Source organism: Allobosea sp. 2RAB26, from assembly GCF_052115465.1.
Classification (GTDB): domain Bacteria; phylum Pseudomonadota; class Alphaproteobacteria; order Rhizobiales; family Beijerinckiaceae; genus Allobosea.
Genome location: NZ_JBFRGS010000017.1, coordinates 112,431 through 164,590, shown reverse-complemented (window position 1 = coordinate 164,590; position 52,160 = coordinate 112,431). Strand labels below are relative to the sequence as shown.

The window sequence follows — 52,160 nt, the reverse complement described above, 5'->3', positions numbered from 1 at the left end:
GAGAGACATCGATTCCAGCATAATGCTCCACGGCTGTTCCTCTCATGATGCTTGAGGCCGATCGCTCGGACCTCGTTTTCAACACCATCATTCTGAGGGACAGCCACCCAAAATGGCTATTCGAAGCGCCGGCCCATTACGGCATCTAGGGTAGTTGCCTGTGGATCAGACAAATCCGCACGAATGTCGGATTCATCCCGATCGATCCCGACCACCTCGTACCCGTCTTGCCGGCAGCGATAGGCGATCGCGCGCCCTATTCCGGCTGCTGAACCCGTGATGAGAACGCGTTGCTGGCTCGTCATGATTTGACCGGGGGACTATTGGAGTGATGGAAAGGCCCACAACCCGGAGCCGAAACGCGAGCCTTACTCAATAAGAGGCCGCAGGGCTATTACACTTACTATCAACTTAGGCAATCAAGCGCTTCACTGCCGGCCGCTTTGTGGCGGTTCCAGCTATGTTGAAGCCCCGGCGTGCATTTCACGGCCGGGCCGGAGGCGTCGCGAGCGGGCCTCGTCGAACATCTCGTCGCGTTGGGTGACGCGGTCACGAAGGGGCAGCGTGTCGCGCTGCTGCATCCGACTGCAGGAGCACGCAGTGGGTCCGACGTGATCCTCAGTCCGATGCCCGGCTATGGTAACCGCTGTTGTCAGGCCACGGCCCTGAGCGGCTGAGGCGCGTAGGCCCAGGGCACCAGGTCATCGATCTGACTCTGGGGATGGCCGGCGACGATGCGGGCGATGACGTCGCCGAGATAGGCTTGTGGGTCGACGGCGTTGAGTTTGCAGGTCTCCACGAGCGAGGCGATGACGGCCCAGTGCTCACCGCCGCCGTCGGATCCGGCAAAGAGCGCATTCTTGCGATTGAGCGCGATTGGTCGGATGGCGCGCTCGACCACGTTGGAGTCGATTTCGACACCGCCGTCGTCGAGGAAGCGGGAGAGGCCCTGCCAACGCGAGAGGGCATAGCGGATGGCTTCGGCGAGTTTGCTCTTCTGGCTGACGAGGCCGAGCTTCTCTCTGAGCCACGGCTCCAGCGCCGCGACGATGAGACGGCTCCTGGCCTGCCGGGCGGCCCGACGTTCCTCGGCCGAGCGGCCGCGGATTTCGCCCTCGACCTGGTAGAGCGTCGCGATGCGCGCGAGGGCTTCCGTGGCGATCGGCGCCGGGCCTGATTGGGCGAGCTCGTAGAACTTGCGCCGGACGTGGCTCCAGCAGAACGCCAGACTCACGGCGTTGCGTTCGGCCAGGACCTTGTAGCCTGCGTAGCCGTCGACCTGCAGCGTGCCCACGAAGCCTTGAAGATGCCGGATCGCCTGCTCGGCCTTGCGATCCGGCGCGTAGAGATAGGCAACCCCAGGCGGATCCGATCCGCCCCAGGGCCTGTCGTCGCGGGCATAGGCGAAGAGCTGGCCGGTCTTGGTGCGGCCACGGCCCGGATCGAGCACCGGCGCCGTGGTCTCATCGGCGAAGAGCTTGTCCGATGCCTTCAGGCGCTCGAACAGCCGCGCATGCACGGGCCGCAGAAGGAAGGCGACCTTGCCGACCCAGTCGGCCAGGGTGGATCGGTCCAGGTTCACGCCCTGCCGAGCATAGATCTGGGCCTGACGGTAGAGCGGAAGGTGATCGGCGTATTTCGAGACAAGGATATGGGCGACCATGGCCTCCGTCGGGATGCCACCCTCGACGAGCCGAGCCGGCGCAGGCGCCTGCACCACAACCTCTTCGCAGGCCCGACAGGCGTATTTCGGCCGACGCGTCACGATCACGCGGAACTGGGCAGGCACGACGTCGAGGCGTTCGGACACATCTTCGCCGATGGCATGCAGCGCGCCCCGGCAGCAGGGGCAGGTCTTGTCCTGGATGTCGACGACCTGCTCGAGGCGCGGCAGGTGTGCCGGCAACGATCCACGGTTGGTGCGCCGCTTCCTGGCCCGCTCGGCGCGCTTCTCTAGATCGGCAGCTTCCTCGCTGGCAAAGCCCTCGGCCTCGATCTGCTCAGCTTCCTCGAGCCCCAGCAACAACTGATCGATCGGCAGGCTCTCGGCCCGGCGACCGAAGCGATGGCGCTGCAGCTCCTTGATGATCTGGCGCAGCCGCTCGTTCTCGGCACGCTCCGCCGCGAGCATCGCCCGAAGCGCGATCGGATCGTTGGTCTGAGGTTCGGCCGCGTCGTTCACAAAAGCGAATCAAGCATAGATTCCAGGAGCTTGCCAGCACGAAGCGGATCAGCTCGCCGCGATCGGAACCTGCGTTTCGCGTCGCTCGTGCACGCGGCGCCAGTCCAGACCTTCCAGCAACGCCTGAAGCTGCGCCGCGCTCAGCCGCACGACGCCGTCAGCGATGGCGGGCCACTGGAACTTGCCGTCTTCCAGCCTCTTGGAGAAGAGGCAGACACCGGTCCCATCGAAGTAAACCAGCTTGATCCGGTCGGCGCGTCGCGCCCGGAACACATAAACAGCGCCGGAGAACGGGTCGGCGCCCATGCTCTCTCGAACCAACGCCGCCAATCCCTCCGCGCCCTTGCGGAAGTCGACCGGCTTCGTCGCCACCATCACGCGGACCGCGCCGGTCGGACCGATCACGAGCCGGCCTTCAACGCGCCGAGCACCGCCGCGATCGTGGCTGGCGAGGCCCCGTTCTCGATCGTTACCTTCACGCCGGCGACGTCGATCTCGATCGCCGCCGCGCGGCGATGTCGAATGCCCCGCTTTCGGCGCAGCGATGCAGCCGGCGGCTCCGCGGCGAGAACCGGTTCGGGAGCGACGACAGCCGGCACGAAGGCCGGCACCGCCTCCGCGGCCTTGCGCGCCTCGCGGCGCCAGGTGAACAACTGCTGCGGCGTCAGGCCATGCCGGCGCGCGACCTCGGAGACGACCGCTCCGGGAACCAGCGTCTCTTCAAGAATCTGCGCCCGGTCATCGGCACTCCACCGCCGTCGGCCTATCGCCCCGGTGATCACCTCGAAGCGGCGCACCTCGCCCTCAGCCTCAAGTCTATGGTCAAGCCTAGACACAAAACGATCCTCCAAATCAGGATCGTCAGACTGCGCCCTCAACGCGCTACGATGAAGGTGTGGTCGGAACAGCGGTTACCGGCTATGCGCTGCGCCAGACGGAGCACGCCTTCGCGACACCCAATCAGTTGATCGGCAAGGTCCGCACGCCGATACAGAGATAAATTCGTGAATTATGGATTGGATGAGGCTCCGCCACGCCTCATGGTCTTAATGACATAATGCGTTCCCGGGGCTTTCAGCTCTCGCCAATTGCGTTAGCTGCCGGCCGAGCGAACGTTCCGCGTCCTCGCCGCTTCGGGCTCGAAGGCGTCAGTGAGACCGGTCCTGAGCGGCGGTAACTCATTGCACGTGTTGGCCTTGCCTTGATCGTTCTGCGGCTGCTGGGGTTGAAACAAGTGCGATGGCGATCGTTGAAAGCGTGAGCTGGGGTTCATTATGTCGATGATGTACACTTAGACTACAGCCGAGCGCGTCGCCGATGCTTCATCGCGAGCGAGCGGGTGCCAACTAAGAGGAGGCCCGTCACAATGAGGGCCGGCGTCGACACGCAAATTGCGAACCGTTCTCGCCTTCCGTTCTGGGCCGGCGTGTTCGTGACAATTGCCTGTCTTGCTATTCTCATCCTTAGCGGCTGGCGAGAATGGTCAGCGCGCGAAGCGGTGCTGGAGAATGCCGAGATAGACATGGCCAATCTCGCCCGCTCGCTTACGCAGCACGCCGAAGATTCGGTGGAGCTCGCCGACGCGACGCTCCTTGGGCTTGCCAATCGCCTGGAATCAACTGGCATTGAGTCCGAGGCCCTAGCGGGCCTTCAGAGCTTCCTAAACGATCGTCGAACCACACTAGGCCGTATCCGCGGCCTCTTTGTTTATGACGAGATCGGCGAGTGGGTCGCGACGACGGAAAGCGTAAACCTCGCCGGGCTGAACAATAGTGACCGCGCCTATTTTCAACATCATCGCGATATCGACGACCGCCAAACTTTCTTAGGCCCCCCTTTGCAAAGCCGATCGGGCGGTCAATGGATCATCACGATATCGCGCCGCTTCAATCACAGGGATGGCAGGTTTGCCGGCGTGGTTGCTGCGACAATCGACGTCGCCTATTTCGCAGAATTTTATAGGAGATTTGATATTGGGCCACGCGGCACCGTCACGTTGCTCAACAAGGACGGAATTCTGCTTGCCCGAAGCGTCGGTGACGGCAGTTTTGTAGGCAGGGATCTGTCGACGACCCGTCTTATTCGCGAACAGATCCCTCGCGCTTCATCGGGAACATACTACTTCCGCTCACCCTTGGACGGATTGCAGCGGTTGAGCTTCTACAAAGTGAGTGATCGCTTCCCGTTCGTCTTGCTCGCGACACAAGCGGAGCACGACGTGCTTGCGCGCTGGCGCCAGGGTGTGATCACACGGGTAGCCTTCGTCGTTGGGCTCGCCCTGTTCATTGCTCTTGTCGGTATCCATCTCGTCCGGCAGCTCGTCGCACGTCAGCGTCTTGCCGCTGCAATCGCGGCAAAGGAGGCTGACTTTCGGCTCCTGGCTGAAGAGTCCAGCGACCTGGTGACACGTATCGATTTCGACGAACGCATTCTTTATGCGTCTCCAGCCTCAGCGCGCGTTTTGGGTTGGGCCCCCGCGCAACTTGTCGGAACCTCGGCTTTGGCGGGCGTCAATCACGAGGACCGACCACGAGTCGAGCAAACGATTGAAGCGCTGAAGCGAGGTGAGATGGACGAAGCGCGAATGCTCTATCGCATTCGCCATCGCGAGAAGTCCGAGATCTGGGTCGAGACGACAATGCGCGCAACCAGGAATTCGGACACTGGTCTTATCAATGGTTTCGTTGCTCTCTCCCGCGATATGACGCAACACAAAGACCTTGAGGCGAAGCTCGCCGTTCTGGCCGCTTCCGACGGGCTCACAGGCCTTGGCAACCGTCGCTGCTTCGACGAACGTCTAGAGCAGGAATGGGCGAGAGCGCGCAGGGAAGGCACTCCTATTTCCCTGCTGATGATCGATATCGACCACTTCAAGATGTTCAACGACCAGTTCGGACATCAAGCGGGAGATAGCTGCCTGCGGACGATCGCTAGCGTACTGGCTAACCAGGCTCTGAGGTCGGCCGATCTTGCCGCCCGTTATGGCGGAGAAGAGTTCGCTCTTCTTCTACCGAATACGGATTCCGACGGGTGCGAGCAGGTCGGGACCAGGGTTCTAGAGGCGCTCCACGAAATCCAGATTGAAGACGGTAGTGTCGCCGCATGGCGCACAACGGCAAGTATTGGCGGCGCTACGATCTGGCCCAATGCCGCGACCGCGACCAACCATGCTTCATTGGTGGAAGCAGCCGATCGAGCACTATACGCGGCTAAGAATGGCGGTCGCGATCGCCTGATGATGGCAGGAAAAGTGATCCGCTGGCCCGGGGCCAAAACTGCATAACGCATTTTGAAGCACCGGTTGTCGGACGCCAGCGATTAAGCGCGCTCCGCCGAGCCCATGCCTATGGCCAGCCGCGCCGCTCCGTCTTGGCCGACACCGTTCGGTGAGACTACTGCGACCTATACTAAGGAGGGGGCGCGATCCGAGACGTTTGCCGCTATTCCAAGATGTGAACAGCGAGCAGCATTATGTTCTCCGCTTTTAGCGGATCCGAAATGGTGGGATTGCTCCTCGGAGCGGCTCCATCACAGGTTTTCTTCGTCGGCTTTCTTTGGCGATTCTAACTGCGCATTCCATCGCGCAGACCCGCGGAGGCACAACGCAGGGGAGCCTGGCATGCGTCAAGAACGACCAGACCGCAGGCGAAACCGGGCCCCAGCCTACCCAAGTCGCCGCTCCGTAATGTTGAGTTCGGAGGCGGACTATATTCGCGCCTGTGCCCGAGCTTGCGACCTCCATGCTGCTGCTCGTCATCCGATGGCTGAGGTCGAACTCGAGAATTTGGCTCTCGCCATTCTGACATGGGAAGCCAGAGGTGGCGGGCCAAACGGAACCTGAGAGCGGCCCGCCCGGCCGACCGACCGACGCACATCGCCCGACCACGCCTAGCCGACAAACGCCAGCGCCACTTCGTGAAGCGAGGGCGGTCACGGATCCTGTCCGAACTCAGCCGCGTTGGCTGCGCGGCCGCATCCTCTATCTCGCCGTACCCCCCCCACAGCCAATATTCGGCATGGGTAGGCAAGACCACCCGAGGCCACCTAAGAAACTGAATTGAACAGGCTTTTTGATGCCTCCGAAAAATTCGGTGACGGGCGGAAGGCATCGTTCGGCAACTCCCAGCACTGCCCTCACTGGATCTTGTGCCCGCCGGGACATTGCCCATTATCAGACGTTGCGAAAGTCGCAGGTGGGTGGTTTCCGAACCGTCGCGTGCGCCGCCGCTGGTCCGGTTAACGCGCGAAGAGCAGAAGTCGGTTCGGAGGCGTCGGAGCGGCCGCCCGAGGCGGCACCGGCCCTGGAGGGCGCGACCGCCAAATGACGGCAGGTACGACGCAGCACCGGCTTGGCAAAGGAAGGTGGCGGTCCACGCCTGACGCGAACGCACGACAGCAGCCCACGCTCAGCGTTGATAGTCCCCGAACAGATTGCCGGTCGGCAAAGCGCCGATCGATCAAACCCCTTTCCTCCTTAAAAGATCCGCAAAGTCCGCTCTTGAATGCTTCGGATCACTGGCAAGCTGAAAGGCCCACCACCCCTTCGGGTGGCGGATGCTCCCGGCATTTTGCTCCATGAGAAGAGCGCAACACTGACGTTGCAGGGCGTGCTCATCGGTTTCGGGCACTCGGTTGGCCGTTGGGTTCAGGTTCTGCGCCGCGAGGACCACCTCCAGACGATTGCGAACGTTCAGCTTGGCCATCAGGGTGGTCATGTAGCCCTTGATGGTTTTGGCGCGGAGCGAAAGCTCGAGGGCGATCTCGCTGTTCGTTCTCCCACGCAGCAGCAGTTTGACGATTTGCTCCTCGCGGACGCTGAGCCTGTTCCTGAGCGACCCCGGCTGATTGGAGGTGCCACTCACCGCGGATTGCTCGCGACAGCTCCCGACGAGGCGGTCGACTGCGGCGGGAAACGCGGCTGGAGTCGCTCTGCCCCATTCACCGGGAATGGGAAGCCAAGCACCGTGGAGCGGCCGCGAACCCGGTTCTGCGCCTGGCAGTTCTGCACGCAGTCCGTGGCTGGCGGAGCGACCTCGACGGCATCCTCACCCATCACTTGGCCCATGCGGCCACCGCTCGCCACGTCCCAGCGCGAGACGCCCCCGCAATGGCGCACCGTCGCGAACGGGGGATCGGCGAAGCGGGTGGCGATCCGGTTCTCGCAGTCCGGCTCCGCCCTGCGCGTAGCGACCTGCGGGCTGTCCCTCCCGACGAACTTGCGGGAGAAGTCATTGCCGAAGTTGACGCGTGCCGAGACGGTGACGGTGGTGTCCTTGTAGGGAACCTCTTCGCCTTCCCGGTTTCGGAAGTTGCGGTTGTCGAAATAGAACACCTTCAGTTGAGGGTTGGGTCCTTCCGCCAGGATATGGGTGAACAGCGTCGGTGTTCCGTCCTGGCGCTCCACCTCCATCTGGAAGATGCCGCCATTGGCGCAGTCCTTGGCCTGGATCTTCATGCTGAGGTTGCTGCCTGTTCGCCCGATCTCGATCTCAGTCTCCTTGATCGCAACGGCGAGCGAACTGGTCAGCGACAGCCCGCGATGGTCGGGGAGCTTGCTGGCGAAGACCGGCGTCGGCACTCCTCCCGTGATGTCGAGCGGGTTTGGCGCGCCGGTCAGCGTGAAGTTGCGGATGCCCAGGGTCGCCGAGTCGACGTCGAACTGGGCATATTTGCCCTGCACACGAAAACTCGTTCCAAGGGCGCTGGCGGGGATCGTGGCGTTCTGGCTGCGTCCCAGCACAGTGAAGCCACTGCCCTCGCATCCTGCTGAAGATGCAGCATCGGCCCCGCCTGCCGTCATGCTCAATTGTAGCACAGCAAGCATCGCCAGTCCGAGACAGCCACCGGCGCGGCTGATCTCGCCAGAACAATCAGCGGCTCTGTTCATCGCTCCGGAAACAGAAAGGCGCAGCGAATGACGTCGAGTAAGCACGATGACCCTCCCTGAGAGTTTGACCAATAGCTGGATATCCGACGCCATTGCGCGCGAAGCTGACAAGACCTGTCAGGCTAATGTCAGATTGGCGCTTGTAAGATCGACGCTTGTCCTGCGTGGCCAGCATGGATCATCGCTCCCTATCTTCGGCGGAAACTGAGATCCGACGATGAGGTGAAGCGCGTATTGTGCCGAACGCCTTCGATCAGAGGCGATTAGGGTGTTGAGTAGCAACGAGGAAGCAGGTGACGCGATGGTTCAGGATGATGGAGCGGCCATAAGGCCGTGGCTGCACCAAGTACTGGTCACTCTGAGCGTGACGATTTCCTCGGCAGGTTGGAGGCAATGGACGCTTGGCTCGAGCGTTGGAAAATCACGTATCACGCGGTGTCGGTGCCTCGAGACAATGGCGCCATACGTATCTGCTTTCGGGACGACAGTGTCGCCAACGCCTTTTCTGCGTACCTTGGAGGGCAACTCGTGTCGCCTGACGCCGTCGCGCTCACGGCCGATCCGATCACCGAAACAAAGTCACCTGGCGCACTCGTGACATCCTGAACGGGAGACAGGTCGCTTCGCCCGAGCCTTTCCGATCAATGGCACAGCGTGCGGAGCAGCCAAGCGCATTAATCTGGCCCAATTGGCGCGGCTGCGGGAGGCTCGGGCTTAAGGGCTTCGACACTCGCCAAGGCCGAACTCCAAGTTCTGCTCCAGAGGGAGGTCCTTAAAGTATAACATTTGTTGCGATCGCACATTTTTGCCGCAAATCGAGGCTACTGAGCGGTTGCCCGGCAGGGTTTTGCAAGATCAATTTGCAAACTCTGTGCCTGCGCTTAAGCCTATCATCGATGCCCATGTCTTCCTCTTGGTCGCAAGTCCAAGATCACTCTCTCTATGGCCGATTGGCGCCCGCCGTGAAGGGGGGTGAGGCGAATTATATTGCCAATCGTCATAAGAAAAAAGAAAGGGCGGAATGATTTCATTCCTTCATCTTAAGGGTCGCAGCATCAGCGCTTGTGCGCTGCTCCTCCTGGCCGCCTGCTTGGCTGTCACATTCAGCTTTACCCAGACACCGGCCGAAACCCGGTCTCGCTCCGGAGCCGCCTCGTCGCCTCCGGCAGCCACATCCCAGTCGGCACGCGATTGGGCGCCCTATGATGTTCCTGGAGATGCCACGCCCTGGCGCGACGGCGGTCTTCGTCTCGCGGTCGATCGAACTTCTTCAGAGGTGGCCAATGCCGGTTCGAGCATTTCCGTCGACGCGGTGACGGCGTCCGTGGACAGTGTGACGGCGCCGGCCGTCAAGTTCATGAGCTCGGCGCTGCGGCCGATCACTTTCAGCCTGCTGATCGCCAAACCTGGGGAGTTGCTGAAATCGGCCATCAAGGTGATGCATCTGCTCGGTATCATTCTGGGGCTGGGCGCCGCGACGGTCCTCGATCTCGTGATCGTCAAGTTCCTCATCTCCGGAAAGATCAAGGCCGACCAGATTGCGATGGTCAAATTCATGACCGGTATCGTATCGGCTGGCCTTGCAGTGCTCTGGATTTCCGGAATTCTGTACCTGACGCACTACGCGGTGTTTGACCCGGTCAAGCTATGGAACGAGAAGGTCTGGGCCAAGATCGCGATCGTCGGTGTCCTCACGATCAACGGCTACTTCATCCACCATACGGTGCTGCCGCTGATGGAAAAGCAGGTTGGGCGGTCGCTCTTCGCCGGTCTGACTCGCAAGCAGATTGCGATGATGATGATGTTCGGGACGGTCTCGGCGACATCCTGGTATGTGCCGCTGGTCCTGGGCGCCATGCCGCATTTCAACTTCATCGTGCCCGCTCCGCGCCTGCTCGTGGCCTATGCGCTGATCTTGCTCATCGCCATCGCGGCGACCCACGGCCTGGTTGATACGATCCGGCGTCGTGGCGGCCTGGAGCCCCGGCTGCACTCTGCAATCTGACGCGCCCCTGACGACCTGCGCACCCGGTCGGTGCGCAGGCCAAAATCGAAAGGCAGTTGCCTGCTTGCGAACGGCCGAGGCAACCGCCCCTGAAGAGGCAGTTCGGATGCTTGGCGAACTGATGCGGAACGGCCCCCCGACGCAGCCGTGAAAGCCGTGACGGCTAGCGCCTAAAGCATCGGCACTAAAAGTGGATTGCGGTTTTCTGGAAAAGAGATGCAAACATAAAAGGTTAGATCATCGGACCGGATCTGATTCCTGTCCGATGATCTAGCTAAGCTGGCGGTGAGGCATCCTCCGTCAGGCCTGGAGAGCCGGTCACCACCTTCTGCTCGTACCAGGTCGTCAGCGCGGCGACCGGCAGCGTTCAATCAGTCCAGTCGTGTGATCAGCACCGCAGTGTGATCGATCTCGAAGGTGCGTTCGTCGACATGGTTCACGAGGGCGCCCGTATCGAGTGTGTAGGAGAGTCTGCGGAGGCCGGGAGAAAGGCGCCAGACAATGACGGTGTGAAGGGTCCCGTCATCGTCCTCGCACGGCAGTCGCGACAGTTCGGTTGGCATCATCGCAGTCGACCGGACCCGCGGCGCCGGCGACCTGCGATCCGATGACCGGCTCGGTCTCCATCTCGGATGATAGGGTCTCGGCAACGAACCCATTGTGACACCGCAATGATGTTGAATGGCTTCAGCCGAACCCGATGCCTGCGTGTTCCGCAGCTTCGGAACGGTTCGCTTCGTCTCAGTTCTGACCGCTTGGCGGAGTAGCCGTTGTGCGCGCGTCGTGTTTTCGGTCTGGCTCTGGCTCCGGGGCGCTGAAGGGCCCCGTCGGTTGGCGGGCGGATGACCTCCGACAGACGCACCCATTCAACGACCCGCTGCTTTGGGAGGGCAGTCAAAAGCTCTCGCGATCGAACTTCGGGCGGGCTGCGATGCATTTGCACTGCCGCCCGAAAAACCCCAAACGGCGATCCGAGATTTGTGTGACGACGACGATCATCTCGACGCCGTCTTCGCATTCAAGATTGAATGTTGCCGCAAAAATTCCGGGATCCGTTTCAGTTGGTTCGCTAAACAGATGCCCCGCGCGCCCAGAATGACTGGTTTCCACGTACTCATAGGTCACCGCTCGGCGCGAGCCGCTTTGGGCGACAAGAACACCCTTCCCGGTGAACATCTGTTCCTCGCGTCGCGCGCTGCCTGATTGAGCACCCGCCGCCGGTTATCGCCGCCACGATACCTGGTCATTGGTTCCCTAGTTTAGCGCGCGTTTGGGGAAAAACTCAATCAATCAGCGCGGGTCAGGTATGGTGGCCGAACCACTCATCAAGCGCGCCAGTGCTGACGTGGGTGGACCGAAACCCGCCCCTCGTTAGTGCTGGACGCAGGATCAACTCGACTTGCAAAACGACCAAAAAAATCCGCTACTAGATCAGGCCCTTATTCTACGAGCCCGGCACGCGATAGCCGCGATCGGGCCAGAAGGCGCGGGGCCGGTCTTCCACGAGGCCACGAAACAGCGCTGTGGCAGCATGGGTATGCGTGTTGTTGAAGTATAGCGCGAACAATCAAATGGCATCGCGCGAACGATCAAATGGCAACAGTTTGATTTCTGCGCGCCCCTGTCATCGCGAATTTAAGCGACAACCGTTCGAGCCCCATTGATCGCCTCGGTCTCTCAAACCGGCGAGGTCGACAGTGCTGTGACCTCGCCGGCGGAGTTCACGTCAGAGTTCGCCGGGGCCGTCATCGGCGTGCATCCGGCCCACGACCTCAGCGTCCGCGCTGCCTGTGGCCGAACACAGCATCGTTACGGCCGGGGCCGCGATGCTCGGCAACATTCTCGATAGGCTCGACCTCGACTTCGACCTCACGGACGTGCGCCCTCGCCTGCGCACGGTTCTAGCGCTTGTGGTCGGGCTCGGCATCCTGGACGCCACAGGCGGACGGATCACGGCTGTCCTCGCCGCGGAAGGCGGAGTGGCGGAAGCGGCGGAGGCTCGGGCAGCGATTCGGGAAGCGGGAGCAGTTCCGGCATTGGCCGCTCTGGCAGCGAGGCGTTGTCACGGGAAACTCGACGAGCCGGATTCGGCCTGACCGGCGAATGGGACGATGTGCGGCACCTGCAGCAGCCGCTTCCCTGCGACATGCTTGTGATCGTCGAACCGCTAGCGAAGCCTGACGACAAGCTGCTGTAGGCTGCATGGGAAGCGGCGGGTCGAGTGATGAAGACGACGGATCAGGAAATATCGCGTGCTGAGGTCGCCGGGCTGCCGAAAGGCGCCTCCGGGCGCAAGATCATCCATGTCGACATGGATGCGTTCTATGCCAGCGTCGAACAGCGCGATAACCCGGAGCTGAGAGGCAAGCCGGTTGCGGTCGGCGGCTCGGCCGCCCGCGGTGTGGTCGCCGCTGCGAGCTACGAAGCTCGGGCCTTCGGCGTCAGGTCCGCCCTGCCCTCCATCACGGCGAAACGACGCTGCCCGGAGCTGATCTTCGTGCCGCCGCGCTTCGACGTCTATCGTGCCGTCTCCGCGCAGATCCGGGAGATCTTCGCGGAGCACACCGACCTGATCGAGCCCTTGTCCTTGGACGAAGCCTATCTCGACGTCACCGACAACAAGCAGGCCATCCCGACCGCGACCGAGATCGCCACGCGGATCCGCGCGCGCATTAAGGAGGTGACGGGCCTCAATGCTTCGGCCGGCATCTCCTACTGCAAATTTCTGGCCAAAATGGCGAGCGATCTGAACAAGCCCAACGGCCAGGCCATCATCACGCCACGCATGGGACCGCCATTCGTCGAGGCGCTCGCGGTCAAGAAATTCCACGGTGTCGGACCGGCCACCGCAGCCAAGATGGAGCGGCTCGACATTTTGACCGGCGCCGACCTCAGGGCGAAGCCACTCGCCTTCCTGCAGGAGCATTTCGGGAAGTCCGGCGCCTGGTATTACAGGATCTCGCGCGGGATCGATGAGCGCCCGGTCCAGCCCGACCGGCAGCGGAAATCGGTCGGCGCCGAGGATACCTTCGCGGTCGATATCTTCGACCTCGAGGCGGCGCACTCCGAGGTCACACCGTTGGTCGCAAAGGTCTGGCGCCATTGCGAAGCGAAGGGGCTGCACGGGCGAACCGTGACCTTGAAGGTGAAGTACGCCGATTTTCAGCAGATCACGCGCAGCCGCACAGTCGGCCTGCCGCCGGGATCAGCATCGGAGGTGGAGAGCATCGCGTGCGGCCTCCTCGATCCACTATTCCCGACCCAAAAAGGCATCCGGTTGATAGGCGTCACGTTGTCGTCCTTTGAAGGCGAACAGTACGAGGACCCGGACCAGCTCAGTCTCATGATCTAGACGGCATGTCGTCCCTCTGAACCGGATCAGTCACATGGCCTTCAAGACAGTCGAGAGTATTTTGCAGCCTGACCCGCGCTTTGCCGATCTCTGTGTTGTCCAGAACGGTGTAACCCGCCGGATGACCCTCGCGGACCATCATGACGTATTGGCTGCCTTCGGCCTCAAAGGGACCGCACCGGCTGATGTGGTGGCGGGTTTCGATCGCGCGCGAAACACCATCATCTACGCCTTTTTCGACTATGACGCGAAGCGCAGGCGTTTGGTGCGTTCGAGCTGGCGCTAAAGCATCGGCTCGATGGCCGCGGCGACGCTTCTCATGGTACGCTGCGCAATCTCGTCGACAGGGCGAGGAAGGCTGCCATCCTACCAGCGCCCATTTCTGGCTCGGTAGTGATGTCCGACCCAATCGAGGCTCTCATCCGGTGTCTGGGGCAAAGTTCGGCGGAGGGTGGCCCAAGTCCGGAACAGGATGGACCGCTTGGGCTCCTGTTCCGTGTGAAGTCGTTAGCCTCCGAGCCCGTTAGATAAACAGCGGATCGGTCGAGAACGGCGCGGGCGCCGGGTCGAACAGGAAATCATCCTGGTCGAGGAAAACCTCCTGCCCGGCATTCACGAAGACCGAGATATTCCCGCGCACCGAGGTGATCGTCGTTTCGAATTCCTCGTTGACGATCGACAGGTCGGAGAATTGCAGGCCGCTGCCGCGCAGGTCGAACAGGTCCGAACCATCCTGGAAGCCGGAGACCGTGTCGCCGAAGAAGCTGCCTTCCTCGCTCCAGCGCCCGGTTCCGCTGTAGACGAACAGATCCTGCGCATTGTCCAGCTCGAAACCGAACTCGTCGCGTCCGGCCTCCATCTGGTCGTCGGCCGCACCGCTGATCAGCCAATCCGAGCCGCCTTCCCCGTTCATGGATGTGCCGACCGCGCCGGCATGCAGCTCGTCGTTGCCGACCTCGCCCGCAGCGTGTTGTCGAAGTTGTTGAAGGAGGTGTCGCTGCCGAACATGACATCGTCGCCCTCGCCGCCAAACGCCGTGCCGCCGCCGTCGCTCGTCGCCAGCGTCAGTCGGTCATTGCCCGCGTCGCCAAACAGATTGTCGAAGCCGCCCGGACCGCCATCGAGGATATCGTCGCCGGCGCCGCCATGGACCTCGTCATCGCCAGCAAGCGCAGTGACTTGGTTATTGCCGCCGGCCGCGAAGATCCGGTCGTCGCCCCGCGTGCCGGTGATGACATCATCGCCATTCGTGCCCGCGATGACGAAATCGGTGCTGTATGCTCCTACCCTACCGTGGCAGGCTCAGATCACACCATTCCCGTGACAATGCCGAGCGCACGCCTTTCGTCAGAGCGTCGAGCCCTTGCGCGACTTTTCCTGCTGGACAAGTTCCTGAAGGAGTTGGTGAGCAAGGGTCTCATGTGCCACCCGCGGGTTCGTTTCGGCGGATTTGCTGCCGTAGGTTGTTGTGACGATCAGCATCTTTCGGTCAACTTTGAAGGTCCCCGAGTAGGTTCTTCCGTCGATCTTGATGTGAATCGCATGGCCTGACATGGAAACCTGATATGCCTCGTGAATGAGAGCTCGCCCACGCCTCCCCAAGAGCATACTTCCACAAGGGACAGGAGACCACACTCAACGAAGTGTGCCAAGATGTTGGGCAGGTAGCCGTTGCGGCCGAGCCATTCGATAAGGCGATCGAGCGGAGCGCTCTCGTCGCTCTTGCCGACCGCTATGCCAGGCACGTTTTCAATGAAGATCAACTCGGGGCGGAACCGCTCGAGTGGGAATCGGCGGGGCTGGCGGGCTACGATCCACGATGATGGGCACCATGTCTACGCTATAGCCCTCCAAATTGCCGCAGAGTGATTGGCCCGGTTCAGCTCGGCTTCGCGCTCAGGAATCGAATTTAACGTGCGACGCCTTTGGCCGTCTGCCGCGAAAATGTCCGACGCCATCGAACTACCTAGTAGTATGGGCCGACGATAAAGCGCCGAGTGAGCGGGACCGTTCAGGGGGGCGCCCGTAGATTAGTGACTTATGCCTGTTGACCGACTTCCCGGAGAATGCGCCGCAGCCACTGATGGCCCGGATCAGCATCGTGCCTTGAGTGCCATGTCTGCACCACCCGGAACTGGGGAATGTCGATCGGCGGCGGGAAGAGCCTGAGGGGTAGGCGGCCGGCAAGCGGCGTAAAGAGGCGGCGTGGTTCCGTCGCCACGAGATCGGAGGCGTCCACCAGCATTGGGGCCATCAGGAAGTGCCCGACGGTTACGGCCACATTTCGCTTGAGCCCTCTTTCCGCCAGCACGGCGTCGACATAGCCGCTCGGATTGCCCCTCATCGAGACCTGAATGTGTCGAAGGGCCAAATATCGGTCGAGATCGAGCGGTTCGCCGAGATTGGGGTGGTCGCCGCGGCCGGCGCAGATGAAGTCTTCTTCGTAGAGCAGTCCCTCCCGCATGTGTGTCGGCGGCTCCGGAAAGTTGCCCGCGATCAGTTCGACCGTTCCATCCTCCAGCATCGACAGGCCGACGCTCCGGCTCGTATTGCGGGCGACGAGAGACAGGCCCGGCGCCTCTTGGTCGAGGCGTGCGGTCAGGCGAGGCAGAAGCACGTAGGCGGCATAGTCCGAGAGACCGAGGACGAACTGCCGTGTGCTCGCGGTCGGGTCGAAAGCACGCCCGCCACGCAGTACGCCTTGCACCTGTTCGAGGATAGATCGCACGTTCGGCGCGATGTCTTGGGCCAGCGAAGTCGGCACCATGCCACGCGGCGAGCGGACGAAGAGTGGATCGCCGAACAAAGCACGCAGCCGGTTGAGCGCGTGGCTCACGGCCGGCTGGGTCAGCCCGATCCGTTCGGCTGCGCGCGTGGCATGACCTTCTGCAAACACGGCATCGAACACCACCAGCAGATTCAGATCGATATTGGCAAGATGAACCGCATTCATGACGATGATATTATTAATGAATTGGATTTATCGCAATCGTTCAGCGATGAATCTCTGATAGGGGCACGGGGCGGCGGCTCTATCGCGCCGCATGGCCGAAGTCATGCCCCCCGAAACCCTCTTCATGAAGCGGCTTGATGGGAGCCCAGCAGACCATGGCTCAAGACGCAAACGGCGAGCGTTTCGAACGCGGCATGAAGGTTCTCCAGCGGATCGGCGGCGAGGGTTTTGACTTGCCGATCAAACGCCTTGCAGAGGCGTCGCCGGACTTGGCGCGTTTTACGGTCGAATATTCTTATGGCGATATTCTGTCCCGCCCGGGACTGAGTTTGCCGCTACGGCAGATTTGCACCGTCTCTTGTTTGATGGCGCTGGGTAGCGTCAAACCGCAGCTCAAGTTTCATATGACAGGCTTCCTCAACGCCGGCGGGAGACCGCAGGATTTGGTCGAGTTGCTGATCGTATCCGTGGCGGTTCTCGGCTTCCCCTCCGCCGTCGTTTCGATCGCCCTGGCGCGCGAGATCTTCCAGGAGCGAGGCATCACCTTCGAGGCCCCGCCACCGGCAAGCGACGACGGAACGCAGCGATACCGGCGCGGACTGGAAGCCCTCCTAGCGGTCAACGGCGAAGGCCATCTGCGGCCTCTTGAAGCGATCTCGCCGGACCTTGCACGCTGGTCGATTGAATTCGCCTTCGGCGAGTCGCTGGCGCGCGAGGGGTTGGAACCGAAGGCCAAGCACCTCGCCATCATTTCGATGCTGGCGGCGACCGGCAACCGCGACGACGCTCTCGATTTCCATCTCAAAGTCGCCCTCAAGCAGGGCCTGTCGCCTGCAGAGATTGCCGAGGCGCTAATGCAGCTTAGCGTCTATGCCGGATTTCCCGCCGCACTCAACGCCTTCGGTCTCGCCCAACGGGCCTTCTCGGCAGACCGCGGCGCTACAGCGATCACGGCGCCATCCGCGGCGGCACAACTGTCCGAGAGCCGGGAGTTGCGTCGGAAGCGCGGGCTCGCGACACTTGCACAGACCTCCGGAGCATCCGGTGAAACGGTCATCCGCAGCTTCGACGACATTGCACCGGATATCGGTCGGATGATCGTCGAGCACTCGTACGGCGACGTTTTCTCACGACCAGGCATCGATCCTATAATCCGCGAGCTGACGGCCTGCGCGGCCTTGGCGGCGGTCGCGACCACGACTACGGAAGCCCCGCTGCGTGTCCACATCAACGCGGCACTCAATGCCGGCGCGAGCCGCAAGGAGGTGCTCGAAACCCTCCTCAACCTCGTGCCCTACAGCGGCTATCCCGTCGTGCAACAGGCGGTGCGGATTGCCGGCGAGGAATTCGCCAAGCGCCCCGAATGAAGTGCTTGGTTGCCGCCGCATACGGCAACTTGCTCAGGGATCGTGCTGACTATCGGCCAGGCCGCCCGGCCATCGCCCGGATCGCACCTCGCCACAATTGTCGGCGCCATCTCGTCGCACGCCGCTCAGCCGGAAGCAGATCACCTTCCACCGTCGATTAGCCGGCCAGCGCCGGCCGCAAATGCGACGAGAACCTTCCGCAGCTGACTGACTCGGAGCGATGGCGCCCGCCCACGAGCTCGAGCCGGAAATCGTCCGGCTGACGGAGAAATGCCCTCCGTAATAAGGGACGGCGAGGCTTCAGGATTGTCTTGGGAGAGCGGCATGGATTGTCGCTCCGAAGTCGCCGTGGAAACGCGATCGAGCAGCCGTGCGCTGTTCAGGCCAGTATGGGATTCGGACTCGCAAAGTGGCAAGCTGCGCTTTGTCCAGGCATCACTTCGCGCAATGCTGGGCGTTCTGCCTTGCAAATGTCCTGCACCAGCGGGCAGCGGGTGTGAAAACTGCACCCCGTAGGAACGCGTGTCGGGCTGGGGACGTCGCCCTCGAGAATGATGCGCCTGGCCTTGAAATCCGGGTCCGGCTCAGGGGCCGCCGACAGGAGGGCCTGGGTGTAGGGGTGTTGCGGGGCCGAATAGATCTGCTCCTTGTGCCCGATCTCAACGACGCGTCCTAGATACATCACCATGACCCGGTCAGCGATGTGCCGGACCACGGCAAGGTCATGGGCAATGAAGAGATATGTGAAGCGCTTCTGCTCCTGCAGGTCCTGCAGAAGATTGACGATCTGTGCCTGCACGGAGACGTCCAAGGCGGAGACCGGCTCATCCGCCACGACGAAACTCGGATCAACCGAAATCGCCCGGGCAATGCCGATCCGCTGACGTTGGCCGCCCGAGAACTGGCGCGGCTTCCGGTCCATGAAGCTGGGCGATAGTCCGACCTGGTTCAGAAGTTCCGCGACCCGCTCCCGTTTCTCCCGTCGGTTGCGAACAAGGCCGAAAGCCTCGAGCGGTTCGGCGACGATGTCGGCAATGCTCCTGCGCGGGCTCAGGGACCCGTAGGGATCCTGAAACACCATTTGTGCTCTTTGGCGCATCTGCCGCATCTCGCTTCGCGAGAGCGTGTTGATGTCCGTTCCCTCGAAGAAGACGCTGCCTTCCGTCGCATCGATCAAGCGCAGCAGCAGCCGTCCCATGGTGGACTTGCCGCAGCCGGACTCCCCGACGACCGCGACGGTCTCGCCGCGATTGATCGAAAAGGACACGCCGTCCACGGCACGGACGCTGCTGCCCTTCGATCTGCGGAAAAGGCCGCCGGCCTCGCCAAAGGTCTTGCTGAGATTCTCGGTCCGGATAAGCGGCTCGATCATTGGACGGCCTCCGCCTTTGCTGTGACCCAGCAGGCCGCTGTATGGCTCTCGCCGAAGCGGAACATCGGCGGCATTTCCCTGGCGCATTCGTCAACCCGCAGCGAACATCGGGAATAGAACGGGCAGCCCTGCTTGACGGTGCCGGGCAATGGCACCGAGCCGGGAATCTGGAACAGGCGTCGGCGCTGATCCCTGAGGTGGGGGATCGATTCCAGCAGACCGCGCGTATAGGGATGACTTGGCCTGCGGAAAATCGATCGCACGTCGCCGTCTTCCACGACACGACCGGCATACATGACGATCACCCGTTCGCAGACATCGGCAATGACGCCCAGATCGTGCGAGATCAGGAGGATTGCCGTGTTCGTCGCGGACCGAACCCGCTTCATCAGTTCGAGCACCTGGGCCTGGATCGTGACGTCGAGCGCGGTTGTCGGCTCGTCGGCGATCAACAGCTTGGGGCTGCATGCGAGCGCCATCGCGATCATCACGCGTTGGCGCATCCCGCCCGAGAACTGGTGAGGATAGGCGTCGACCCGGCCCGCGGCATCGGGAATCCCCACAAGGTTCAGCACCTCGATCACCCGGCGCCGCCGCGCTTCGCGATCGAGCGCGGAATGGAGCATGATGGCTTCGCCGATTTGATCGCCAATGGTCATCAGGGGGTTGAGCGAACTCATCGGCTCCTGAAAGATCATCGCGATTTCGCGCCCGCGGATATCGGGCATTTTCGCTCGGGGCAGATCGAGAAGATTGACCCCGTTCAGCTCGACCCGGCCCTGCACAATCCGGCCCGGCGGCTCGGGGATCAGCCGCAGGATCGACAGCGACGTGATCGACTTCCCCGACCCGGACTCGCCGACGATGCCAACGGCGCCGCCGGCCTCGATCTCGAAACTCACGCCATTGACGGCACGGATGGGATTGGTCTTGGGACCGAACTCGACCGCCAGATTCTCTACTTTCAGAAGAGGTGGCGTCATTGAGCGGTCTCCGGATCGAGCACGTCGCGGGCCGCATCGCCGATCAGGTTGAAGGCCAGGACGACCATCGTGATGGCGAAGCCCGCTCCGATGATCGGCCAGGGGGAGCCAAAGATGTTCCCCAAGCCGTCGCGGATGATGTTGCCCCAGCTCGGATTGGGCGGCTGGGTGCCGATCCCGAGGAAGCTGAGGGAGGCCTCGAGCCGAATGGCCGATGCGACCCACAGCGTCATCAGCACCACGATGGGCGCCGAGATATTCGGGAGCACATGCCGGACGATGATCATGGGCGTGGTGACCCCCGCGGCGATGGCCGCTTCAACATAGGGTTCCTGCTTGACCGCGAGCGTCGAGGCCCGCGCCACGCGGGCAAAGCCCGGCACGAACGCGATGGTTATCACCGCCACGACGTTCCAGAAGCCGCCGCCGAGCACGGCTGCGATCATGATAGCGAGCAGCAGCTCCGGGAATGCCAGCAGGAGGTCGATGATCCGGGTCACCAGACGATCGATCATCCCGCCGAAATACCCGGCGGCGACGCCAAGTGCGGTACCAACGAGCGCAGCCAGCGTCGGAGAGATCAGACCGAAGATCAGCGAATTGCGTGATCCGAAGATCAGGCGCGACAGCACGTCTCGTCCGAACTGATCCGTGCCGAGCCAGTGTTCCGCCGACGGGTATGAGTTGATCGCGAGATAGCTCTGCGCCAGCGGGTTATCAGGTGCAATCGCGGGCGCCAGAACGGCGATGGCAAGGAAGACCGCGATGATGATCGTCGCCAGGATCGTGGAGGGCTGGCCCAGGATGATGCTGCGCAGCAATCCGAAGCGTGGCTCTTCCGGCGCGAGAACATGGGTCTGTTCCGTGGCAAGCGTCATCACTTCACCCGAATTCTGGGATCGACCACGATGTAGGCGAGGTCGACCAGCAGGTTGATCAGAACAACAAAGAAGGCGAACACCACGACGCCCGCCTGGATGACTGGATAGTCCCGCTTGGCGATTGCGCTGATCAGGACTTCCCCGATGCCTGGCCGGTTGAAGACCAGCTCGATCGCGACCGACCCAGACAGCGTCGCCAGAAGACTGAGCCCCAGCCCGGTCGTGATCGGCAGCAAGGCGTTGCGCAGCCCGTGCCGATAGATGACGCGGTTCTCTCGTGCGCCTTTCGCCCGTGCCGTGCGGATATAGTCCTTGCCAAGGACCTCGAGCAGTGAGGTCCGTGTCAACCGGCCGAGGAAGGCCGTCTTGACCATGGCGAGTGTCACCGCCGGCAGAAACACGTGGTACATGCGGTCGAAAAATCCGGTGCCCCCGCCATTGATCGGGAACCAGCCGAGGGTCAGGGCAAACACGATCAGCAGGAGCGCCCCGAGATAGAAGTCGGGGATCGCGTAGCCGATGAGGGAGAACACGCGAACGCCGGCGTCGGGGAGCTTGTTGCGGTTGACGGCCGCGACCACCCCGAGCGGAATCCCGACGAGCAGCCCCATCCCCGTCGCGACAAGCGTCAGCTCGATCGTGTAGGGCAGATTATCGGCCAGCAGCCGGAGGACCGGCGTTCGATCGATCAGGGACTGCCCGAAATCGAGCGTCAGCATGTCCCAGATGAAGGTGAGGTACTGCTGCCAGAGGGGCGCATTCAGCCCCATTTGCTCGCGAAACAGCGCAAGCTGTTCCGCGGTCGCATAGTCGCCGAGGGCGACGAGTGCCGGGTCCCCAGGGAGCAGGCGCAGCGCGATGAACACGAGCGTCAGCACCAGCAGGACCGTCGGCACGGCATCGAGCAGTCTCGCTCCGATGACACGCAGCATGGTCTGCCCCTTTAGACGCGCGTGGCCTTGTTCAAACGCCAATAGGCGTAGCCAGACTTGACCGGGAATCCGATGTTCACACGCGGATTGCGCGCTATGACATAGGAGAGCGTGACAATCCCAAGGAGCGGCAGATCACGCAGAACCTGCTTCTCGATGTCCTGGATGAGCGCGATACGCTTGTTGAAATCGGGCTCGTCCTGAGCCTTTTCGATGAGTGCGTCGATGCCGGGAATGGCGACGCCGTAGTGGCTGTAGTTTTCCGCTCCGGTGCCATCGGCCTTGACGTCCGCTTCGGCCGACAGCAGCTGCAGGAAGGGCTGCGTCGGCACCGGCGGGTAGCTGGACGAGTACAGGGCGATCGAATTCCGGTCCTTGCGGTTCTCGGAATGCATGGTCGCATGGTCGATGATCTTGAGATCGAGGTTGATGCCGACGGCGCGCAGCTGCTCCTGGAGCATCAGCATGATCGCCGCATAATCCTCACGCTGGCTGGTGAAGCAGGGAATGGTCACGCCGTTCGGGTGCCCCGCCTCTGCCAGCAGCGCCTTGGCCTTCTTGGGATCGTAGTTGTATTGCAGCTCGGGCGGCAAATCCGCTTTCTTGACCGCTCCGGCGAATTGCGGAGCGATGACCCCGACCATCGGGACCGCAAGACCGGCAAATGCCGTTGCGATCTGGTCGCTGTTGATGGCGTAGCGGATCGCCTGCCGCACGCGGATATCGTACAGCGGCGGCCGCGTCAGGTTCAGGTGGAGCAGGTTGAAGCTGCCGGGCGCCGTGGCGTCGAAGATCGTGCTGGCCGAGCGCTGGCGCATCGATGGGAGCCAGCCGGGAGAGCGGACGCCTTCGATCATGTCGACCTGGCCTGAGGCGAAGGCGAGGGTTCGCGCCGTCGTGTCGGCAATGAAGCGGACATGGATCGTCTTGGTAACCGCCGGTCCAGCGAAGTGATCTGGGAAGGCAGCCAGTTGGATCCCGTCGCTGGGGCTGACGCTTTCCACCTGGTATGGGCCCGTCCCGACCGGACTCATGGCGAAGTCCTTGCCCTTCTCCTCGAAGGCCTTCCGGCAGAGGATCGAGGCCGCGAGGGTGGTCACGACGCTGCCGTTGAACAGCGGATCGGGCCGTTTGAGGGTAAACTGGACGGTGTGGGGATCGAGCGCCTTGACCGCCTCGACATTGGAGTAGAGCGGCTTCTGGTTGGTCACGATCTTCGGATCAAGATGCCGGGCGAAGGTGAAGACGACATCGTCAGCCGTCATTTCACCGTAGCCCTTGTGGAACTTCACCCCTCGGCGCAGCTTGTATGTCCACGTCTTGGCATCCTCCGAGCTTTCCCAGCTCTCGGCGAGACTGGGGCGGAAGTCCTCGGGCCGGATTGCAAACGTCCCTTCGTCTGATTTCACGAGGGTATCGAACACCTGGTGAATCGCCCAGTTGTCGCCCCCGGTCATCCCGGGCTGCTGCGGATTGATGCTCGTGGGCGAACGCGCCGCCAGGGCGATCGAGATCGCCTCGTCCTTTGCATGAGCGATGGGAGCCCCCAGCGCCGCAGCCGCTGCAATCGTCGAGGCGTGACCGAGAAACGTTCTTCTGGTTAGTTTCATTATTTTTTCCTCCCTTTTTGTCTTGTTCTGACGTCAGGCGCTGATGGGAATGCTCCGCTTTTTCATCTCGGCCTCGTCGAATTCCATTCCGAGCCCCGGGGCCGTCGGCAATTCGAAGCGGCCATCGATGGGCTCGGACGGGTTCTTCTTGAAGAGCGATCCGGCCCGCTCCCAGTTATCCGCCAATTCGACCGGTTTGCTGAGATGCATGATGGTCGACAGCACATGAATATTGGCGAGGTGGCCGACGGAAGGCTGGGTCTGGTGCGGGACGAGCTCGACGCCGTGAGCATAGGCGACGGCGGCGCATTGCATCAGCCCGGTGATGCCTCCCATCTTGACGATGTCAGGCTGCACCATGCGCACGCCGGCATTGATCAGGTCCTTGAGCCCCTGAAGCGTATAGGTCTGCTCGCCGGCGGAAACGGTGATGTCGAGGCGCTGGGCGACCTCGCCCATGGCAGCGACATGGTAGTGCTGCACGGGCTCTTCGAACCACGTGTAGCCAAGGTCTTCGAGCGCCCGGCCGACCCGCATCGCGCCGCCGACCGAATAGCCGTTATTAGCGTCGAACCCGAGCACGAACTGATCGCCCAGCGCCTTGCGGACAGCCTTGGCCTTGGCAATGTCGCCGGGAATATCGACGTCCTGCCTGGTCCGGTCGCCGTCCCAGCGGATCTTCACCGCCGCGGGCCGCTCCTTCTCCACCCGCCGCATGACGACTTCGACAACCTGATCAACCGTGCGCCAGGCATTGCCCCCAACGGAGGCATAGCAGGGTAGAGCCGTGCGCCAGGCCCCGCCGAGTAGCTTGTAGACAGGCTGGCCGAGCAGCTTTCCTTTGAGATCCCAGAGCGCGATGTCGAGCGCTGCGAGCGCGGCCGTTGTGGCCCCTTCCGGCCCAAGTTTGATGCACTTGTGGAACAAAGTGTCCAGCAGGACGGCATGATCGAGAGCATCCTTCCCGATCAGGGCCGGCGCCATGTCGTTGGCGATGATGACTAGCGAAGCCAGGCCGCCTTGCATGGGCGAGGCTTCACCCAGGCCGTATTGACCATCCTCAGTCTCGATCCGGACGAACGCGCTTCGCGCCCCCTTTGCAGACGCACCCCAATCAACCTGGAACGTCTCTACCTTGGCAATCTTCATTATGCCCCCCCTTGGTACGTTAGACCCACCTGATTATCGCAGGGCGCTCATCAGCTCACTGCGACCTATTTAGTCTCACTGAATACGAGGATGGAGTCGCGCGAACCCACTCTGCTTGGTAGCGTCGAACGGAGCCGATAGATCCACCCTAGGCCGTCGATCGGTGCCGCCCATGACGCTTTCCAGTTTGCCCGCGCCCCGCAACCCGTTGGAGAGGTCGCGTGTGCAGACATTAAAATCGTCCCGTTCTCGGTGTCGTTGGCCAGGCGGGTCGCCTCCTACTTGGCTGGGAACGTAGAGATCGGCGCAGTGCGACCGAAGAACCGTCGTTTCAAATGGCTGCATCCACCGGAACCCCACTCAGCACGGTCGGTTGATAGTAAAAGCCACCGCTCGCACCTGTCAGAACTGTTCAACTCTCGAGATGATCCGGGTCGTTGCCCGGCAGCCGCGGGATCAACTCGTCGATCGAGCGTTGAATATGCGCACGCATCAGCCGACGCACGGCAGTCGCATCGTTGCGCGCGCAGGCCTCGATGATCGCCTCGTGCTCGGGCACCATTGCGGCAAGGCGGTGGTCGGGGAAGCCGAAGCGGCGTCGCGTCGCTCCAACGAATGCATTGTGCTGATCGAGCAGAACCAGCGCGGATCGGTTCGGGCGGATCGACAGGATGCTGGTGTGGAAAGCGCCATTGGTCGAAGAGATCGCCGCCGAATTGCCCTGGCCGATCGCGGCGGCATAATCCTTATGGATAGCCCAGAGTGCGTTGATGTCGCTAACGGTTGCAACCGCCGCGCTGTAGCCGGCCAGAGGCGGTTCAAGAGCAAGGCGGATCTCGAATAATTCGCGGATGAAGGCCCGTTCGATCGAACGAACCCGCGCGCCCCGGTTCGGTAGAATTTCAATCCAGCCCTCGCCTTCGAGCTGCCCAAGCGCCTCGCGGATCGGCGCGGGGCTCGTCCCGTAGCGCTGCACCAGCGCCGCCATTTTCAAATGTTCAGACGGCGCGAAGGTCCCGGCAACGATGTCGGCGCGGATGGCCTCGCGCAGCCGCTGATACGTCGTCGCCTGCATGAAGGGCACGATTCGGCTGGCGGGGGCCGGTGCGTCCGTCATCTCGGCGCTCTCATCGTCGATTCCACCGCCCGCCTGATCGCCGCCCGTTCGTGAAACGCAATGCGGGTTGATGCAACCCGTGCGACGCAATCAGCCTCATTCGGACGTCTTGACATTCGCCGCCTTCTGCGAAGTTATAGATATTATATAATCTGACGAAGCCGAAGATGTCCAGCCAGCCTGGGCCTCGCGACCCGGACCCTGGGTCACAACCGGCCGTGCCAAGGGATTGGAAGCGAGCACCATGGACGTGCGGCTACTGGACAAGACGCAAGACGGAGCCGAACCAGGTCCTCGCGCGAGCGAAATCGTCCGTGTCGAAATTTGGATATTCAGTTATCCGATGGTCGGAGTCGGACCCGGCGGCATCGACGTGACCGGCGCGAAGTCCGCGCGCACTCGCCTCGCAGTGCGAATGGAAACGCGGGACGGCGCGCGGGGCGCCTATGTCGGCGGCCAGGCGAACTCGCTGGCCCAGGCCGCGGCCTGCGCCCGCGCTGTGCTCGGCCTCGACGTCTTCGCCCGCGAACGGGCCTATGAGCGTGTCCGCCGCCAGCTCCGCAAGGAAGACCGCATGGGCGCTGGCGTGATCGACATCGCGATGTGGGATCTGGCGGGCCATCGACTGGGCCTGTCGGTCAGCCAAATGCTCGGCGGCGGCAAGACCCGCCTCCCCGCCTACGCCTCGACCTGGTTCGGCGGCGAGGGTGGCGGCCTCACGACGCCCGAAGCCTTCGCCGACTTCGCCGAGGAATGTTACGAGCTCGGCTACCGCGGATTCAAAATGCATGGCTGGACCGACGGCAGCCCGACGCGCGATGCCGCGGCCGTGCGTCTGCTTGGCCAGCGCATCGGCGACAGGATGGCGCTGATGCATGACGCTGCCTGCCATCTGCGCAGCTTTGCCGACGCGCTCGAAGTCGGCCGGGCCTGCGATGACGCCAATTTCTTCTGGTACGAGGATCCCTATAGCGACGGTGGTCTTGCCGCCCACGCCCACCGGCGGCTGCGCGAGATGCTGAAGACGCCTCTCCTGCTCGGAGAGCATGTGCGGGGGTTGGAATCCATGGCGACGCTGACAATCGCCGACGGCACCGATTTCGTGCGCGCCGACCCCGATTTCGACATCGGTATCACCGGAACGATGAAGATCGCGCATTTTGCCGAGGCGCTCGGCCTCGATGTCGAGTTGCATGCGCCAGGACCCGCCCACCGGCACTGCATGGCGGCGATCCGCAACACCAATTTCTACGAACTGTCGATGGTCGGGCCGTCCCGAGGCAATTTCAATGCGCCGGTCTACACCTGCGGCTATTCCGACGATCTCGACAGCGTCGGTGCTGATGGATGCTTTCCGGTGCCCGGAGGGCCCGGTCTGGGGGTGAGCTACGACTGGGACTACATCACCCGCAATGCCAAATCGCATGTCGTGATCGAGTGAGGGCGCCATGCTGAGCGTAGAAGACACGGCAAGCGCCGCCCGCGACGTCCTCGGTTCGGCGGCCACGCGGATCCGCCGGATCGACGTCATTCTGTTCGCGCAGGACATGGAGAACGTCGCCTTCGATGTCAGCCCGAGCGGCATCGACATGCCAGGCGTGCGAACGACACGCAAACGCATCGCGGTCCGCATCGAAACCCAGGACGGCGCGCGCGGCGAATATGTCGGCGGGCGTACGGACACCGCCCCGCAGACCCATTTCATCGCCAAATGGATCATCGGGCGGGACTGCTATGCCCGTGAGACGATCTACGAAGACATTCGCCGCTGGTTGCGCAAGGAAGACCGGATCGGCGGCTGCCAGATCGACAACGCCCTCTGGGACCTCGCCGGCAAGCGCACCGGCCATTCGGTCAGCGATCTGCTCGGCGGCCATCGCGGCAAGCGCCTGCCGGCTTACGCATCGACCTGGTTTGGTGGCGATGGCGGTGGTCTGGCCACGCCCGAGGCCTTCGCCGAATTCGCCGAGGAATGCCACGGCCTGGGGTATCGCGCCTTCAAGATGCACGGCTGGACCGATGGCGGTTGGCGGCGTGATGCCGCCGCGATCCGGCTTCTCGGTCGGCGCGTCGGCGGGCGCATGAAGCTGATGCACGATTCAGCCTGTCACCTGAAGACCTTCGCCGACGCCCTCGCCTGTGGCCGTGCCTGCGATGAGGCCGGCTTCTTCTGGTACGAGGATCCCTATAGTGACGGCGGGCTTGCTGCCCACGCCCATCGTCGCCTGCGCGAACTGATCAAGACGCCGATCCTGCTTGGCGAGCACGTGCGCGGGCTGGAAGCCATGGCGACACTCACTCTCGCCGACGGCACCGACTTCGTGCGGGCCGATCCCGATCTCGATATCGGCATCACCGGCACGATGAAGATCGCCCATTTCGCCGAGGCGCTGGGCCTCGATGTCGAGCTCCACGGCAATGGTCCGGCACATCGCCACGCCATGGCCGCCATCCGAAACACGAACTTCTATGAATTGGCCATGGTCGGGCCGTCGCGCGGCCAGGCTGTCGGCACGTTCTATACCGACGGATATTCCGACAAGCTCGACGCGGTCGCCTCAGACGGCTGCTTCGTCGTGCCCGACGGCCCAGGCCTCGGCGTCACCTATGACTGGGATTTCATCGAGAAGCACAAGGTCAGCCACAGCGTCTTCGAATGAGCGCGGCCGAAAGAGCCCGCCATTCCCACAGGAGGAAATCATGACACGCATCACACGACGCTCAGTCGTCGCGAGCGCCCTGAGCATGGCCGGCCTCGGCGCAATATCGTCCAGCAGCGTGTCCTTCGCGCAGGGCGCGAGCGACACGCTAACGCTGCGGCTCCAGGCGCGTGACCTCGGTTCGATCGACCCCGCCCTGACCAAGACGGGCGACGACGAGACGATCGTGCTCCAGGTCTTCAACTCGCTGGTCAATACCAAGCGCGGCACCATGGACATCGAGCTGGCGGCGCTTCAGCCGGAGCTCGCGGAACGATGGGAGGTCTCGCCCGACAAGAAGGTCTGGACCTTCTATCTCAAGCCCGGCGTGAAATGGCACCAGGGCTATGGCGAGGTCTCTGCCGATGACGTGAAGTTCTCCTATGAACGCCAACTCGACCCCAAGCTCGGCGGCGTGCACGGCGCCAGCTTCAAGGACATCGACACAATCGAGGTCGTCGATCCCCTCACGGTCCGTTTCGTCCTCAAGGCACCGAACTCGTTCTTTCACGCCTCGGCCCTGACGCCCGGTTTCGGCCGCTACATCGTGCCGCGCAAAGCCGTCGAAAAGCTTGGAGCCGAATTCGGCCGCGCGCCGATCGGCAGCGGGCCGTTCGAATTCGCCGAGTACCGGCCTCAGGAATCGATCGTCCTCAAGGCGAACAAGGATTATTTCCGCGGCGCACCGCCGACCGCGACCCTGCGCTTCCGCTACATCCCGGCCGACAATGCCGCGACAATCGCTTTCATCGGCAAGGAGATCGACCAGACCAGCGGCCCGCGCGAACCGCGTTGGGTTGATCAGATCCAGAAGGCCCGGAGCGATGCCCAGATCAGCATCATGCAGCCCGGGAGCCTGCAATTCCTCCACTTCAACATGAAGATCAAGCCGCTCGACGACGTGCGCGTGCGCCAGGCCATCGCCTATGCAGTCGATCGCAAGGTCTGGAAATCCGTGTTCGGCGTGGTCCACGGCCCGCTGCCCACGATCGTCCCGGAAGAGTTCTACGGCGCCCTGAAGACAGCCGATATCCCCGCCGAGCTTCGCTACGATTACGATCCGATCAAGGCCAAGGCCCTGCTGGCGGAGGCCGGCCACCCCAACGGCTTCAGCATCGAGGCCTTGTCGAGCGAGCGCTCCGACTACAAGCAGAACATGCTGATGGTGCAGGACATGCTGCGCAAGGTCGGCATCGACGTGAAGCTCAAGATCATGGACCATGCGAGCTATCACGCCGCCATCCGAAAGGACGAAGGCACGATCGACATGCTGTCGACGGCGATCGCGCCGACGGCGCCCGCCGTGATCAACGAGTTCCTGCATTCGGCCGCGGCGGTCGGCAAGCCGGCATCGTTGCGCAATTTCTCGCATTACGGCGAGATCGGCGGCAGCGTCGACAAGCTCGTCGACGAGGCCGTCGGGTCGACCGATGTCGACCGGCAGCTGGCGCTGCTCAAGGAGGCCCAACTCCAGATCCTGCGCGACATGCCGGTGCTGCCGCTGCAGACCCAACCCCTGGTCAGCGCGATCCAGGGCCATGTCGACCTCGGCTACAAGCCGCTCAGCGGCTTTGGCCAATACGAATACGCCACGGCGCGGCGCGTAGCCCGCTAGGGCATCGGCCTGAAACCTGGAGAGCGGTTTTCGGGACAGCCGATGCAAACACAAGAGGTTGGATCACTGGGCGGATACGACATCCGGTCCGATGATCGAGCGCCAGGCGCCGGTGGCTTCATGCCGCCGGCCATGCCCTGAAAGGTTTGCGAGACGATGGGGCGGTTCGTTCTCAAGCGACTGGCCGATGCAATTCTGACCGCCTTCCTGGTCTTCTCCTTCGTCTTCTTCGCCATGCGGCTCCTGCCGGGCGATCCCGTCATCGCCATGCTCGGCGACCGCGCCAATGCCCAGACGATCGAGAATGTCCGCAGGACACTCGGGCTCGACCAGCCGCTCCTCGTCCAATACGGCCGCTTCCTCTGGGGGCTCCTGCATCTCGATCTCGGCCGCTCGCTCGTCAACGGGGTCGACGTCACTGCGACGATGCTGCGGCACCTGCCCTATACGATCATGCTGACGCTCGCCTCGACCGTGGTCGGCATCCTGATCGGCGTGCCCGTGGGCGTCGCCTCGGCGATGCGCCCGAGTGGCGGCGTCGATCATTCGAGCCGGCTCGTCTCGCTGTTCGGCTCGGCCCTTCCGGATTTCTATCTCGGCCTCATCCTGCTCATCGTGTTCGGGCTGAAGCTCGGCTGGTTTCCGCTGCTCGGCGGTGGCGACACGCCCTTCGACCTGCGCTACCTCGTCCTTCCCGCGATGACGCTCGGACTGCTGAAGGGCTGCGGCCTGATGCGCCTCACCCGCACGGCCGTCCTCGACGTCTCGGGCCGCGACTATGTCCGCACGGCTCGCGCGCTCGGCACGCCGGAGCGGGTCGTGGTCTGGAAGCACATCGTGCGCAACGCGCTGATCCCGATCACGACGCAGCTCTCACTCATGATCGTCGCCACGCTCGGCGGCACCATTGCGATCGAACTCGTCTTCAACCGGCCGGGCGTCGGGCAACTGCTCGTCGGCGCGGTGACCGCCCGCGACTACAGCCTGATCCAGGGAGGCCTCGTGCTTCTCTCGGTCCTCGTCGTGCTGGTGAACCTTGCAACCGACCTGCTCTACGTGGTCATCGACCCCCGCGTGAAGGGAGCCTGACATGCTCGATCGCGTCTTCCTGGCCATCGCCGCCGCCATCCTGCTCCTGCTCCTGGTCGTCGTCGTGTTCGCCCCCTGGCTCCAGACGCATGACCCGCTGCTGCAGGACTTCGCCGCGGCCGATCAGGGTCTCTCCGCCGCGCATTGGCTGGGTGCCGACGAATATGGCCGCGATATCTTCTCTCGCCTGATCGAGGGAGCGCGCCTGTCGATTACGATCGGGGTGGCCGCGCCGATGCTGGCCGCCCTTGTCGGCATCAGCCTGGGCACGGGGTCGGCCTTCTTCGGCGGCTGGGCCGAGGCGATCGTCACCCGCCTCACCGACATGATGATGTCGTTCGATCCGCTTCTGCTCGGCGTGCTGATCGTGGCCTTGCTCGGCCCCGGCGTGCAGAACCTCTCGATCGCCATCGCGGCGGCCCTGGTGCCGTCATTCATCCGCCTCTCCCGGGCCTCGGCGCTGTCGGTCAAGCGCGAGGCCTATGTCGACGCATCGATCGCGATGGGGCGCGGCAAGTTCAGCACCATCGGGATGCATGTCCTGCCCAACATTGCCGGCCCTCTGATCGTCATGCTGACGATCTGGATCGGGTCTGCGATCCGCCTTGAGGCATCGCTCAGCTTCATTGGCCTCGGCGCTCAGGCTCCGGCCCCATCCTGGGGAAACATGGTGCGCGAGGGCGTCGCCGACATCTTCGGCTCGCCACTACCGGCCATATTTGCGGGGCTCGCGATCACGCTGACGGTCCTGGCCTTCAACATCCTCGGAGACCGCTTGCGCGACCGCCTCGATCCCGACCGGGTGACCGGGCGATGACGCCGCTGCTCTCCATCCGCGACCTCCAGGTCTCGTTCAACGCGAAGAATGGCCCGGTTCAGGCGCTCCGCGGCGTCGATCTAGACCTTCATGCTGGCGAGTGCCTCGGCCTCGTCGGTGAATCCGGCTCCGGCAAGAGCCTGACCGCGCTGGCAGCGCTTGGCCTGCTGCCGGAAGCCGCCACCGTCACGGCCGGCCGCGTCATGTTCGATGGGCAGGATCTCCTGGCCCTGCCGCGCCAGTCACTCGATGCGATCCGCGGTCGCCGCATCGGCATGATCTTCCAGGAGCCGATGACGGCGCTCAACCCGATCATGACCGTGGGCGAGCAGATCGGCGGGCCGCTGCGGCGGCATCTCGGTCTCTCCCGCGCAGTTGCACGCGCCCGCAGCATCGAGCTTCTGAGCCTCGTCGGCATTCCTGCGCCCGACAAGCGCGCCGCCGCCTATCCGCACGAATTGTCCGGTGGCATGCGCCAGCGCGTCATGATCGCGATGGCACTCTCCTGCGATCCGCAGGTCCTGATCGCCGACGAGCCGACGACCGCGCTGGACGTCACCATCCAGGCGCAAGTGCTCGACCTGCTGCGACGGCTGCGCCAGGAACTGGATCTTGCCGTGGTCATCATCACCCATGATTTCGGCGTGGTGGCCGAACTGACCGACCGTGTCGCGGTGATGTATGGCGGCCGGGTCGTCGAGGAGGCGACGGCCCTTCGCCTGTTCGACGCGCCGAGCCACCCCTATTCGGTCGGTCTGTTGGCTGCGACGCCCTCGCTGGAGACACCGTCCGTGCGGCGGTTGCCGACGGTCGGCGGCGCCGTGCCGCATCTGACGGAGATGCCGACGGGTTGCGCCTTCCACCCCCGCTGCCCCGAGCGCTTTGCCCCCTGTGCCAGATTGGTGCCGCCGCTGGAGCAAATCGAGGATGGTCACCTCGCCGCGTGCTGGGCGCGGCAGAACCGGCCGCAAGAGACGCCACAAGCGGCAGCGATGAGCGCGGGCGCGGCACCATGAGCGAACCTCTCCTGCGGCTCGAGGACTTGCAGAAGACCTTCGGCCGGGCTCCTGGCGGCATTCGAGCCGTCGACGGGGTGTCCCTTGATCTCCATCCCGGCGAGACGCTGGCCCTTGTGGGCGAATCCGGCTGCGGAAAATCCACGCTGGCGCGGCTTGTCCTACGCCTGACCGATCCTACCGGCGGGCGCATCCTGTTCGAGGGGCAGGACATCGCCGGCTTGTCGCAGCCCCGCATGAAAGCTATCCGCCGCGATTTGCAGTTCATCTTCCAGGATCCGTTCTCTTCACTGGACCCACGCATGCGGGCGGGATCGATCGTGACGGAACCGCTGGCAGTGCATGGCCTCGTTTCGCAGCGGGGCGAGCGAACCAGCGCTGCGGTGCGATTGCTTGAAGCCGTCGGCCTCAGTGCCCGCCATATCGGCCAATGGCCCCGCCAGTTTTCCGGCGGGCAACGCCAGCGCCTGGGCATCATCCGCGCCTTCGCGATGCGGCCGAAGCTCATCGTCGCCGATGAACCTGTCTCCGCTCTCGACGTCTCCGTGCGTTCGCAGGTCATCAACCTGCTGCAGGATCTCCAGGACGAGCAAGGCACCGCCTATCTCTTCATCTCGCATGACATGGCGAGCGTGAAGCACATGGCGAGCCGCGTAGCCGTGATGTATCTTGGGCAGATCGTCGAGATCGCGCCGAAGAGCACCTTCTTCTCGGCCCCCCAGCACCCCTATAGCCACGCCCTCCTCTCGGCCGTGCCGATTTCGCACCCGGCAAAGGTCCGGGACCGGATCCTGCTGCCGGGCGATCCACCGAGTCCCGCCGCGATCCCCAAGGGATGTCGCTTCCATCCGCGCTGCCCGATTGCGCAACCCCGCTGCAGGACGGAGGTGCCAGAGGCGCGACCGGTCGGCGAAGGGCATCTGGTGGCCTGCCACTTCGCGTCTCCTTGGCCGCTCGGCGGCGGTGGCGGACGCCCACAATAAGATCGTTGAGTTGGAATTTGCCTGTAAGAGAACGGCGCCGTTGGCTGTGAACTGCCTGGGATGCCCCGGAGTTGCCCGTGACGCTGACCAAGATCCATTCAAGTGACAGACTTAGTCTGTCGCAAGATTGGCGGTAGCCGCCGCTTCCAACGCTCCCCAGCAGGCAGAGCCCCGCTATTCCCGTAGCGCCGGCGCACCTTTGGAACTTCGGACGATACTCCCCCTGGGTCCGCGGTGAGCGCGTTCGATGCCTCAGGAGCCTGAACGAAATCTTCTGGATCGTCACGCTTCGGTGTCGATCTCTCGATCGACGGCATTTCCATCAGTTCCGGGGCGGGAGCTTTTGCGAGCGCGGGCAGGATCCGCTGAGCCTTCGCAGGTTCAGGCGAGTCCGGGGTGACCGGCTTCGGTAATCGCTGCGGATCGATCTGCTGCGATCCGGGCTCTTGTTCGTTCGCGGAGACCTTCAGATCTAGGGTACCCCAAATAGATGGGTGCGGCTTTCTTTGGACGCGGCGCGCTTGTTTAAATTCAACGGTGAAAGGCTTCTTGGGCGGCTTCATTGCTTTTGATGTCGCTCGATACTTTCATTGCCCGAATTGGGCTTGCAGGGATTACCATTGTCTACGGTTATCCCTGTCGCCGGTCCAGATGCTTCGCAGGTACGCCGAGGCTCGATCGCACCTTGCCAAGAAGATGGGGCTTGCTCAGCAAAGGCGGAAGCGCTCACGGGCTGCCTGACAGGCGTTGAATCGGAATGTGTCATCAATCAAAAGCCGCTCGGCGGAAAACATCGGGCGGCTTTTAATTTTCAAACTTTAAGATTAGCTGCAGACTCTTTGCCACTGCGACGGTCGGCCTCCAAATCATAGGCGACCTTCTGACCTTCGGCTAAACCCCGAAGACCAGCGCGCTCCAAGGCAGTCGCATGGACGAAAACGTCCTTACCACCTGTGTCTGGAGCGATGAATCCATAACCTTTGGTTTCATTGTACCACTTGACCGTTCCATTCGCCATTTTTGTTCCTATTGCTTTATTGAGACAGCCCAACAAAGCGTAAAGCACCCTTCACCTTTTGCAAAGCGTCCGTATCAGTCATTTTTTCTGACGCATATCTGGGCGTTGGTAGCGGATTTGTCCGACGCCTCTCAGGTTGCTTTAACCTTGGGTTTGCCCTCTGACTTATTGCTTCGCTCGGTGGGTTTTGGCGTGCCATTATCGCCTTTTTGTAGCAACTGGCTCGCAATAACAAATCAATGACTACAAAGCACAAGCGGCAATTCGAGACGGTGTGTTAGCGAAGATGCAGAATCTATGATTTCTTAGCCGTCTGCGACAGAAGTACCTGTGTTCAACATGTTCTCCCGAAAGCCGCGAACTTCTAAGGCAGGCATGGTCGCTGTTCGCCTCGAAGAATTCCTCGACATGATCACCACGGCAGCTTCGATTAGCGCCAAACTTGGTGGCGGCGCTGACCGCATGGTCGAGAACAAATTAGCATTCCACGCTGCTATTTGGGCAGCGGCGGATGCCTATGGGCAACTGCTTGGCGCCTCAATAGAAGAGACCACTGAGGGTGTACGGCTGTATCTCAGTCGTTACGGCGACGCAGAAGAGACGCTCAAGACGATGCTAATAAGTTTTATGCTGCCCGAATTCGCTCCGTTGGTCCGCGCTACTGGCGAAGCGATCTTTGCAATCCGCACCGAGGCTTCAGATAACGGCCTGGAACTGCGTCGCTTGACGGAGCTGGCGGATTTAATCGCCGATTTCAAAGCGCGCCCTCGGCGCGTCAACTGATCCAAGCCCTCCACGAATACCTGCAGATTTTCGCGAATACGACACGGATTTTGAAACTACCCTCGAAAAAATCTTGAATCATTAACCATACTTCGGCCATCCTCGCCAAATTATCCGCTGCGAATCGGAGTTTACCATGCGCGTTTTATTAATTGAGGACGACGCATCGATCGCGCAGAGCATCGAGATGTTTCTCAAGCTGGAGAACATTGAAGTCACCAAGACAGCCTATGGAGCCGATGGCTTCGCGCTCGCTCAGGCGGCGCCGTTTGACCTTATAATTCTGGATCTCGGTTTACCAGACATGCCAGGAATTCAGGTACTCACGAAACTCCGAGCATCCTCCATCAACACGCCGTTGATGATCCTCTCGGGTATCAATGAGGTTCAACAGAAGGTCCGTTCGCTGATTGCAGGGGCGGATGACTACCTGACAAAGCCATTCCACCGAGACGAATTTCTTGCACGCCTGCGGACTTTGGTGCGTCGCTGCAACGGGACCGAGAACCGCACGGTCCGGGTCGGAGACCTATGCATCGATCTGGATTCAAAAACGGTTGACGTCGCCGGAAAGCCCGTTCGTTTGACTGGCAAGGAATATGAGATCGTTGCGTTCTTGGCGAGCCGCCGCGGGTTCACTCTTTCAAAGGAAATGATCCTCAATCACCTTTACGGTGGGATGGACGAACCTGAGCTCAAGATCGTGGACGTCTTCATCTGCAAGGTGAGACGGAAAATTGCAGATGCATCCGGCGGAGCGAACTACATCGAGACTGTTTGGGGACGCGGCTACATGTTGAATAATGCCGAGCCATCCCTCCAAATGGTTTCCTAAGGCCGATTCCCTGCCGTCTTCGCGGATAGTGTGTCTCGATCGCGCCTAGGAAACAACCTCAACGCTCCCGATTCGAGGCAGCTTGGCCCGGCTGAGCTGACGCCGGGCGCGCTACACCTTGCCGAGTTCTCCGCCGATGATCGGTTGCAGATTGGCGAAACTAGACAGAAACTGCATATGACTCAGTGGCAGGCCAGCAGTTGATTGCGGCGCTGCCTACACCGTTAGGATCGTGGGGCGCAGAAGATCGCCGATGCCGTGCGCGACGACACGCGGCAAGATCGGCCTCAACGCTTTCTCGGCCTCCGGCATGTCAATTGCCGTTGCGAAGGGGCGCGGCGAGGCAGCGTGTTATCGATACGCGATTAGCGGAAATTTATATTGTCGTTACATCGTCATTCTATAGCAATCCACAGTTGCGTTGTCGGGCCGACGGTAATCGCCAGCCGTCATGCTTCATGTTTGACCTCGACAACCTTGTGTTTTCGGGCAATTATTTCCCGGCGGGTCTTCGGATACGCGCCTCCGGCGGCTCAAAAGATGCAACCTTCGGGGGATGCGACTATGGCGACCGGAAACGTGAAATGGTTCAATATTGAGAAGGGTTTCGGGTTCATTCAGCCTGCGGATGGCGGCAAGGACGTGTTTGTACATATCACGGCCGTGAAAGAGGCTGGCATGATGACTCTGACCGAAGGGCAGAAGGTAGCGTTCGATTTGAAGACCGAGCGCGGTAAAACAGCCGCAGGCTCGCTCCAACTCCTCTGATCATTCTAAGCCTCGCAGTAAGGGAGAGCGGGTAGCAATTCAAAGCCTCTTGCGGGCTTGAGCGCCCGTGAGAACCCGAGAGCCAACTTCAGAACCGCGGGCGCGCCGAATTGAAGTCCGGCTGGTATTTGCGCATCTCCTTGGTGTCGTCGCGCACCCGGATGCCGCAATCGAGATATTGCTGGTGCAGGCGCCTCAGCGCCGTACGGTCCAGCCGCACGCCGAGCCCGGGTCCATCCGGCGGCGCAAGCGAGCCGTTCTCGATCCGGAGCTTACCGCCCTCAATCACCTCCTCGACCTGCCACGGATAGTGTGTGTCGCAAGCATAGGCGAGGTTCGGAATCGTAGCGCCAACATGGGTCATCGCCGCCAGGCTGATGCCCACATGAGAATTCGAGTGCATCGAGATCCCGAAGCCGAAGACGCGGCCGAGATGGGCGAGATGCTGGGTGGCGCGCAGGCCGCCCCAATAATGGTGGTCGGACAGAACGACCTGAACGGCATTCAGGCGAATCGTTTCTGGAATATGCCCGAAGGCGATCGTGACCATGTTGGTGGCGAGCGGCATCGGCGCGAATGTCGCGACCTGCCCCATCTCGGTGAGCGTCCTTGTCGGGTCTTCGAGATATTCGAGCAGCCCCTCCAGCTGCGGCATCACCCGCCGCGTCGTCTCGACCGACCAGCCGCCATTGGGGTCGATCCGCAGCGGGTGGTCCGGAAACGCCTTGCGCAGGTGCCGGAGCGTCTCGATCTCGAAATCGGGCTCGAACACGCCAGCCTTGAGCTTGATCGAGCCGAAGCCAAATTCCGCCACCATCCGGCGCGCCTGCTCGACCATTTGTTCATGGCTGAGCGCCTCGCCCCAATCATCGGCAGGATAGCCGGGATCATCCTTGTGCCGTTCGAACTTGTAGAAGAGATAGGCGCTGTAGGGCACGCGGTCACGGAGCTTGCCACCGAGGAGATCGTAGAGCGGCCGGCCGGTGAGTTGGCCCTGCAGATCGAGGAAGGCGACTTCGAATGCGGAGAGCGCCGAGGCGCGGGCCTTGTCGCCTGCGGGTGCAAAGGTTTGGCCGGGGTCGGGATTATCGCCCACCGCAGCGTAGACGACCTGCATCAAGCCGTTCAGGTCAAACGGGTCGAGACCGATTAGCCCCGCCTTCGCCTTGTCGAGATTGGCCAGCGTCTCCAGATCGCCATAGCTCTCCCCGAGCCCAACATGGCCCTCCGCGGTTTCAACCTCGATGATGCTGCGCAGGGCCCAGGGCTCGTGCACGCCGTTGACGTTGAGGAGCGGCGGGTCGCGGAAGGCGATCGGAGTGACACGGACATCGGTGATGCGCATCGGGGGCCTCGGCTGCACGGGGGGAGTTGGAATGATCGCGGTCAAATGGGCGCGGCGCCTCAGACACCCGCTGCGGGTGGAGGAACCGGTGCACCGGCATATTCAAGCGAGCAGAAGCCGCCACCTTGAAAATACAGCGCAGGCGGCTCATGGGTCAGCTCGGCTTCCCCAGCCATGGCCTCCTCGGCATAGTCGTCGGCACGGTCCTTGGGCCGGTAGCCCAGCCCATATGCGACCGCATTGTCGTACCATCCGCCGGCATTGTCGGAGACACCGTAGACAATAGTGTTGTGGATGTCGGGATGCTCCAGCCCGATCAGGCAGAGCTGGGCAAGATCGCGCCCACTGATCCAGATCTTGAGCGTACGGGCGCTGGCGGGAATGTCGGCGGCATTGCCGATCCGCACATGCATGCTGCGGATACCGTACTTGTCGGCATAGAGGGCGCCCACTGCCTCCCCCCAGCACTTGCTGAGCCCGTAGCGTCCGTCTGGTCGCGGCAGGACCGTCTCGTCGATACGCTGATGCCTGGGATAGAAGCCGACGGCGTGGTTGCTCGAGCCGAATACGACGCGGCCTACGCCTTGACGTCGTGCCGCTTCATAGACGTTCCAGGTGCCGACGACATTTGTTTGCAAAATGGACTCGAACGGCGCTTCGCGCACGACGCCCGCCATGTGGATCACCCCGTCCATGCCCATCATCGCCCGCTCGACGGCGCCGATGTCGGCGATATCGACCTGCACGGCTTCCTCGTTGGCCGCGAGGCTGGCCGGGGCGACAGTGTCCAGAATGCGGATGCGGGCGAAGCGGCTGCCGAGTTCCTGGCGCAGTTTTCGCCCAATATTGCCGGCGCCGCCCGTGATCAGCAGGTTGCGAGTGACGGTCGGCTCTTGCTGTTCCATGCGTCTTCTCCCGGCTCTTCTTTTGTAGGTGGGTGCTCCGATGCTTCTCCGGCTCAGCGCAGCAAGGCGGCTCGAAGCCGCCCGTCGAGGGCAAAGACGCTCCCGGATGCCGGAGCCTCGGCAATCTGCTGCGGTGTCAATCCGATCCGGCCGCTTGTAACGTAAAGCAGGTCCCCGCCCCTCCCCCCGAAGGTCAGCCCGGTCGGACGCGGCACAGGCAAGGATAAAAGCCGCATGTCGGAACCGTCGCGCTGCAGGCGTGCCAGGCTCCAGCCGTCCCATAGCGCGACCCACAGGTAATCCGGCTCTTCCAGGGTCAGGGCCATGGGGCGCCCGTGCAGGGCATCGACGCGTGCGACCAGCCCCAGGCTCCCGAGTCTGTTGCCCGTCCTGATCGGGAAGCGGATGATATCGCCGGCCTCCCTGAGCGCGACGTAGAGATGGCGCCCAGGCGCGTCGATCAGCATGTCGGTGGGTGTGGCCGGCAGTTCCACTTCAAGTACGGGGGTCCCGTCAATCAGGCGATAGAGCCCGGGGCGGCTTTGCGGACTCGGCGTTTCTCCAACCCCGAGCCAGATTTGTCCGTCCGGCCCGTGGCAAGCGCAGGTGATGCGGGGAAGCAATTCCAGCGAAAGCGCCGGGCTCAGATCGGTCAGGCGCGCGTCCCGGTCGACGGCCATCGCGCCCTTTTCCGTCGCCACGAACCAACGCCCCTCGCCGATCGAGCTCAGGGCCAGCACCGGCGAGGTGAATTGGGCCATCACCTCGGACCGGGGTGGCGCCGCAGGTTCCTCGACGCGAGAGCGCATGATGGCGGGCGCCAGTGCGTCCAACCAAAGCAGCGAGTTCGTCGCCCCGTCCCAACTCGGCGACTTTCCCAGGAATGAGCGCCCGTTGTAGGCCAGTGGCACCTGCGCGATATCGGGCCGGGCTCGTGGGCGCATACCTCCGTGCCGCTTCACGACCTCGCCAAGGCGCCTGGCCGCGGCCGCGACCTCAGGTCCGAGCTGATTAACCCGCTCCAGCGTCATCCGATAACAGGGGCCCGACACGGTGAATGCACCGAGCGGCACGCCGCTCTCGCCGGGCACGGAGGCACTGACGCAGCGAATACCCTCCATGAACTCTTCGTCGTCGATGGCGTAGCCGCGCAGTTGGAACACATCGAGCTGCGAGCGAAGCTGGGCCGGGTCCGTGATCGTCCGATCCGTGACGCGCTCGAAGCTCATGCGGCCAATCAGGGCCTCCCGCTCGTCCGGCGCCAGCGCCGCCAGGTGCGCCTTGCCCATTCCCGAGCAGTAAAGCGGCCGCAGGCTCCCCAATGGCGCGCCCGTGCTGATCGGATAAAGGCTTAGGATCTTCTGGATGATGATCATGTCTGCACCGCCGGGCGCGGCGAAATAAACGGTTTCACCGCTGAGCTCGTGAAGCCAGCGGAGTTCCGTCATGGCGAGCATCGGCAGATCCGGGATCGGCCAGACAGCCTGAGCGTATTCGAGAAACTTGAAGCCCGGGAAATATCCCTGCCCGCTGGCGTCGATGCGCACCAGCCCACGCTGCTGCAGCGTATTGATGATGCGATAGACAGTGCTGCGCGGAAGGCCCAACTCATCGGCCAGGGTCTGCGCGCGGTGCTCGCCAGGCGCAGAGGCGATCAGGTCGAGCAGGTTCAGCGCCTTGCCGACGAGCCTGGTGCCTCGCACCTCGATGAGAGATTCGCCGCGCCGCCCCTCTTCGTCCGGCACGATATCCTGCTCGAGGCTGGTGGCATGATTGCGCATGAAACGGAGGCGGGCCTGTCGAACCGGGCTGATGCGGCGGGGCTCAGCTTACGCAGACGTACAAGCGCCTGCAATGGCTCAGTATCACGATGTAAGAAACTTCTATGCTGCAACTGCGAAATGGCCGATACTTTTATACATAGTAAGAATGCTCGTTGACAGTGCGTCGCACCAATCCTAGCCTTCCCTTCAAGATCGGGGACATCCCGACAGGTATTGGGGACGAAACGTGACAATGGCGGACGCAACGGCGGCACAGTTCCGTTCTGCGGAGACCTCGCCGTCTGTCTGCCCTCTCGCGGCGGGACCGATGAGAGCGGCGGTGCGGCCGTTGGACGGCGGGCGCATAGCGTCCCTCTGGCGCGAGGGACCCAACGGCCTGCGCAGCGACGTTCTGGTGCCAATGCCCGCTGCGGGATTCGATCCCGCATATTGGCCGAAGGCGGGCAGCTACCCGCTCGTGCCCTTTTCCAATCGCGTCCGCGATGCCGCCTTCCGCTTCGGCGAAACCCGGGTCGCGCTCGTGCCGCACCCGGCCGCGGCTCCGCACGCACTGCACGGCTTCAGCCAGACGCGGCCCTGGACCGTGATGCGGCACGCGAGCGCGGAGATCGAGCTGCACTATCGCTTCGAGCCTCAAGATGATCTGGCGGGATGGCCCTGGGCGTTCGAGGCCGTCCAGCGCATGGCGCTCGATCCCTCGGGCCTGACCCACGAGATCTACGTCGAGAGCCATGCGGTCTCGCCGATGCCGGTCGGCTTGGGCATTCACCCCTTTTTCGCCGCGTCCCAGGGCGACCGCATCACGTTCAACTGCGAAGCCCTTTGGGATCAGGACGCCGATGGCTGCGGCCAGCAGCTCCACTCGCTCACTGGCCGCGACCGGCACTACGATTCGCCTCATGGCGGCGAGGCCACCACGGCCTATTATTCTGGCTGGGACGGGGGCGCCTCAATACATCGCCGGGACGGCACACGGATCCTCATCCAGGCCAGCGCTCCTCTCGACCACCTCGTCTTCCATGTCCCGGCCGGCGGCAGCTATCTCTGCCTGGAGCCGGTCAGCCATGTCGCTGATGCCTTCAATCTCGCGGCAGCGGGACATTCTGGAACTGGGATGCGCGTGCTCGACCCCGGCGCAACCATCTCGGCGAAAGTGCGGATCGGACTGGCATGACGTGAACAGGTGGCCGCGCCACCACGCCTCGACCCTCAGCTACACGGCCAACAGGCCGGCAACATCTCAATCCGGGAGGATGGCATGAGCAGGGATACGCAAAGAGGACCACACCGGCGCCGCGGACTGGACCGCCGCGATATGCTGAAAGGGCTTGCCGGCGCCACCGCGCTCTCGACGCTGCCCCACGCCGCCTTCGCCCAAACCGCCAAGGAGGCGCCGGCCTTCGCAAAGCTGGCCTCGGAGGGCAAGCTGCCGCCGCTGGCCGAGCGCGTCTCTGCCAACCCGCTGGTAATCAAGGTCGACAAGGTCGGCCGCTACGGCGGCTCGCTCCGGCGCGGCCTGCGCGGCTCCTCCGACCATAACGGAATTCTGCGCATGGTCGGCAACCAGGGCTTGGTGCGCTGGAACCTTGCTTTCACCGAGGTCCTGCCGAACGTCGCCGACAAATGGGAGGTCAACGCGGACTCGACCGAGTTCACCTTCTACCTGCGCAAGGGCATGAAATGGTCTGACGGCAAGCCCTTCACCGCAGATGACATCGTCTTCTCGATCGAGGACTGCGCCAAGAACACCGAACTCTATAAGTCCGCCCCCTCGCCGATCGTCATCGACAACAAGCCGGGCACGGCGACCAAGGTCGACGAGACGACGGTCAAGTTCACCTTCGCCAGCCCCTACGCGCTGTTTCTCGAGATGATGGCGACCCCGCTAGGACAACACCCGACGCTGTTCGCCAAGCATTACTGCAGCCAGTTCCACCCGAAATACAATTCCGGCGTGGCGGAGTTGGTCAAGGCGGCGAACCTGTCCGACTGGGGAACGCTGTTCCGCAACAAGTGCGGCGATATCGAGATTCCATCGCGCTGGGGCAATGCCGACAAGCCGACGCTCGACCCCTGGGTCATCAAGGAGCCCTATACCGGCGGCGCCACGCGCGTCGTGATGGAACGCAATCCCTATTTCTGGCAGGTCGACACTGCCGGTAACCAGCTGCCCTATATCGACAGGCTCAGCTTCAGCATCTCGCAGGACGTCGAGTCGCTGATGCTGGATGCGATTTCCGGGCGCCTCGACATCCAGGAGCGCCATCTCGACACGCTCCAGAACAAGCCGACCCTGTCGCAGAACATGCAGAAGGGCGGCTACCGCCTGATCGAGTTGATCAGCTCCTCGTCGCAGCAGGTTCAGATCTATCTGAACATGACGCACAAGGACGCCAAGATGCGCGAGATGTTCGCCAACAAGGAGTTCCGCAAGGCGCTCTCGCTGGGCATGGACCGCAAGGAGATCATCGACCTCGTCTATCTCGGCCAGTCGCAGCCGCATCAGACTGGGCCCCGCCCCGGCCATCCCTGGTATCACGCCGGCTTGTCCGAGCAGTTCACCAGCCACGACCCAGCCCAGGCCAACGCCATTCTCGACAAGCTCGGCTACGCCAAGAAGGATGCCAACGGCATCAGGCTGCGACCGGACGGGCAGAGGGTCTTCTTCGCCATCGACGTGATTCCAACGCTGTATCCCGATGAGGTCGATGCGCTCGAACTGGTGAAGCGCCACTGGGCCGAAATCGGCGTCGACATCAAGGTCAACACGATCGAGCGCGCCCTTTACTACACGCGCGGCGACAACAACGACCATGATGCCGCCGTCTGGCCGGGCCCCGGCGGACTCGACCCGATGCTCGACCCGCGTGACTACTTCGCCCAGCACACTCAGGGCTCGCGCTACGCGATTCCGTGGGCGCAATGGTACGTCTCGGGCGGCAAGGACGGCCAGGAACCGCCGGAGGGCCAGAAGCAGCGCATGAAGCTGTTCGACCAGGCGCGCGCCACGGCCGACCTGGAGAAGCGCACCGCGCTGATGAAGCAGGTCTTCGACATCACCGCCGACGCCTTTGAGACCATCGGCATCTGCCTCGCGGTGAACGCCTTCGGCATCTGCAAGAACAACCTACAGAACGTGCCGGCGAAATATCCCAACGCCTGGACCTGGCCCAATCCCGGCCCGGCCCTGCCTCAGCAGTTCTTCTTCGCGACGTGAGCGACGACAGCCCGGCCGCGCCGCGAGCGTGGCCGGGCCGTCTCACCCAACAGGCAGTGCCATGCTCCGCTTCATCGCCAAGCGCCTCCTCTGGATGGTGCCCTCGCTGATCGTCGTCAGTTTTCTGTCCTTCGTGCTGATCCAGCTTCCTCCGGGCGACTTCGTCACGACCTATATCGCGACGCTCGCAGCCTCGAACGAAGTGGTCGATCAGAACACGGCGGCCGATCTGAGAATCCGCTTCGGGCTCGATCAGCCGATGATCGTCCAATATTTCAAATGGATCAGCGGCATCGTGCTCAGAGGTGATTTTGGCCTCAGCTTCGAATGGCAACAGCCGGTCAGTGACCTGATCTGGGAGCGGATGGCGCTGACCCTGGTGCTGACTTTCTCGACGCTACTCGCGACCTGGGGCATCGCACTGCCGATCGGCGTGTTCTCGGCCGTCAAGAAGTATTCGATCGGCGACTATATCGTCACCTTCTTCAGCTTCCTCGGCCTCGCCATTCCGAGCTTCCTGCTCGCGCTCGTGCTGATGTATGTCGCAGCCGTCGAATTCGGGCAGGAGGTCGGCGGGCTCTTCTCCGAGCAGTATCTCACGGCCCCCTGGAGCATCGGCAAGGTCATCGACCTGCTGCACCATCTCTGGATTCCCGTCATCATTCTCGCTGTCTCCGGCACCGCCAGCCTGATCCGCGTCATGCGCGCCAACATGCTGGACGAGCTGCACAAGCCCTATGTCACGACGGCGCGCGCCAAGGGCCTCTCGGAATTCCATCTGCTGGTGAAGTACCCGGTTCGCCTGGCCCTCAATCCGTTCATCTCGACGATTTCCTGGCTGTTGCCGAACCTCGTCTCCGGTTCGATCATCGTCGCCATCGTGCTGAGCCTGCCGACGGCGGGGCCTCTCCTGCTCCAGTCGCTGATGAGCCAGGACATGTATCTGGCCGGCGCGTTCGTGCTGCTGATCTGCACGCTCACGCTCATCGGCTCTCTCATCAGCGATATCCTGCTCGCCCTCGTCGACCCCCGCATCAGGCTGGAATAGGTAATGACCGACACCGCCCTTTCATCCGTCGACAGCACCCGGCTGGCCGTTGCCTCGCAATGGCAGCTCGTCTGGTGGGCGTTCAAGCGCCACCATCTTGCCATGGCGGGGCTGATCGTCACGGTGTTTCTTTACATCATCGCCATTGCCCCGGGTTTCTTCGCCATCAATGATCCGTCGCAGCAGAACGCACGGGCGGCATTCCATCCACCGCAGGCTATCCATTTCATCGACAGGGGGGCGGATGGGAGCTGGTCTTTCCGGCCCTTTATCCATCCTTCGGTGTTTAAGCGCGATCCGCAGACGCTCTCAGCGGTCTATAGCGAAGACAAGGCCCGCAAAACCTATGTTACGTTCTTCGGCCAAGGTTTCGAGTACAGGCTGTTCGGGCTGTTCAGCACTACGACCCACCTGATCGCCTCGGAAAACAAGGCCCAGCCGATCTTTCTGCTCGGGACGGATCGGCTCGGCCGCTGCGTTTACAGCCGTATCATCCAGGGCGCCCAGATTTCCCTGTCGGTCGGCCTGGTCGGCGTCCTGCTTTCGCTGACTATCGGCATCCTGCTCGGCGGCATCTCCGGATATTACGGCGGTCGCATCGACTTTGCGGTACAGCGCGTCATCGAGTTCGTGCTGTCGCTACCTAGCATCCCGATCTGGCTCGCGCTGTCGGCAGCCCTGCCGCAGGATTGGCCCGCGACCCTCAACTATTTCATGATCACGCTGATCCTGTCGCTGACCGGCTGGGCCCAGCTCGCCAGGGTCGTGCGGGGCCGCTTCCTGAGCCTGCGTACCGAAGAATTCGTCACCGCGGCGCGGCTCGACGGTGCCTCTGAAGGACGGGTCATCTTCCGCCACATGCTGCCGAGCTTCGCCAGCCACATCATCGCGTCGATCTCGCTGGCGATCCCGGCCATGATCCTCGCAGAGACCGCGCTCAGCTTTCTCGGCCTGGGCCTGCAGCCGCCTACCATCTCCTGGGGCGTATTGCTGCGCGAGGCACAGAACATCCGCTCGATCGCGACCGCGCCCTGGCTGTTCGCGCCCGGCCTCTTCGTGGTGATCGCCGTGATCGCCCTCAACTTCCTTGGAGACGGATTGCGCGATGCCGCCGATCCGTACAACAAATGAGCGTCATCGATCTCGCCATCGGCCAGGAGCTGCGCCCCGCCGCGCCGGCGCCGACGATCCTCGAAGTCAGGGATCTCGTGACGCACTTCCCGGTGCGCAACGGCGTCGTCAAAGCTGTCGACGGTGTCTCGTTCACGCTCCAGCGTGGCAGGACGCTCTGCATCGTCGGCGAGAGCGGCTCGGGCAAGAGCGTGACCGCGCGCTCGATCCTGCAAATCGTCGATGCACCTGGGCGTATCGTCTCGGGCGCGATGGTCTTGCGCCGGCCCGATGGAACCTCCGTCGATCTCGCGAAGCTCAACCCGCGCGGGCGTGAGATCCGCGCGGTCCGCGGCCGCGAGATCGCGATGATCTTCCAGGAGCCGATGTCGTCGCTGTCGCCGGTCCATACCGTAGGCGACCAGATCATGGAGGTGCTGCAGCTCCACCTGAACATGGGCAAGAAGGAGGCTCGCGCGCGCTGCGTCGAGCTCCTGACGCAGGTCGAGATTCCCAAACCCGAAGCCGCCGTCGACCGCTATACGTTCGAGTTTTCAGGCGGCATGCGCCAGCGCGTAATGATCGCGATGGCGCTCGCCTGCAATCCCTCCCTGCTCATCGCCGACGAGCCGACGACCGCGCTGGACGTCACCACGCAGGCCGAGATCCTTGATCTGATCAGGAGGCTGCAGCGGCAGCACGGCATGGCCGTGATGTTCATTACGCACGATATGGGCGTGGTCGCCGAGGTTGCCGATGAGGTGCTGGTGATGCACCACGGCAAGGTGATGGAGAGCGGCCCGGTCGACGCCATATTCCACGCGCCGCAGGACGACTACACCCGAATGCTGATCAGCTCCGTGCTAAAGCTCGAGCAGAAGGCCGAGATCAGGCTCAGGCGCGCCCCGATCGCGCAAGAGGCTCCGCCCGTCCTGCAGGTCCGCAACCTAGAAATGCATTTCGGCTCGCCTAAGGCCCCGCTCAGGGCCGTCGACGACGTCTCGCTGGAGGTCAGAGCTGGGGAGACGCTCGGCATCGTCGGCGAATCCGGTTCGGGCAAGACCACGATGGGGCGCTGCTTGCTGCGCGTCTACGAGCCCAATGCCGGAGCGATCGACTATCGACGCACCGACGGCGAGGTCGTCGACCTGCTCAAGGCTGACAAGGAGACGCTGAAGGCCTGCCGGCGCGAGATCCGCATGATCTTCCAGGATCCGGTCGGTTCGCTCAACCCGCGCATGACGGTGGCCCAGATCATCGGCGAGCCCCTGCTCGTCAACAAGATTGCCGCCGGCAAGGAACTCGACGACCGGGTCGCTGAACTGTTGCGCCAGGTCGGCCTGGAGCCCTCCTGGCGGGAGCGCTATCCGCATGCCTTCTCCGGCGGCCAGCGCCAGCGCATCGGCATCGCCCGTGCCATCTCCCTTAACCCCCGCGTCATCGTCGCCGATGAGGCGACCTCGGCGCTCGACGTCTCGCTGCGCTCGCAGATGCTCGACCTGATGATGAACCTGCAGGACAAGCTCGGCTTGTCCTACGTCTTCATCAGCCACGACATCGGCGTCATCCGCTACATGTGCGACCGGGTGGCTGTGATGTACCGCGGCAAGGTGGTCGAGACCGGTGCGGCCGAGCAGGTCTGCAACGCGCCCACGCACGCCTATACCCAGGCCTTGCTCTCCGCCATTCCGCGACCCGACCCTCGGGCGCGCAGCATCCACCGCCGCCACCGCTACTCCGGTTAACGAGCCTACGGATCAGCCCCATGAAGATCGTCGACATCAAGACCTTCCTGATGCATGCGGGCGCCCCCAGCCTGAGGAACTGGGCCGCGGACGGCTCGTTCGGATCCCAGCAATTCTCGAAGAACCTCACCGGCAGCCGCAACTGGCTCTTCGTCAAGGTCGTCACCGACGAAGGCATCACCGGCATCGGCGAATGCTCCGGCTGGCCGCGCGTCATCAGGACGGCGGTCGAGGACCTGAAAGCGCTGCTCGTCGGCGAGGATCCGACCCATATCGAGCGGCTTTGGCAGAAGATGCAGATCGCGATCATGGGCCACGGCATGACCGGCGTGGTCGGCGCAGGCGCCATGACCGGTATCGACATGGCGTTGTGGGACATCAAGGGCAAGGCGCTGGATACGCCGGTCTGGAACCTACTCGGCGGCAAACTACGCGACAGGATCCGTATCTACGGCCATGCCAACACTCCGGAGGCGGCGTTGTCGCTGAAGCAGCGCGGCGTTACCGCGTTGAAATGCGGCGGCGTCTCCGATCCCGTCAGGAAGGTCGCGGCGCTGCGTGAGGCGGTCGGCGCGGAGATGGACATCGCCATCGACCTGCATGGCCCACCATGGCTGACACCGGCCGATGCTACGCAGGTCTGCCGGGCGCTTGAACCCTACAAGATGATGTGGGTCGAGGACCCGATCGCGCCCGATAATCTCGACGGCTACGCCCGCATACGCAACCATTCCTCGGTGACGCTGGCGGCCGGTGAGCGGATGGCGACGATCTTCGGTGAACGCGAGCTGATCGAGCGCGACCTTATCGACGTGGTCCAGCCGGACACCGGCCGAGCCGGCGGGATAACCCAGATGAAGAAGATCGCGGCAATGGCAGAGGCGCACCACATCATGCTTGCGCCACATTCCGGCTCGCTCGGGCCGGTCGCGGAATATGCTGCCCTGCATCTCCTCGCAAGCTGCCCGAATGGCCTCGTCCTCGAGCGCATCGAGGATGACTGGGACGGCCGCGCCAAGACGGTGATCCCGCACCCAGTCTCGCGCGACGGCTATCTCGACGTCCCCGACCGCCCCGGTCTCGGTGTCGAGATCGACGAGGATTTCGTCGCGCAATGGCCCAGCGAGATGAATGTCTCGATCCCCGTGACGGAGGGGGCCGGCTCCTATGCCGAGGGAACTTTCCGCGAGCATGTCTACGTGCAGTCGCGCTGGAAACGCGGCGTCTATTTCAAGGACTGAGCCTATGAAGATCGAGCGCTTGCGGGCCTATATGTCGCGCGACAAGGATCGTCCCCGTGTAGTTGTCGCCATCGACACCGATGACGGATTGACCGGCTGGGGCGAGTGCTACAATCACGGCCCTGACCGGGCGCTATTGCCTCTGCTCGACTACCTGTTCGAGTTCATCCGCGGGCAAGACCCGCGACGGATCGAATACCTGATCCTCTACCTGCTCCAGCAGAGCCGCTTTCCGCCAGGCGCACTCGGGCTGGCGGCGATATCGGCCATCGACCATTGTCTCTGGGACATCTCGGCCAAGGCTCTCGGCGTGCCGGTCTACATGCTGCTTGGCGGCAATGTGCGCGACAAGGTGCGTGTCTATGCCGGTGTCTACACCGCCCCAGACCCGGCCATTGCGCGCGACGAACTCAACGCGCTGAACGAGCAGTGGGGGCTGACGGCGTTCAAGCTCAGTCCCTATCGGATCGACATGCACGCGCATCGCTGGGGCGAGGTCGTGCGAACCAGCGCCGAGTATTTTCGCAATCTGCGCGAAACCGTGCGTTCGGACTATGAGATCGCCTTTGACGCTCACGCCAAGATCTTCGAAGTAGGGCAGGCGATGCAGCTCGGTAACGCGCTTGCCCCCTACGATCCGCTCTTCTTTGAGGAGCCGCTCCGGCCCGAAAACTTCGAAGCCTGGGGCGAGCTGAAGCGCGGCCTCGCCTGCACGCTGGCGACGGGCGAGTCTTTGTACAGCCGTTTCGAGTTCCTGCGGCTGCTCTCGGTCAAGGGCTGCGACATAATCCAACCCGATATTTGCGTCGTTGGCGGTCTGCTGGAGATGCGCAAGATCGCGGCGATAGCCGAGGCACACTACGTGACCATCGCGCCCCACAACCCGATGGGGCCGCTGGCCACCGCCGTGAACCTGCATTTCTCGGCTGCGCAGCCCAATTTCCGGATTCTCGAATACCGGCTGCCTCACGGCCCCAATTACGCCTTTGGCGACGGCAGCGGCGGCCCCATAGTCCAACCTGATCGCTCGCAGGGGGCCTGGTACGTCAAGGACCCCTATCTGCCAAAAGATGGCTATCTGCTGTTGCGGCCCGATCGGCCAGGCTGGGGGGTCGAGATGGACATGGATGTCCTGGCCAAGGAGGACTACGTTCATTGGGAACGGAAGGTCCCACGCCGCCCTGATGGCTCGACGGCTTATGCCTGATTCCGACAGCGAATCTCGGCGAGTAGACCGTCTCAGGCCGGCATCTGGTTTCGCGCCCAATGAACTCGGCGATGGTCGGCGCATTTGAAGAGACCGCGCCATTCGCCGTCGCGCCCAGGCGCTGGCCGCTACTTTACGTTGATCAACGTCGGATCTGCTCAGGCTGAGATGCCCTGAGGATCGGATCAGCCACATAATCATCAAGTAAGCTTGTGGAGCCGTGCATGTCGCCTCATCACGCTAGTGGAAAAGCCGATCTCGCCGTTTACATTGGCAATGGATCAGGCGGCGATATCAGTGTTCTACGGCTCTCTGGCAAAGGGGGCACGCTGAGCCCCATCCAGCGCATGCGCTTTCCCGGCGTGACTGAACCCGGCCGCTCGCTGCCACTAGCACTCTCACCGGGACGAGAGTTCCTATACGCCGCCATGCGTGGGGCGCCACGTGGCGTCGCAACCTTCCGAATCGACCGTTCCACCGGTGCGCTGTCTGAACTCGGCTTTGCGGCTATGGCGGAGAGCGTCGCCTATATTCGCACCGATCTCAGCGGACGCTTCCTGTTCGGCGCCTCCTATGACGGAAATGTCGTCACGGTGAGTCCGATCGGGACCAACGGCGTTGCGCAGCAAGTAGCGCAGCGTGTTCCAACTGCACCGAACGCCCATGGCATCATGGGCGACCGATCCAACCGGCATGTTTTGGCGACAAGTCTGGGCGGAGACGTGGTCTACAGCTTCGATTTTGACCAGGTTGCCGGGACGCTGACGCCACCACGGACGACCGCCCTGCCGAAAGGCACCGGGCCGCGCCATTTCATCTTCGATCCCGCCGGCAAGAGTGTGTACTTACTTGGCGAGCTCGACGCTTCGGTCACGGTCTTCGACTACGATTCGGAACACGGCGCACTCAACACCAAGCAGGTCGTCACCATGCTGCCCGTCGGCTTCGGAGGAAAGCCCTGGGGCGCTGATATCCAGATTACGCCGGACGGCCGCTTTCTCTACGCATCCGAGCGGAACAGCTCGATATTGGCGAGCTTCGCAGTCGAGGGAGATGGCAAATTGCGACTGATGCAGCACATCCCGACCGAGACGCAGCCGCGCGGCTTCGGCATCGACCCCACCGGGCGCTACCTGGTCGCATTG

Annotated in this window: 48 protein-coding genes (1 of these 48 only partly in view); 25 read left to right on the top strand and 23 right to left on the bottom strand. The window is 62.8% G+C overall.

The window, feature by feature from the left end:
• Window positions 1–116: 116 nt before the first annotated feature.
• The 4 genes from AB4118_RS27205 to tnpA all read right to left on the bottom strand — a co-directional run bounded on the left by AB4118_RS27205 (window position 117) and on the right by tnpA (window position 3,018).
• Window positions 117–305, bottom strand: a complete 189-nt coding sequence (locus AB4118_RS27205) for an SDR family NAD(P)-dependent oxidoreductase (protein ID WP_441492662.1) — start codon at window positions 303–305, stop codon at window positions 117–119.
• Window positions 306–652: 347 nt separating this feature from the next.
• The gene (gene tnpC / locus AB4118_RS27200) at window positions 653–2,131 is read right to left on the bottom strand and encodes an IS66 family transposase (RefSeq protein ID WP_441492671.1); all 1,479 of its coding nucleotides are present in this window, start codon (window positions 2,129–2,131) and stop codon (window positions 653–655) included.
• A gap of 99 nt (window positions 2,132–2,230) precedes the next feature.
• A complete protein-coding gene (gene tnpB, locus AB4118_RS27195; RefSeq protein ID WP_441492661.1) occupies window positions 2,231–2,587 on the bottom strand; it encodes an IS66 family insertion sequence element accessory protein TnpB in 357 nt (118 codons plus the stop codon).
• A complete protein-coding gene (gene tnpA, locus AB4118_RS27190) occupies window positions 2,584–3,018 on the bottom strand; it encodes an IS66-like element accessory protein TnpA (RefSeq protein WP_441492660.1) in 435 nt (144 codons plus the stop codon). The genes tnpB and tnpA overlap by 4 nt, the downstream gene beginning before the upstream one ends.
• A gap of 530 nt (window positions 3,019–3,548) precedes the next feature.
• On the opposite strand from tnpA, the gene AB4118_RS27185 reads away from it, so the two are divergent.
• On the top strand, window positions 3,549–5,465 hold the full coding sequence (locus AB4118_RS27185) for a diguanylate cyclase (protein WP_441492659.1): 1,917 nt from the start codon (window positions 3,549–3,551) through the stop codon (window positions 5,463–5,465).
• Between the two features lie 1,174 nt (window positions 5,466–6,639).
• On the opposite strand, the gene AB4118_RS27180 is transcribed toward AB4118_RS27185, so the two are convergent.
• Together AB4118_RS27180 and AB4118_RS27175 are read right to left on the bottom strand one after the other, a co-directional pair.
• Window positions 6,640–7,044 (bottom strand): response regulator transcription factor, encoded by a 405-nt coding sequence (locus AB4118_RS27180; protein ID WP_441492658.1) that lies wholly within the window; start codon window positions 7,042–7,044, stop codon window positions 6,640–6,642.
• Window positions 7,041–8,006, bottom strand: a complete 966-nt coding sequence (locus tag AB4118_RS27175; RefSeq protein WP_441492657.1) for a hypothetical protein — start codon at window positions 8,004–8,006, stop codon at window positions 7,041–7,043. The genes AB4118_RS27180 and AB4118_RS27175 overlap by 4 nt, the downstream gene beginning before the upstream one ends.
• A gap of 1,153 nt (window positions 8,007–9,159) precedes the next feature.
• On the opposite strand from AB4118_RS27175, the gene AB4118_RS27170 reads away from it, so the two are divergent.
• A complete protein-coding gene (locus AB4118_RS27170) occupies window positions 9,160–10,074 on the top strand; it encodes a hypothetical protein (protein WP_441492656.1) in 915 nt (304 codons plus the stop codon).
• 371 nt (window positions 10,075–10,445) lie between these two features.
• On the opposite strand, the gene AB4118_RS27165 is transcribed toward AB4118_RS27170, so the two are convergent.
• The 3 genes from AB4118_RS27165 to AB4118_RS27155 all read right to left on the bottom strand — a co-directional run bounded on the left by AB4118_RS27165 (window position 10,446) and on the right by AB4118_RS27155 (window position 11,641).
• Entirely contained in the window at window positions 10,446–10,640 is a 195-nt protein-coding gene (locus AB4118_RS27165; RefSeq protein ID WP_441492655.1) for a hypothetical protein, read from the bottom strand.
• 328 nt (window positions 10,641–10,968) lie between these two features.
• Window positions 10,969–11,250, bottom strand: a complete 282-nt coding sequence (locus AB4118_RS27160; protein ID WP_441492654.1) for a hypothetical protein — start codon at window positions 11,248–11,250, stop codon at window positions 10,969–10,971.
• A 268-nt stretch (window positions 11,251–11,518) separates the two neighbouring features.
• Window positions 11,519–11,641 carry a hypothetical protein gene (locus AB4118_RS27155; protein ID WP_441492653.1) on the bottom strand — a complete coding sequence of 41 codons (123 nt, stop codon included), beginning with the start codon at window positions 11,639–11,641 and terminating at the stop codon, window positions 11,519–11,521.
• Between the two features lie 223 nt (window positions 11,642–11,864).
• Here AB4118_RS27155 and AB4118_RS27150 point away from each other — a divergent pair, with 223 nt between their 5' ends.
• From AB4118_RS27150 to AB4118_RS27140, 3 genes are all read left to right on the top strand, one after another.
• Entirely contained in the window at window positions 11,865–12,170 is a 306-nt protein-coding gene (locus AB4118_RS27150; RefSeq protein ID WP_441492652.1) for a hypothetical protein, read from the top strand.
• A gap of 215 nt (window positions 12,171–12,385) precedes the next feature.
• Complete coding sequence (gene dinB, locus AB4118_RS27145) at window positions 12,386–13,426, top strand: DNA polymerase IV (protein ID WP_441492670.1); 1,041 nt, start codon at window positions 12,386–12,388, stop codon at window positions 13,424–13,426.
• Window positions 13,427–13,460: 34 nt separating this feature from the next.
• Window positions 13,461–13,712, top strand: coding sequence for a hypothetical protein (locus AB4118_RS27140; protein WP_441492651.1), 252 nt, complete (start codon window positions 13,461–13,463; stop codon window positions 13,710–13,712).
• A 237-nt stretch (window positions 13,713–13,949) separates the two neighbouring features.
• Here the strand turns inward: AB4118_RS27140 and AB4118_RS27135 are convergent, their stop codons facing one another.
• The 3 genes from AB4118_RS27135 to AB4118_RS27125 all read right to left on the bottom strand — a co-directional run bounded on the left by AB4118_RS27135 (window position 13,950) and on the right by AB4118_RS27125 (window position 16,379).
• Entirely contained in the window at window positions 13,950–14,339 is a 390-nt protein-coding gene (locus AB4118_RS27135) for a hypothetical protein (RefSeq protein ID WP_441492650.1), read from the bottom strand.
• Window positions 14,336–14,659 carry a calcium-binding protein gene (locus tag AB4118_RS27130; RefSeq protein ID WP_441492669.1) on the bottom strand — a complete coding sequence of 108 codons (324 nt, stop codon included), beginning with the start codon at window positions 14,657–14,659 and terminating at the stop codon, window positions 14,336–14,338. Before AB4118_RS27130 ends, AB4118_RS27135 begins: the two co-directional genes overlap by 4 nt.
• Before the next feature lie 805 nt (window positions 14,660–15,464).
• Complete coding sequence (locus AB4118_RS27125; RefSeq protein WP_441492649.1) at window positions 15,465–16,379, bottom strand: LysR family transcriptional regulator; 915 nt, start codon at window positions 16,377–16,379, stop codon at window positions 15,465–15,467.
• 155 nt (window positions 16,380–16,534) lie between these two features.
• On the opposite strand from AB4118_RS27125, the gene AB4118_RS27120 reads away from it, so the two are divergent.
• Window positions 16,535–17,746, top strand: a complete 1,212-nt coding sequence (locus AB4118_RS27120; protein WP_441492648.1) for a carboxymuconolactone decarboxylase family protein — start codon at window positions 16,535–16,537, stop codon at window positions 17,744–17,746.
• 379 nt (window positions 17,747–18,125) lie between these two features.
• Here the strand turns inward: AB4118_RS27120 and AB4118_RS27115 are convergent, their stop codons facing one another.
• The 7 genes from AB4118_RS27115 to AB4118_RS27085 form a co-directional block, all read right to left on the bottom strand.
• On the bottom strand, window positions 18,126–19,118 hold the full coding sequence (locus AB4118_RS27115) for an ABC transporter ATP-binding protein (RefSeq protein ID WP_441492647.1): 993 nt from the start codon (window positions 19,116–19,118) through the stop codon (window positions 18,126–18,128).
• Window positions 19,115–20,101, bottom strand: coding sequence for an ABC transporter ATP-binding protein (locus tag AB4118_RS27110; protein ID WP_441492646.1), 987 nt, complete (start codon window positions 20,099–20,101; stop codon window positions 19,115–19,117). Before AB4118_RS27110 ends, AB4118_RS27115 begins: the two co-directional genes overlap by 4 nt.
• Window positions 20,098–20,979: an ABC transporter permease gene (locus AB4118_RS27105; RefSeq protein ID WP_441492645.1), complete on the bottom strand. Its 882-nt coding sequence runs from the start codon at window positions 20,977–20,979 to the stop codon at window positions 20,098–20,100. The genes AB4118_RS27110 and AB4118_RS27105 overlap by 4 nt, the downstream gene beginning before the upstream one ends.
• A complete protein-coding gene (locus tag AB4118_RS27100) occupies window positions 20,979–21,914 on the bottom strand; it encodes an ABC transporter permease (protein WP_441480561.1) in 936 nt (311 codons plus the stop codon). The genes AB4118_RS27105 and AB4118_RS27100 overlap by 1 nt, the downstream gene beginning before the upstream one ends.
• An 11-nt stretch (window positions 21,915–21,925) precedes the next feature.
• Window positions 21,926–23,524 carry an ABC transporter substrate-binding protein gene (locus AB4118_RS27095; RefSeq protein ID WP_441492644.1) on the bottom strand — a complete coding sequence of 533 codons (1,599 nt, stop codon included), beginning with the start codon at window positions 23,522–23,524 and terminating at the stop codon, window positions 21,926–21,928.
• A gap of 33 nt (window positions 23,525–23,557) precedes the next feature.
• Window positions 23,558–24,673 carry a mandelate racemase/muconate lactonizing enzyme family protein gene (locus AB4118_RS27090; RefSeq protein ID WP_441492643.1) on the bottom strand — a complete coding sequence of 372 codons (1,116 nt, stop codon included), beginning with the start codon at window positions 24,671–24,673 and terminating at the stop codon, window positions 23,558–23,560.
• Between the two features lie 412 nt (window positions 24,674–25,085).
• A complete protein-coding gene (locus AB4118_RS27085) occupies window positions 25,086–25,790 on the bottom strand; it encodes a GntR family transcriptional regulator (RefSeq protein WP_441492642.1) in 705 nt (234 codons plus the stop codon).
• A gap of 343 nt (window positions 25,791–26,133) precedes the next feature.
• Here AB4118_RS27085 and AB4118_RS27080 point away from each other — a divergent pair, with 343 nt between their 5' ends.
• The 7 genes from AB4118_RS27080 (at window position 26,134) to AB4118_RS27050 (ending at window position 34,009) form a co-directional block, all read left to right on the top strand.
• Window positions 26,134–27,231, top strand: coding sequence for an enolase C-terminal domain-like protein (locus AB4118_RS27080; RefSeq protein ID WP_441480557.1), 1,098 nt, complete (start codon window positions 26,134–26,136; stop codon window positions 27,229–27,231).
• 7 nt (window positions 27,232–27,238) lie between these two features.
• A complete protein-coding gene (locus AB4118_RS27075) occupies window positions 27,239–28,450 on the top strand; it encodes an enolase C-terminal domain-like protein (protein WP_441492641.1) in 1,212 nt (403 codons plus the stop codon).
• Between the two features lie 40 nt (window positions 28,451–28,490).
• The gene (locus AB4118_RS27070) at window positions 28,491–30,104 is read left to right on the top strand and encodes an ABC transporter substrate-binding protein (protein ID WP_441492640.1); all 1,614 of its coding nucleotides are present in this window, start codon (window positions 28,491–28,493) and stop codon (window positions 30,102–30,104) included.
• Between the two features lie 156 nt (window positions 30,105–30,260).
• A complete protein-coding gene (locus AB4118_RS27065) occupies window positions 30,261–31,193 on the top strand; it encodes an ABC transporter permease (RefSeq protein WP_441492639.1) in 933 nt (310 codons plus the stop codon).
• 1 nt (window position 31,194) lies between these two features.
• The gene (locus AB4118_RS27060) at window positions 31,195–32,010 is read left to right on the top strand and encodes an ABC transporter permease (protein ID WP_441492638.1); all 816 of its coding nucleotides are present in this window, start codon (window positions 31,195–31,197) and stop codon (window positions 32,008–32,010) included.
• Complete coding sequence (locus AB4118_RS27055; RefSeq protein WP_441492637.1) at window positions 32,007–33,026, top strand: ABC transporter ATP-binding protein; 1,020 nt, start codon at window positions 32,007–32,009, stop codon at window positions 33,024–33,026. Before AB4118_RS27060 ends, AB4118_RS27055 begins: the two co-directional genes overlap by 4 nt.
• Window positions 33,023–34,009: an ABC transporter ATP-binding protein gene (locus AB4118_RS27050; RefSeq protein ID WP_441492636.1), complete on the top strand. Its 987-nt coding sequence runs from the start codon at window positions 33,023–33,025 to the stop codon at window positions 34,007–34,009. Before AB4118_RS27055 ends, AB4118_RS27050 begins: the two co-directional genes overlap by 4 nt.
• 811 nt (window positions 34,010–34,820) lie before the next feature.
• On the opposite strand, the gene AB4118_RS27045 is transcribed toward AB4118_RS27050, so the two are convergent.
• Window positions 34,821–35,027: a cold-shock protein gene (locus AB4118_RS27045; RefSeq protein ID WP_441492668.1), complete on the bottom strand. Its 207-nt coding sequence runs from the start codon at window positions 35,025–35,027 to the stop codon at window positions 34,821–34,823.
• Here AB4118_RS27045 and AB4118_RS27040 point away from each other — a divergent pair.
• The 4 genes from AB4118_RS27040 (at window position 34,938) to AB4118_RS27025 (ending at window position 37,413) form a co-directional block, all read left to right on the top strand.
• Window positions 34,938–35,270, top strand: a complete 333-nt coding sequence (locus AB4118_RS27040; protein ID WP_441492673.1) for a hypothetical protein — start codon at window positions 34,938–34,940, stop codon at window positions 35,268–35,270. The genes AB4118_RS27045 and AB4118_RS27040 overlap by 90 nt on opposite strands.
• An 87-nt stretch (window positions 35,271–35,357) precedes the next feature.
• Window positions 35,358–35,810, top strand: coding sequence for a hypothetical protein (locus AB4118_RS27035; protein ID WP_441492635.1), 453 nt, complete (start codon window positions 35,358–35,360; stop codon window positions 35,808–35,810).
• Window positions 35,811–35,946: 136 nt separating this feature from the next.
• Window positions 35,947–36,645: a response regulator transcription factor gene (locus AB4118_RS27030; RefSeq protein WP_441492634.1), complete on the top strand. Its 699-nt coding sequence runs from the start codon at window positions 35,947–35,949 to the stop codon at window positions 36,643–36,645.
• 564 nt (window positions 36,646–37,209) lie between these two features.
• The gene (locus AB4118_RS27025) at window positions 37,210–37,413 is read left to right on the top strand and encodes a cold-shock protein (protein WP_441492633.1); all 204 of its coding nucleotides are present in this window, start codon (window positions 37,210–37,212) and stop codon (window positions 37,411–37,413) included.
• Window positions 37,414–37,501: 88 nt separating this feature from the next.
• Here the strand turns inward: AB4118_RS27025 and AB4118_RS27020 are convergent, their stop codons facing one another.
• Genes AB4118_RS27020 through AB4118_RS27010 form a run of 3 tightly spaced genes read right to left on the bottom strand, consistent with a single transcriptional unit; the run spans window position 37,502 to window position 41,444 of the window.
• A complete protein-coding gene (locus AB4118_RS27020; protein ID WP_441492632.1) occupies window positions 37,502–38,758 on the bottom strand; it encodes a glucarate dehydratase family protein in 1,257 nt (418 codons plus the stop codon).
• A gap of 59 nt (window positions 38,759–38,817) precedes the next feature.
• A complete protein-coding gene (locus tag AB4118_RS27015) occupies window positions 38,818–39,663 on the bottom strand; it encodes an NAD-dependent epimerase/dehydratase family protein (protein ID WP_441492631.1) in 846 nt (281 codons plus the stop codon).
• Between the two features lie 53 nt (window positions 39,664–39,716).
• A complete protein-coding gene (locus AB4118_RS27010) occupies window positions 39,717–41,444 on the bottom strand; it encodes an IclR family transcriptional regulator domain-containing protein (protein WP_441492630.1) in 1,728 nt (575 codons plus the stop codon).
• 322 nt (window positions 41,445–41,766) lie between these two features.
• Here AB4118_RS27010 and AB4118_RS27005 point away from each other — a divergent pair, with 322 nt between their 5' ends.
• The 8 genes from AB4118_RS27005 to AB4118_RS26970 all read left to right on the top strand — a co-directional run.
• A complete protein-coding gene (locus tag AB4118_RS27005) occupies window positions 41,767–42,621 on the top strand; it encodes an aldose 1-epimerase (protein ID WP_441492629.1) in 855 nt (284 codons plus the stop codon).
• An 84-nt stretch (window positions 42,622–42,705) separates the two neighbouring features.
• Window positions 42,706–44,664, top strand: coding sequence for an ABC transporter substrate-binding protein (locus AB4118_RS27000; protein WP_441492628.1), 1,959 nt, complete (start codon window positions 42,706–42,708; stop codon window positions 44,662–44,664).
• 61 nt (window positions 44,665–44,725) lie between these two features.
• Window positions 44,726–45,712, top strand: coding sequence for an ABC transporter permease (locus AB4118_RS26995; protein WP_441492627.1), 987 nt, complete (start codon window positions 44,726–44,728; stop codon window positions 45,710–45,712).
• A gap of 3 nt (window positions 45,713–45,715) precedes the next feature.
• Window positions 45,716–46,843 carry an ABC transporter permease gene (locus AB4118_RS26990; RefSeq protein WP_441492626.1) on the top strand — a complete coding sequence of 376 codons (1,128 nt, stop codon included), beginning with the start codon at window positions 45,716–45,718 and terminating at the stop codon, window positions 46,841–46,843.
• Window positions 46,840–48,567: an ABC transporter ATP-binding protein gene (locus AB4118_RS26985; protein ID WP_441492625.1), complete on the top strand. Its 1,728-nt coding sequence runs from the start codon at window positions 46,840–46,842 to the stop codon at window positions 48,565–48,567. Before AB4118_RS26990 ends, AB4118_RS26985 begins: the two co-directional genes overlap by 4 nt.
• 20 nt (window positions 48,568–48,587) lie before the next feature.
• On the top strand, window positions 48,588–49,808 hold the full coding sequence (locus AB4118_RS26980; protein ID WP_441492624.1) for a mandelate racemase/muconate lactonizing enzyme family protein: 1,221 nt from the start codon (window positions 48,588–48,590) through the stop codon (window positions 49,806–49,808).
• 4 nt (window positions 49,809–49,812) lie between these two features.
• The gene (locus AB4118_RS26975) at window positions 49,813–51,015 is read left to right on the top strand and encodes a mandelate racemase/muconate lactonizing enzyme family protein (protein WP_441492623.1); all 1,203 of its coding nucleotides are present in this window, start codon (window positions 49,813–49,815) and stop codon (window positions 51,013–51,015) included.
• A gap of 224 nt (window positions 51,016–51,239) precedes the next feature.
• Window positions 51,240–52,160, top strand: partial view of a lactonase family protein gene (locus tag AB4118_RS26970; RefSeq protein ID WP_441492622.1) — the 5' portion only. Its footprint extends 120 nt past the window's final position; 921 of the gene's 1,041 nt are visible here — the first part of the coding sequence; the start codon lies at window positions 51,240–51,242; its stop codon lies off the right edge, out of view.

Excerpts from the sequence above, each read along its gene's own strand:
- AB4118_RS27205 (WP_441492662.1), bottom strand. The coding sequence starts at position 305 with ATGACGAGCCAGCAACGCGTTCTCATCACGGGTTCAGCAGCCGGAATA.
- tnpC (WP_441492671.1), bottom strand. The coding sequence starts at position 2,131 with ATGCTCGCGGCGGAGCGTGCCGAGAACGAGCGGCTGCGCCAGATCATC.
- AB4118_RS27185 (WP_441492659.1), top strand. The coding sequence starts at position 3,549 with ATGAGGGCCGGCGTCGACACGCAAATTGCGAACCGTTCTCGCCTTCCG.
- AB4118_RS27175 (WP_441492657.1), bottom strand. The coding sequence starts at position 8,006 with ATGCTTGCTGTGCTACAATTGAGCATGACGGCAGGCGGGGCCGATGCT.
- AB4118_RS27165 (WP_441492655.1), bottom strand. The coding sequence starts at position 10,640 with ATGATGCCAACCGAACTGTCGCGACTGCCGTGCGAGGACGATGACGGG.
- AB4118_RS27160 (WP_441492654.1), bottom strand. The coding sequence starts at position 11,250 with ATGTTCACCGGGAAGGGTGTTCTTGTCGCCCAAAGCGGCTCGCGCCGA.
- dinB (WP_441492670.1), top strand. The coding sequence starts at position 12,386 with ATGGATGCGTTCTATGCCAGCGTCGAACAGCGCGATAACCCGGAGCTG.
- AB4118_RS27140 (WP_441492651.1), top strand. The coding sequence starts at position 13,461 with ATGGCCTTCAAGACAGTCGAGAGTATTTTGCAGCCTGACCCGCGCTTT.
- AB4118_RS27135 (WP_441492650.1), bottom strand. The coding sequence starts at position 14,339 with ATGAACGGGGAAGGCGGCTCGGATTGGCTGATCAGCGGTGCGGCCGAC.
- AB4118_RS27125 (WP_441492649.1), bottom strand. The coding sequence starts at position 16,379 with ATGAATGCGGTTCATCTTGCCAATATCGATCTGAATCTGCTGGTGGTG.
- AB4118_RS27120 (WP_441492648.1), top strand. The coding sequence starts at position 16,535 with ATGGCTCAAGACGCAAACGGCGAGCGTTTCGAACGCGGCATGAAGGTT.
- AB4118_RS27115 (WP_441492647.1), bottom strand. The coding sequence starts at position 19,118 with ATGATCGAGCCGCTTATCCGGACCGAGAATCTCAGCAAGACCTTTGGC.
- AB4118_RS27110 (WP_441492646.1), bottom strand. The coding sequence starts at position 20,101 with ATGACGCCACCTCTTCTGAAAGTAGAGAATCTGGCGGTCGAGTTCGGT.
- AB4118_RS27105 (WP_441492645.1), bottom strand. The coding sequence starts at position 20,979 with ATGACGCTTGCCACGGAACAGACCCATGTTCTCGCGCCGGAAGAGCCA.
- AB4118_RS27100 (WP_441480561.1), bottom strand. The coding sequence starts at position 21,914 with ATGCTGCGTGTCATCGGAGCGAGACTGCTCGATGCCGTGCCGACGGTC.
- AB4118_RS27095 (WP_441492644.1), bottom strand. The coding sequence starts at position 23,524 with ATGAAACTAACCAGAAGAACGTTTCTCGGTCACGCCTCGACGATTGCA.
- AB4118_RS27090 (WP_441492643.1), bottom strand. The coding sequence starts at position 24,673 with ATGAAGATTGCCAAGGTAGAGACGTTCCAGGTTGATTGGGGTGCGTCT.
- AB4118_RS27085 (WP_441492642.1), bottom strand. The coding sequence starts at position 25,790 with ATGACGGACGCACCGGCCCCCGCCAGCCGAATCGTGCCCTTCATGCAG.
- AB4118_RS27080 (WP_441480557.1), top strand. The coding sequence starts at position 26,134 with ATGGTCGGAGTCGGACCCGGCGGCATCGACGTGACCGGCGCGAAGTCC.
- AB4118_RS27075 (WP_441492641.1), top strand. The coding sequence starts at position 27,239 with ATGCTGAGCGTAGAAGACACGGCAAGCGCCGCCCGCGACGTCCTCGGT.
- AB4118_RS27070 (WP_441492640.1), top strand. The coding sequence starts at position 28,491 with ATGACACGCATCACACGACGCTCAGTCGTCGCGAGCGCCCTGAGCATG.
- AB4118_RS27065 (WP_441492639.1), top strand. The coding sequence starts at position 30,261 with ATGGGGCGGTTCGTTCTCAAGCGACTGGCCGATGCAATTCTGACCGCC.
- AB4118_RS27060 (WP_441492638.1), top strand. The coding sequence starts at position 31,195 with ATGCTCGATCGCGTCTTCCTGGCCATCGCCGCCGCCATCCTGCTCCTG.
- AB4118_RS27055 (WP_441492637.1), top strand. The coding sequence starts at position 32,007 with ATGACGCCGCTGCTCTCCATCCGCGACCTCCAGGTCTCGTTCAACGCG.
- AB4118_RS27050 (WP_441492636.1), top strand. The coding sequence starts at position 33,023 with ATGAGCGAACCTCTCCTGCGGCTCGAGGACTTGCAGAAGACCTTCGGC.
- AB4118_RS27040 (WP_441492673.1), top strand. The coding sequence starts at position 34,938 with ATGGACGAAAACGTCCTTACCACCTGTGTCTGGAGCGATGAATCCATA.
- AB4118_RS27045 (WP_441492668.1), bottom strand. The coding sequence starts at position 35,027 with ATGGCGAATGGAACGGTCAAGTGGTACAATGAAACCAAAGGTTATGGA.
- AB4118_RS27030 (WP_441492634.1), top strand. The coding sequence starts at position 35,947 with ATGCGCGTTTTATTAATTGAGGACGACGCATCGATCGCGCAGAGCATC.
- AB4118_RS27025 (WP_441492633.1), top strand. The coding sequence starts at position 37,210 with ATGGCGACCGGAAACGTGAAATGGTTCAATATTGAGAAGGGTTTCGGG.
- AB4118_RS27020 (WP_441492632.1), bottom strand. The coding sequence starts at position 38,758 with ATGCGCATCACCGATGTCCGTGTCACTCCGATCGCCTTCCGCGACCCG.
- AB4118_RS27015 (WP_441492631.1), bottom strand. The coding sequence starts at position 39,663 with ATGGAACAGCAAGAGCCGACCGTCACTCGCAACCTGCTGATCACGGGC.
- AB4118_RS27010 (WP_441492630.1), bottom strand. The coding sequence starts at position 41,444 with ATGCGCAATCATGCCACCAGCCTCGAGCAGGATATCGTGCCGGACGAA.
- AB4118_RS27000 (WP_441492628.1), top strand. The coding sequence starts at position 42,706 with ATGAGCAGGGATACGCAAAGAGGACCACACCGGCGCCGCGGACTGGAC.
- AB4118_RS26995 (WP_441492627.1), top strand. The coding sequence starts at position 44,726 with ATGCTCCGCTTCATCGCCAAGCGCCTCCTCTGGATGGTGCCCTCGCTG.
- AB4118_RS26990 (WP_441492626.1), top strand. The coding sequence starts at position 45,716 with ATGACCGACACCGCCCTTTCATCCGTCGACAGCACCCGGCTGGCCGTT.
- AB4118_RS26985 (WP_441492625.1), top strand. The coding sequence starts at position 46,840 with ATGAGCGTCATCGATCTCGCCATCGGCCAGGAGCTGCGCCCCGCCGCG.
- AB4118_RS26980 (WP_441492624.1), top strand. The coding sequence starts at position 48,588 with ATGAAGATCGTCGACATCAAGACCTTCCTGATGCATGCGGGCGCCCCC.
- AB4118_RS26975 (WP_441492623.1), top strand. The coding sequence starts at position 49,813 with ATGAAGATCGAGCGCTTGCGGGCCTATATGTCGCGCGACAAGGATCGT.